53 protein-coding genes and 1 pseudogene (2 of these 54 running past the window's edge) are annotated in these 56,101 nt (G+C 68.5%); 22 read left to right on the top strand and 32 right to left on the bottom strand.

Features of this window, described 5'->3' with window-relative positions; translation table 11 throughout:
• On the bottom strand, positions 1-603 hold the 5' portion of the coding sequence (locus tag ACM6LR_RS21540; RefSeq protein ID WP_414937789.1) for a DUF1015 family protein. 549 nt of this gene lie to the left of the window's left edge; 603 of the gene's 1,152 nt are visible here — the first part of the coding sequence; its start codon is at positions 601-603; its stop codon lies off the left edge, out of view.
• 111 nt (positions 604-714) lie between these two features.
• Here ACM6LR_RS21540 and ACM6LR_RS21535 point away from each other — a divergent pair, with 111 nt between their 5' ends.
• Positions 715-2,235: an MDR family MFS transporter gene (locus ACM6LR_RS21535; RefSeq protein ID WP_414937788.1), complete on the top strand. Its 1,521-nt coding sequence runs from the start codon at positions 715-717 to the stop codon at positions 2,233-2,235.
• Between the two features lie 124 nt (positions 2,236-2,359).
• On the opposite strand, the gene ACM6LR_RS21530 is transcribed toward ACM6LR_RS21535, so the two are convergent.
• Positions 2,360-3,250, bottom strand: coding sequence for a TIGR03854 family LLM class F420-dependent oxidoreductase (locus tag ACM6LR_RS21530; RefSeq protein WP_414937787.1), 891 nt, complete (start codon positions 3,248-3,250; stop codon positions 2,360-2,362).
• Between the two features lie 138 nt (positions 3,251-3,388).
• Here ACM6LR_RS21530 and ACM6LR_RS21525 point away from each other — a divergent pair, with 138 nt between their 5' ends.
• Complete coding sequence (locus tag ACM6LR_RS21525) at positions 3,389-4,135, top strand: thioesterase II family protein (RefSeq protein WP_414937786.1); 747 nt, start codon at positions 3,389-3,391, stop codon at positions 4,133-4,135.
• A gap of 61 nt (positions 4,136-4,196) precedes the next feature.
• On the opposite strand, the gene ACM6LR_RS21520 is transcribed toward ACM6LR_RS21525, so the two are convergent.
• From ACM6LR_RS21520 to ACM6LR_RS21510, 3 genes are all read right to left on the bottom strand, one after another.
• The gene (locus tag ACM6LR_RS21520) at positions 4,197-4,628 is read right to left on the bottom strand and encodes a hypothetical protein (protein WP_414944384.1); all 432 of its coding nucleotides are present in this window, start codon (positions 4,626-4,628) and stop codon (positions 4,197-4,199) included.
• Positions 4,629-4,824: 196 nt separating this feature from the next.
• Positions 4,825-5,256, bottom strand: a complete 432-nt coding sequence (locus ACM6LR_RS21515) for a DUF6292 family protein (RefSeq protein ID WP_414944383.1) — start codon at positions 5,254-5,256, stop codon at positions 4,825-4,827.
• A 100-nt stretch (positions 5,257-5,356) separates the two neighbouring features.
• The gene (locus tag ACM6LR_RS21510) at positions 5,357-5,800 is read right to left on the bottom strand and encodes a MarR family winged helix-turn-helix transcriptional regulator (RefSeq protein ID WP_414937969.1); all 444 of its coding nucleotides are present in this window, start codon (positions 5,798-5,800) and stop codon (positions 5,357-5,359) included.
• 115 nt (positions 5,801-5,915) lie between these two features.
• On the opposite strand from ACM6LR_RS21510, the gene ACM6LR_RS21505 reads away from it, so the two are divergent.
• On the top strand, positions 5,916-6,308 hold the full coding sequence (locus ACM6LR_RS21505; RefSeq protein ID WP_414937783.1) for a DUF5313 domain-containing protein: 393 nt from the start codon (positions 5,916-5,918) through the stop codon (positions 6,306-6,308).
• Between the two features lie 162 nt (positions 6,309-6,470).
• Here ACM6LR_RS21505 and ACM6LR_RS21500 read toward each other — a convergent pair whose 3' ends face one another.
• A complete protein-coding gene (locus ACM6LR_RS21500; protein ID WP_414944382.1) occupies positions 6,471-7,634 on the bottom strand; it encodes a hypothetical protein in 1,164 nt (387 codons plus the stop codon).
• Here ACM6LR_RS21500 and ACM6LR_RS21495 point away from each other — a divergent pair.
• On the top strand, positions 7,624-8,577 hold the full coding sequence (locus tag ACM6LR_RS21495) for a pseudouridine synthase (RefSeq protein WP_414937781.1): 954 nt from the start codon (positions 7,624-7,626) through the stop codon (positions 8,575-8,577). The genes ACM6LR_RS21500 and ACM6LR_RS21495 overlap by 11 nt on opposite strands.
• Positions 8,578-8,981: 404 nt before the next feature.
• Here ACM6LR_RS21495 and ACM6LR_RS21490 read toward each other — a convergent pair whose 3' ends face one another.
• On the bottom strand, positions 8,982-9,587 hold the full coding sequence (locus ACM6LR_RS21490; protein WP_414937780.1) for a hypothetical protein: 606 nt from the start codon (positions 9,585-9,587) through the stop codon (positions 8,982-8,984).
• 133 nt (positions 9,588-9,720) lie between these two features.
• Here ACM6LR_RS21490 and ACM6LR_RS21485 point away from each other — a divergent pair, with 133 nt between their 5' ends.
• Positions 9,721-10,296: a hypothetical protein gene (locus ACM6LR_RS21485; RefSeq protein WP_414937779.1), complete on the top strand. Its 576-nt coding sequence runs from the start codon at positions 9,721-9,723 to the stop codon at positions 10,294-10,296.
• On the opposite strand, the gene ACM6LR_RS21480 is transcribed toward ACM6LR_RS21485, so the two are convergent.
• The gene (locus ACM6LR_RS21480) at positions 10,268-11,047 is read right to left on the bottom strand and encodes an alpha/beta fold hydrolase (protein WP_414937778.1); all 780 of its coding nucleotides are present in this window, start codon (positions 11,045-11,047) and stop codon (positions 10,268-10,270) included. The genes ACM6LR_RS21485 and ACM6LR_RS21480 overlap by 29 nt on opposite strands.
• A gap of 99 nt (positions 11,048-11,146) precedes the next feature.
• On the opposite strand from ACM6LR_RS21480, the gene ACM6LR_RS21475 reads away from it, so the two are divergent.
• Positions 11,147-11,773: an alpha-ketoglutarate-dependent dioxygenase AlkB gene (locus tag ACM6LR_RS21475; protein WP_414937777.1), complete on the top strand. Its 627-nt coding sequence runs from the start codon at positions 11,147-11,149 to the stop codon at positions 11,771-11,773.
• Between the two features lie 179 nt (positions 11,774-11,952).
• Here the strand turns inward: ACM6LR_RS21475 and ACM6LR_RS21470 are convergent, their stop codons facing one another.
• Positions 11,953-13,227, bottom strand: a complete 1,275-nt coding sequence (locus tag ACM6LR_RS21470) for a cytochrome P450 (RefSeq protein WP_414937776.1) — start codon at positions 13,225-13,227, stop codon at positions 11,953-11,955.
• 255 nt (positions 13,228-13,482) lie between these two features.
• On the opposite strand from ACM6LR_RS21470, the gene ACM6LR_RS21465 reads away from it, so the two are divergent.
• Positions 13,483-16,608, top strand: coding sequence for an ATP-binding protein (locus ACM6LR_RS21465; RefSeq protein WP_414937775.1), 3,126 nt, complete (start codon positions 13,483-13,485; stop codon positions 16,606-16,608).
• Between the two features lie 29 nt (positions 16,609-16,637).
• Here ACM6LR_RS21465 and ACM6LR_RS21460 read toward each other — a convergent pair whose 3' ends face one another.
• The 5 genes from ACM6LR_RS21460 to ACM6LR_RS21440 form a co-directional block, all read right to left on the bottom strand.
• Positions 16,638-17,489 carry an ABC transporter permease gene (locus tag ACM6LR_RS21460; RefSeq protein WP_414937774.1) on the bottom strand — a complete coding sequence of 284 codons (852 nt, stop codon included), beginning with the start codon at positions 17,487-17,489 and terminating at the stop codon, positions 16,638-16,640.
• On the bottom strand, positions 17,486-18,466 hold the full coding sequence (locus ACM6LR_RS21455) for an ATP-binding cassette domain-containing protein (RefSeq protein WP_414937773.1): 981 nt from the start codon (positions 18,464-18,466) through the stop codon (positions 17,486-17,488). The genes ACM6LR_RS21460 and ACM6LR_RS21455 overlap by 4 nt, the downstream gene beginning before the upstream one ends.
• A 23-nt stretch (positions 18,467-18,489) precedes the next feature.
• On the bottom strand, positions 18,490-19,047 hold the full coding sequence (locus ACM6LR_RS21450; protein ID WP_414937968.1) for an NADPH-dependent FMN reductase: 558 nt from the start codon (positions 19,045-19,047) through the stop codon (positions 18,490-18,492).
• A gap of 110 nt (positions 19,048-19,157) precedes the next feature.
• The gene (locus ACM6LR_RS21445) at positions 19,158-20,057 is read right to left on the bottom strand and encodes an ROK family protein (RefSeq protein ID WP_414937772.1); all 900 of its coding nucleotides are present in this window, start codon (positions 20,055-20,057) and stop codon (positions 19,158-19,160) included.
• Positions 20,054-21,313, bottom strand: coding sequence for an APC family permease (locus ACM6LR_RS21440; RefSeq protein ID WP_414944381.1), 1,260 nt, complete (start codon positions 21,311-21,313; stop codon positions 20,054-20,056). Before ACM6LR_RS21440 ends, ACM6LR_RS21445 begins: the two co-directional genes overlap by 4 nt.
• A gap of 214 nt (positions 21,314-21,527) precedes the next feature.
• On the opposite strand from ACM6LR_RS21440, the gene ACM6LR_RS21435 reads away from it, so the two are divergent.
• Entirely contained in the window at positions 21,528-22,037 is a 510-nt protein-coding gene (locus ACM6LR_RS21435; RefSeq protein ID WP_414937770.1) for a hypothetical protein, read from the top strand.
• A complete protein-coding gene (locus ACM6LR_RS21430; RefSeq protein ID WP_414937769.1) occupies positions 22,034-22,933 on the top strand; it encodes a hypothetical protein in 900 nt (299 codons plus the stop codon). Before ACM6LR_RS21435 ends, ACM6LR_RS21430 begins: the two co-directional genes overlap by 4 nt.
• Here the strand turns inward: ACM6LR_RS21430 and ACM6LR_RS21425 are convergent.
• Complete coding sequence (locus ACM6LR_RS21425) at positions 22,930-23,763, bottom strand: alpha/beta hydrolase family protein (RefSeq protein WP_414944380.1); 834 nt, start codon at positions 23,761-23,763, stop codon at positions 22,930-22,932. The genes ACM6LR_RS21430 and ACM6LR_RS21425 overlap by 4 nt on opposite strands.
• Positions 23,764-23,947: 184 nt before the next feature.
• On the opposite strand from ACM6LR_RS21425, the gene ACM6LR_RS21420 reads away from it, so the two are divergent.
• Positions 23,948-25,027: a J domain-containing protein gene (locus ACM6LR_RS21420; protein ID WP_414937767.1), complete on the top strand. Its 1,080-nt coding sequence runs from the start codon at positions 23,948-23,950 to the stop codon at positions 25,025-25,027.
• A 106-nt stretch (positions 25,028-25,133) separates the two neighbouring features.
• Here the strand turns inward: ACM6LR_RS21420 and ACM6LR_RS21415 are convergent, their stop codons facing one another.
• Positions 25,134-27,632 (bottom strand): M14 family zinc carboxypeptidase, encoded by a 2,499-nt coding sequence (locus tag ACM6LR_RS21415; RefSeq protein WP_414944379.1) that lies wholly within the window; start codon positions 27,630-27,632, stop codon positions 25,134-25,136.
• Positions 27,633-27,867: 235 nt separating this feature from the next.
• Here ACM6LR_RS21415 and ACM6LR_RS21410 point away from each other — a divergent pair, with 235 nt between their 5' ends.
• Positions 27,868-28,539, top strand: a complete 672-nt coding sequence (locus tag ACM6LR_RS21410; RefSeq protein WP_414937765.1) for a DUF998 domain-containing protein — start codon at positions 27,868-27,870, stop codon at positions 28,537-28,539.
• 340 nt (positions 28,540-28,879) lie between these two features.
• Here the strand turns inward: ACM6LR_RS21410 and rph are convergent, their stop codons facing one another.
• The gene (gene rph / locus ACM6LR_RS21405; RefSeq protein ID WP_414944378.1) at positions 28,880-31,471 is read right to left on the bottom strand and encodes a rifamycin-inactivating phosphotransferase; all 2,592 of its coding nucleotides are present in this window, start codon (positions 31,469-31,471) and stop codon (positions 28,880-28,882) included.
• Between the two features lie 282 nt (positions 31,472-31,753).
• On the opposite strand from rph, the gene fabG reads away from it, so the two are divergent.
• The 7 genes from fabG (at position 31,754) to ACM6LR_RS21370 (ending at position 38,097) form a co-directional block, all read left to right on the top strand.
• The gene (fabG, locus tag ACM6LR_RS21400; protein WP_414937763.1) at positions 31,754-32,515 is read left to right on the top strand and encodes a 3-oxoacyl-ACP reductase FabG; all 762 of its coding nucleotides are present in this window, start codon (positions 31,754-31,756) and stop codon (positions 32,513-32,515) included.
• Between the two features lie 3 nt (positions 32,516-32,518).
• Positions 32,519-32,971 (top strand): MaoC family dehydratase, encoded by a 453-nt coding sequence (locus ACM6LR_RS21395; RefSeq protein ID WP_414944377.1) that lies wholly within the window; start codon positions 32,519-32,521, stop codon positions 32,969-32,971.
• A 91-nt stretch (positions 32,972-33,062) separates the two neighbouring features.
• Positions 33,063-34,088, top strand: coding sequence for a phosphotransferase family protein (locus ACM6LR_RS21390; protein WP_414937761.1), 1,026 nt, complete (start codon positions 33,063-33,065; stop codon positions 34,086-34,088).
• 4 nt (positions 34,089-34,092) lie between these two features.
• Entirely contained in the window at positions 34,093-35,316 is a 1,224-nt protein-coding gene (locus tag ACM6LR_RS21385) for an acyl-CoA dehydrogenase family protein (protein WP_414944376.1), read from the top strand.
• 11 nt (positions 35,317-35,327) lie between these two features.
• The gene (locus ACM6LR_RS21380; RefSeq protein WP_414937967.1) at positions 35,328-36,509 is read left to right on the top strand and encodes an acyl-CoA dehydrogenase family protein; all 1,182 of its coding nucleotides are present in this window, start codon (positions 35,328-35,330) and stop codon (positions 36,507-36,509) included.
• Positions 36,506-37,621, top strand: coding sequence for an acyl-CoA dehydrogenase family protein (locus ACM6LR_RS21375; protein ID WP_414944375.1), 1,116 nt, complete (start codon positions 36,506-36,508; stop codon positions 37,619-37,621). The genes ACM6LR_RS21380 and ACM6LR_RS21375 overlap by 4 nt, the downstream gene beginning before the upstream one ends.
• Before the next feature lie 83 nt (positions 37,622-37,704).
• Positions 37,705-38,097 (top strand): hypothetical protein, encoded by a 393-nt coding sequence (locus ACM6LR_RS21370; RefSeq protein ID WP_414944374.1) that lies wholly within the window; start codon positions 37,705-37,707, stop codon positions 38,095-38,097.
• Positions 38,098-38,100: 3 nt separating this feature from the next.
• On the opposite strand, the gene ACM6LR_RS21365 is transcribed toward ACM6LR_RS21370, so the two are convergent.
• The 4 genes from ACM6LR_RS21365 to ACM6LR_RS21350 form a co-directional block, all read right to left on the bottom strand.
• Entirely contained in the window at positions 38,101-38,727 is a 627-nt protein-coding gene (locus tag ACM6LR_RS21365) for a TetR/AcrR family transcriptional regulator (protein ID WP_414937756.1), read from the bottom strand.
• 263 nt (positions 38,728-38,990) lie between these two features.
• Positions 38,991-39,326 (bottom strand): hypothetical protein, encoded by a 336-nt coding sequence (locus ACM6LR_RS21360; protein ID WP_414937755.1) that lies wholly within the window; start codon positions 39,324-39,326, stop codon positions 38,991-38,993.
• Positions 39,327-39,746: 420 nt separating this feature from the next.
• Positions 39,747-40,532, bottom strand: a complete 786-nt coding sequence (locus tag ACM6LR_RS21355; RefSeq protein WP_414944373.1) for an SDR family oxidoreductase — start codon at positions 40,530-40,532, stop codon at positions 39,747-39,749.
• Positions 40,529-41,281, bottom strand: coding sequence for an SDR family oxidoreductase (locus ACM6LR_RS21350; RefSeq protein ID WP_414937753.1), 753 nt, complete (start codon positions 41,279-41,281; stop codon positions 40,529-40,531). The genes ACM6LR_RS21355 and ACM6LR_RS21350 overlap by 4 nt, the downstream gene beginning before the upstream one ends.
• A gap of 124 nt (positions 41,282-41,405) precedes the next feature.
• On the opposite strand from ACM6LR_RS21350, the gene ACM6LR_RS21345 reads away from it, so the two are divergent.
• Together ACM6LR_RS21345 and ACM6LR_RS21340 are read left to right on the top strand one after the other, a co-directional pair.
• Positions 41,406-42,020, top strand: coding sequence for a TetR/AcrR family transcriptional regulator (locus ACM6LR_RS21345; protein ID WP_414937752.1), 615 nt, complete (start codon positions 41,406-41,408; stop codon positions 42,018-42,020).
• 159 nt (positions 42,021-42,179) lie between these two features.
• Positions 42,180-43,556: an MFS transporter gene (locus tag ACM6LR_RS21340; protein WP_414944372.1), complete on the top strand. Its 1,377-nt coding sequence runs from the start codon at positions 42,180-42,182 to the stop codon at positions 43,554-43,556.
• On the opposite strand, the gene ACM6LR_RS21335 is transcribed toward ACM6LR_RS21340, so the two are convergent.
• Positions 43,515-44,474, bottom strand: a complete 960-nt coding sequence (locus ACM6LR_RS21335) for a helix-turn-helix transcriptional regulator (RefSeq protein WP_414944371.1) — start codon at positions 44,472-44,474, stop codon at positions 43,515-43,517. The genes ACM6LR_RS21340 and ACM6LR_RS21335 overlap by 42 nt on opposite strands.
• Positions 44,475-44,768: 294 nt before the next feature.
• Here ACM6LR_RS21335 and ACM6LR_RS21330 point away from each other — a divergent pair, with 294 nt between their 5' ends.
• The gene (locus tag ACM6LR_RS21330) at positions 44,769-45,233 is read left to right on the top strand and encodes a nucleoside deaminase (protein WP_414937749.1); all 465 of its coding nucleotides are present in this window, start codon (positions 44,769-44,771) and stop codon (positions 45,231-45,233) included.
• Here the strand turns inward: ACM6LR_RS21330 and ACM6LR_RS21325 are convergent.
• Entirely contained in the window at positions 45,230-46,480 is a 1,251-nt protein-coding gene (locus ACM6LR_RS21325; protein WP_414937748.1) for a GGDEF domain-containing protein, read from the bottom strand. The genes ACM6LR_RS21330 and ACM6LR_RS21325 overlap by 4 nt on opposite strands.
• A 246-nt stretch (positions 46,481-46,726) precedes the next feature.
• Here ACM6LR_RS21325 and ACM6LR_RS21320 point away from each other — a divergent pair, with 246 nt between their 5' ends.
• Positions 46,727-47,677 (top strand): chitinase, encoded by a 951-nt coding sequence (locus ACM6LR_RS21320; protein ID WP_414937747.1) that lies wholly within the window; start codon positions 46,727-46,729, stop codon positions 47,675-47,677.
• A 550-nt stretch (positions 47,678-48,227) separates the two neighbouring features.
• On the opposite strand, the gene ACM6LR_RS21315 is transcribed toward ACM6LR_RS21320, so the two are convergent.
• From ACM6LR_RS21315 to ACM6LR_RS21275, 9 genes and pseudogenes are all read right to left on the bottom strand, one after another.
• Positions 48,228-48,755, bottom strand: a complete 528-nt coding sequence (locus ACM6LR_RS21315) for a hypothetical protein (RefSeq protein WP_414944370.1) — start codon at positions 48,753-48,755, stop codon at positions 48,228-48,230.
• A gap of 123 nt (positions 48,756-48,878) precedes the next feature.
• Positions 48,879-49,148, bottom strand: coding sequence for a hypothetical protein (locus ACM6LR_RS21310; RefSeq protein WP_414937745.1), 270 nt, complete (start codon positions 49,146-49,148; stop codon positions 48,879-48,881).
• 86 nt (positions 49,149-49,234) lie between these two features.
• Positions 49,235-49,876: a TetR/AcrR family transcriptional regulator gene (locus ACM6LR_RS21305; protein WP_414937744.1), complete on the bottom strand. Its 642-nt coding sequence runs from the start codon at positions 49,874-49,876 to the stop codon at positions 49,235-49,237.
• Positions 49,873-50,115 (bottom strand): annotated as a pseudogene (locus tag ACM6LR_RS21300) (short chain dehydrogenase); the annotation flags it as partial. The gene ACM6LR_RS21305 and the pseudogene ACM6LR_RS21300, both read right to left, overlap by 4 nt.
• A 62-nt stretch (positions 50,116-50,177) precedes the next feature.
• Entirely contained in the window at positions 50,178-51,347 is a 1,170-nt protein-coding gene (locus ACM6LR_RS21295; RefSeq protein ID WP_414944369.1) for an acyl-CoA dehydrogenase family protein, read from the bottom strand.
• Positions 51,344-53,296 (bottom strand): biotin carboxylase N-terminal domain-containing protein, encoded by a 1,953-nt coding sequence (locus tag ACM6LR_RS21290; RefSeq protein ID WP_414944368.1) that lies wholly within the window; start codon positions 53,294-53,296, stop codon positions 51,344-51,346. The genes ACM6LR_RS21295 and ACM6LR_RS21290 overlap by 4 nt, the downstream gene beginning before the upstream one ends.
• Positions 53,297-53,301: 5 nt before the next feature.
• Positions 53,302-54,900: an acyl-CoA carboxylase subunit beta gene (locus ACM6LR_RS21285; protein ID WP_414944367.1), complete on the bottom strand. Its 1,599-nt coding sequence runs from the start codon at positions 54,898-54,900 to the stop codon at positions 53,302-53,304.
• Complete coding sequence (locus ACM6LR_RS21280) at positions 54,897-56,045, bottom strand: acyl-CoA dehydrogenase family protein (RefSeq protein ID WP_414944366.1); 1,149 nt, start codon at positions 56,043-56,045, stop codon at positions 54,897-54,899. Before ACM6LR_RS21280 ends, ACM6LR_RS21285 begins: the two co-directional genes overlap by 4 nt.
• Positions 56,042-56,101, bottom strand: partial view of an acyclic terpene utilization AtuA family protein gene (locus tag ACM6LR_RS21275; RefSeq protein WP_414944365.1) — the final stretch only. 1,638 nt of this gene lie beyond the right edge of the window; 60 of the gene's 1,698 nt are visible here — the last part of the coding sequence; its start codon lies off the right edge, out of view; the stop codon is at positions 56,042-56,044. Before ACM6LR_RS21275 ends, ACM6LR_RS21280 begins: the two co-directional genes overlap by 4 nt.

The raw sequence follows: 56,101 nt of genomic DNA, 5'->3' as shown, positions 1-56,101 counted from the left end.
TGCGTACCGGCCATCGCCGGGACCGGCGAGCCACAGTTCGTGCTTGCGGCCCACGCCGTCCACTGTGGACAGGATGGGCACCTGCTCCCGGCAGAGCCGTTCGATCGACGCGGTCAGCTCACGGCCGCCGGTCGCGGGGACCAGCATGGCGGCGCTCGTGGCGACACCGAGCCCGGCGAGCATCACGGCCCGCTCCGCGACGACGTCCGGATAGACGTCCTCGGTGTGCCGGACCCGCGTCACCCCGCCCTCCCGCACCGCTGCCGGATCGACCAGGCACAGCACGCCGAGCGCGACGCCGTCCGGCCCGTCGATGCGATAAGGCGCGATGACGTCGGCGACCGGGCGATAGTGCCGTTCCCGGAGACGTTCGAAGGTGGCCCTGGCCTGTGGCAACGCCGCCTCGACCGAGAGGCCGCCCGCCAGTGCGGCCGGAGTCCTCGCCGGATGCTGGACCGCCAGCAGGCTGTCACCGCGCGCCCCGGCAAGCGCGGCGATCACCCGGTCCGGATCGGCGAACTCGTCGACGTCGGGGCCCGGGACGGCGTCGAGGACGACCCAGCCACGGTTGATCGGGCGGATCCAAGTGCTCATCCGACCCATTTTGCGTCAAACCTCACGGAAAAAATCAATCCCATGACCGGGAGTCTCCATGGAATGCTTACCCATGCGAAGCAGTTGACGCCCTTCATGAGCCCGAGGAGATCCCCGCAGATGACGACCCCGGCCCCGGTCACCGCCAAGGAAGGGGTCGGTTTCCGCTCCGAACGCGGCCCCGTCCTGATCGCCGTGATGCTGTGTTCCGGCCTGATCGCGCTCGACTCGACCATCATCGCGACGGCGGTGCCCTCGGTGGTCGCCGATCTGGGCGGCTTCTCCCAGTTCCCGTGGCTGTTCTCGATCTATCTGCTGACCCAGGCGGTCACCGTTCCGCTGTACGGCAAGTTCGCCGACGTGCTCGGCAGGCGGCCGGTGATGTTCTTCGGGATCGCGGCGTTCCTGCTGGGCTCGGTGCTCTGTGGCGCGGCGTGGAGCATGCCGGTGCTGATCGCCGCCCGCGCGGTGCAGGGCATCGGCGCGGGTGCCATCCAGCCGATCGCGCTGACCATGGTCGGCGACATGTACACGGTCGAGGAACGCGCCAGGGTGCAGGGCTATCTCGCCAGCGTGTGGGCCATCTCGTCGGTGGTCGGGCCGACGCTGGGCGGTGTGTTCGCCGAGTACCTCGACTGGCGCTGGATCTTCTTCATCAACTTGCCGCTCGGCGCGCTGGCCGCGTGGATGCTGTTCCGGAACTTCCGTGAGCGCGTCGAACGCCGCTCGCACCGCATCGACTACCTGGGCGCCACGCTGCTCACCCTCGGCTGCTCGCTGCTGATCCTGGGCTTGTTGGAGGGCGGTGTCGCCTGGGGCTGGGCGTCCGCGCCGAGCCTGGCGATCTTCATCGGCGCGGTGGTGCTGCTGGTGTCGTTCGTGTTCGTGGAACGCAAGGCCGAGGAGCCGGTGCTGCCACTGTGGATCTTCACCAAACGGACGCTGATCGGCGGAAACCTGGTCGCCGTCGTCGTCGGCATGCTGCTGATGGGCCTCACCTCGTACCTGCCGACCTTCTCGCAGGGTGTGCTCGGCACCGGCGCGCTCGTCGCCGGCTTCGCGCTGGCGGCGCTGACCGTCGGCTGGCCGATCTCGGCGTCGCTGGCGGGCCGGATCTACATGCGGATCGGATTCCGGGACACCGGGCTGATCGGCAGCGGGATCGTCATCGCGGGCGCGGCCCTTACGGTGTTCCTGGCCGCGGGGTCGTCGATCTGGCTGGCGGCCGCGGCGGCGTTCGTCCTTGGGATCGGGCTGGGCCTGGCGTCGAGCCCGACGCTGATCGCCGTGCAGTCCACCATCGGCTGGGAACGCCGCGGTGTCGTCACCGCGACCAACATGTTCAGCCGCTCGCTGGGCAGCGCGGTCGGCGTGGCGATGTTCGGCGCAATCGCGAACGCCACCCTGGCGAACCGCTTCGCGAACCCGCCCGACGGGGTCGTCGGCCTGCCGTCCGGCGTCGACGCGACCAGCGTCGTCCTGGAGGGCCACGGACCCGCCACGCCGACGACGACGTTCGTGCGTGACGCCCTCGCGGACGCCACGCACCACGTCTTCCTGGCGATGCTGGTGGTCGCCGTGCTCAGCGTCGGCGCCCTGCTGCTGATGCCGCGGCGGACCGAAGAGCTGAAGTTCGACTAGCGCGGGTCTCCCGGATCAGTGCCGGGACTCGCGCCGGCTCTGGGGCTGAAGGGGACTTTCGTCGCATGTCATGCGACGAAAGCGCCCTTCACCGCGTAAGACGCGGGGAAAGTCCCCTTCAGCATTAGTTCTGCAGCGGGACGGCGTACTCGACGAAGTTCTCGACGAACCGCTCGATCGGCTCCGGTCCGGCCGGGTAGAGCACGAACTTGCTCAGCCCGGCGTCGAGGTACTCGGCGACCAGGTCGCGGGCGGCAGACCAGCTGCCCGCGATCAGGCGTGACGGGTCGGCGTCGGACCGCGCGGCGACCGATGCCGCGAGCGCGTCCGGGATGCCGTCCTCGGCGACGATGAGGCTGATCCCGAAGTGGTCGGCCTCGACCTCCCGGTCCGCCTCGGCGGCGGCCTTCTGGATCGCCTCACGGCCGGCGCGGGCCTCCTCCGGCGTGAGGAAGCTGGCCAGCCAGCCGTCCGCGAGCCTGCCGATCCGCCGCAGCGCGCCCGGCGCCTTCCCGCCGAGCCAGAGGTCGAGCCGCTTGAGCGGGCGCATGCCCAGCCCGGCACCCTCGACGCGGAAGAACTCACCCTCGAAGGTCACCTCCTCCTGTTCCAGCAAGGCCTTGATCAGCCGTAAAGACTCGTCGAAGACAGCCGCGCGACGGCCCTGCGGCACCGGGAACAGCGGGAGTTCCGCGTCCCGCGCGGGCTTCAGGCCGAAGACCGGGAGGACTCGTTTCGGCGCGAGCGCGGCGAGTGAGGCGAGCTGTTTGGCGACCAGCACCGGATCACGGCCGGGCAGCACCATCACGCCGGTTCCGACCTTCAGTTCCGAGGTGCGGGCGAGCGCGTGGGTCAGTCCGACGACCGGGTCGATCCTGGGCGAGTACACCGCCTCGGGCAGCCAGAGCGAATCGACACCCGCCCGCTCCAGCAAGTCGACCGCGGCGCCGAACTCCTCGGGCGCCGTCCCGGTCCCCAGTCCCGCACCGAGCCTGATCTTCAGCTCCTCCGCCACACTCGCTCCCTTCCACCAGGCCCCGGATGTGGGCCGATGTCCAGTGTTCAACCCCGCACACCCATGGACTCTTCCCGCGAATCCCCCGTACATTCCAGTGTCGTGCGGGGGATTCCCGCGCGGATTGGGGGATTTTCGATGGCAGGGCAGGATCTCCGCGTCTGGACGCGATGCTTCTACCGGGCACCGGCTGCCGAGACGCGGCTCGTCGCCTTCCCGCATGCCGGTGGATCGGCGAGTGCGTACCGCCCGCTTTCGGGAGCGCTCTCCCCCACCGTCGAGGTGCACACCGTCCAGTACCCGGGACGGCAGGACCGCCTCGGCGAGCCGGTCATCGACGATCTGCACGTCCTTTCCGAGCGGCTGGTGGACATCGTCGCCGAGCTCCCGAAGCCGTTCGCCCTCTTCGGCCACAGCATGGGCGCCATCGTCGCGTTCGAGGTCGCCCGGCGGCTCGAGGCGCGTGGCCTCGTTCCGGCGGCGTTGTTCCTCTCGGCCCGCCGCGGCCCCGACATCCACAAGGAGCAGGCGCACCACCTCGCCGACGACGCCACGTTCCTCGCCGAGGTCAGCAGGCTCGGTGGCACGGACCCGACGATCTTCGACGACCCGGACATCCGCGCTCTCGCGTTGCCCTCGCTGCGCGGCGACTACAAGGCCGTCGAGACCTACCGCTACCGGCCGGGCCCCGACGTGACCTGCCCGATCGTGGCGCTCGCCGGGAACGCGGATCCGGTCCTGGACGTGCCCGACGTCGAAAACTGGGCCGAGCACACGACCGGTTCCTTCGAGAAGGAAATCTTCGAGGGCGGTCACTTCTTCCTCGACGACAATCGGGACGCTGTCGTCGCCCGCATCCTCGGCAAGCTGACCGTCAGTCCCTGAGACCTTCCCTGCCCGCCCACGGGACGACCGGACGTGGCTTCCACCGTGCGCTCGGAAAGCATCAGCTTCGCGGCCCGCGCGAGCGGTCCCGGTAGGAGCAGCCTCGCGCGCGATCCCTTGTGCCCGAACGAATCGCCACGGTCGACCAGGACTTCGGCGGCGAGGCTTCCCGCTTCGGCGAACCGGCCGGCGAGCGCGCGGGCGACCAGCCCGGCGGCACGCCGAGCTGGTCCACTTCGGACAGTCCCGCCTTCGCGCGGGCGTCCAGCGCGGTCGCGAGGACCCGAGCCGCTTCGTCGAAGTGCAGTGCCTGGTCCGCTTCGCCGTCTTGGCCGGCGCTGTCGCCGAACGCAGCCAATGACCGGCGACCGTCCCCGCCGACGCCGGATCGCGCCGGGTGCCCCAATTCCGACCTGCCCGCCGAACGCGCACGGAAATTGCTGCCAGATGAGGATCCCGCGCTGTTCACCGTCCGGAGCGGCGTCACCGCCATCGAACCGGATCGAAGGCAGCCTCGGAGTCGTGTCCCCGCACGCTGACCGCGCAGGGCCGGAAGACAACGGCGACGGCACCTGGCGGGTGCGTGCCAAGGGTGTCTTCGACCGGCGGTCGATCGGTCTCCGCACGCCGCGGTTCCTGATCGGCGGGGAGATCGACGCCGTCCACTCTCCGCTCTCCGCCGGAGTGAATCAGGCCCAGGCGGAGAGTTCCTTGGCCAGCGCGGACGGCCCGCCGGCGGTGCGCAGCGTCGGTGGGCCGGGCCAGCAGTCCTGGTGCTCACCGGTGCGCAGGGTCTCGGCGAACCGGGCCACCAGCCGCGGCGGCGACGCGACCGACCGTCCGCCGAGGTAGGCGACGACGACGTAGTGGTCGTCGCCCGACTGCGTCGCGACCGCGGCCGACCAGCCGTGCTCCTCGTGCCACAGCAGGTCGGCGTCTCGCTCGGGGAAGCCGGGAAAGCGCCAATTCAGCCTCAGGCCGGCGGTGACCGGGCCGGTGAGGTCGGCCGTGCACGAATCCATCCGTATCCCCAATGCCGAAGCCACGGCCTCCAGGTAGGCGTTCAGCCTGGTCAGGAGATCCAGACCTGCTTCCGTGGGGGCGGGGGTCGAGGTGGTCACGGTCCCTCAGCTTCCTGTCATCTCAAGGTGGCGTGACGGAAATTACCCAAGCGGGAGCGGCTACACACCCTAATTTCGTCACACCTCGGTCTCGGTTCGCTCAGGCGGTGGCTTCGATGACGCCAGTGAGGGCCTTGTGCAGCACCTCCAGCTCGGAGACCTCCATTCCGAGCTTCTCGACGACGCGATACGGGATCTTTTCCGCCTCCGCGCGCAACGCGCGACCCGATTCCGTCAGCTCGACCGTCAGCAGCCGCTCGTCCTCGGCACTGCGCCTGCGCGTGACGTAACCGATCGCCTCCAGCCGCTTGAGGAGCGGGGACAGCGTCGCGGGTTCGGCACGCAGAGCGGTGCTCAGGTCCTTCACCGCCTGTGGCCCCCGCTCCCACAGCGCCAGCATGACGAGGTACTGCGGATGGGTGAGCCCGTGCGGCTCCAGCAGCGGGCGGTAGATGGCGATGACGCTGCGCGACGCGATCGACAGCGCGAAACACACCTGACGCTCCAGCGCGAGCGGGTCCTCGCCCAGATCGATCGACTTCATCTCGGGCCCTTCCGAACTCATGTGCCGATCCTAGCCGTGTCCTCGGCAACACTAATAATTAGTGTACTAACCATTAGTGTACTGTGTCGAGTATCGAAGGAGAAGGAGTCGCCTGATGCCTCGCAAGCGCCCGGACGTGTTCCGCTGGCTGTGGTACTCACTCGGCGGCAGGCTGCCCGAGCGCTACCACGACTGGATCCTCCACGACGCGACCACCGGGACCTGGCGCTGGCGGCACGTCGCCCGCAGCACGGTGATGATCGGCCCGCTCTGCGCGGTGTGGCTGCTCCTGCCCGGCCCACTCGGCCTGCGGCTGGCGATCGTGCTGATGGCCGCGCTCGTGGCGTACTTCTACTCGATGGCCTACATGGAGGAGAGCATCGAGCACCGGCTCGCCAAGAACGGCTTCCCGCCGGGCATCGGGCGCCGGACCCGCGACGAGGCCGACGCGCTCGCGGAGGCCGACGCCACCGAGCGGTACCTCGCGCGATATCGCGATCTGCACTGATCGCTCTCGCCTCCGCCGCGCTCGAGTGTCGCGAGTCGGGTGTTGCGAGTCGGGTGTTGCGAGTCGGGTGCCGGGTGTCGCGAAAGCCACTTTCGGGACGTCTGATGTCGCGAAAGTGGCTTTCGCGGCACCTTTCGCGACACCTCGGGCAGGCATCGTTGGTCAGGCGGCCCGACGCAGACGGGCCTCAGCGGCACGATGCGCGGCCACGAGTTCGGCGATCACCCGCTTCGGTTCCGTCCGCAATCGGCTGGGCAAGGTCTGGAGGACCGCGATGCCGGCGGCCGCGCACCTGGCGTTTCTCGCCACTGTCGCCGCATACTGCTGCTTGCCGAAGTGAAAATCGTACGAATCGATCTCCCAGGCCAGCCTCACCGCCACGAAGTGGCCATCGGGAGTCGCGATGTACTCCCCGTTTTCGGCTCGCAGTTCATGATTCCATCCGGGTTCGGGCAATCCGCTCATTCGCCACACCCGCATCGCGTCGACTTCCGCGGCCGACCGGGCTCCATCGGCGATGCGATGCAGCGCATCGCGTGGGATCGCGGTGCCGCGGCTGCTTCCGGCATCGAGTTCTTCGAACAGCTCCGGAAGGCTTGCGCCCCGCTGGACCGCTTCGGAAAGCAGCGCCGAAACCGCCTGGCGTGAGCCGAGCCGACGGCACTCGTCGAGTACCGACCGAACCAAGGGTGCCAGCGGTACCCCATCGAGCACGACCGCCGTCGGCAGCCGGGTCGTGCGTTCGATGATCACGTGCCCGGAACTGATGACCTTGCGTTCGAGGGGAACGAGGAGATGGACGCGGAAGGGATGGTCCGGCAGCGCCCGTAACCCCTGTCGACGACACGCGGTCGCGCCGGTTACCACTGCGTCGGGGCCGGCGTACAACAGAGCGGCATCGACCAGCTGCCGACGCGTCGGTTCGCCGGAGTTCAACAGCAAGACTCCCGGCAGCAGCCGTCGCCACTGCCTTCCCGGACGGCACCGGCGATAGCAAGTCCTCGACGGAACGCCGAGTTCCGTCAACCGGGCGACGGTGATCACGCCGCCGCGACTGTACTGGTAGAGCTCCTCGGGATCACGAGCCCAATCTCCAGGTTTCACTCCATGATCTTCTGCTCCTCGAGTTCTCCCCGCCAGCACCTTCCGCCCGGCCTGTGGACAACTCGCCACATCAGCCCCACTGTGGACAACTCCCGCTGGTGTCGCGAAAGCCACTTTCGGGACGTCTAATGCCTCGAAAGTGGCTTTCGCGACACCGGGGCGCCCGCCCGCGACCAGGCCGGATGAGTCGTCGCGGCTAGAGTGCGCGGTGATGAGACGCAAGCTCCGCCCGCCGCTCCCGCCCCGCCACGGGCTCGACCCCGCGAGGCTCAAGATGCCCACCGAGGGACCGTGGACGACGTTGCGGGAGCACCTCGTCGAGCGGCTCCCCCGGGTCGCGCCCGAGCGGATCGAGGAGATGCTCCGCGAGGAGCGCATCGTAGGACTGGACGGACCACTGGGCGTCGACGCGCCGTTCGTGCCGGACTCGTTCATCTGGTTCCATCGCGATCTTCCCGACGAGGTCGCCGTTCCGTTCGAGATCTCCGTCGTGCACCGCGACGAGCATTTCCTGGTCGCCGACAAACCCCATTTCCTCGCGACGATCCCGCGCGGGCGGCACATTCTGCAGACCGCGCTGGTCCGCCTCCGCCGCGAACTCGACCTCCCGATGCTCAGCCCCGCACACCGGCTCGACCGGGTCACCGCGGGACTAATCCTGTTCGTGATCACCCCCGAAGTCCGCGGAAAGTACCAGACGATGTTTCGGGATCGCCTGGTACACAAGGAATACGAAGCGATCGCGCGCTACGATCCCGACGTCTCGATGCCGCGCGAGATCAGCAGCCGTATCGTCAAGGAACGCGGGGTCATCGCCGCCCAAGAGGTCGACGGGCCGCCCAACGCGGAAACCCGGATCGAACTCCTCGAACACCGCGACGGCCTCGGTCGCTACCGGCTGCTTCCCGCGACCGGCCGTACCCACCAGCTCAGGCTGCACATGAGCGGCCTCGGGTTGCCGATCCTCGGCGACGACTTCTACCCGGAACTGACCGAAACCCCACTCGACGACTTCACCGAACCCTTGCAGCTACTGGCGAAAGTCCTCGAATTCGCCGATCCGGTCACGCGCGAACGCCGCCGGTTCGAAAGCAGGCGGACCCTCGAGGCTTGGACGGACCTCGACGCGTGGCGGCGGGGTTCGTCGCCTTCCGCAGGTCCGTGAAGGACTCCTTGAGGGACCCAGAGTCCCTCAAAGTTCCCCTCACTCTCGTCATTTAGCCTCAGTAGCACCACCAGCCACGACGGCGGGCGCGCGAAGGGCCCTTCGCTCGGCTCAGCTGCAGAAACCCGACCTTCACACCTACCCCAAGTACATGAAAGCTCCTTCCTTGCGCCTAGTGTCGCGTGATTTTGCTTGCTTGACGTTTGGTTTCGTTCCTCGGACGGCGATCTCGCGTGATCAGACGGCAGTTACGCGTGATTGGACGGCGGTTACGCGTGATCAGACGGCGATCTCGCGTGATTGGACGGAGATCGCCGTCTGATCACGGGTAAGACCCGCAGGATCACGCGACACTAGCGCAAGGAAGGGGGCTTTCATGTACTCACCGAGTCGTCGACCCGGACTCACTTCCGCCAGAACTTGATCCCGCTCCAAGTCACCTTGACCGGACCGGCGCCACTGGCCGTCCGATAAGCGCCGAACTTGTCGTAGTAGCTGCCGCTTCCGCTGCTCACGGTCTGCTTCAGCGAACCGTTGATGTACACCTTGTGCGTGCTCCCGACCTGATGCACGGTGTTGACCCGCACCGACGTCCCGACCGTCGCACCGCTGCCAAGGGTCTCCCCGCCGTGGACCGCGTAGAGCCGCCCGCCGCGTTCGACCGCGAGCATGAAGTACGGTCCGGCGCTCGGCGCGTCGCGGAAGGTCTGCTTCAGGCTGATCCGGGTGCCCGCCATGCTGGTGATCCGGAACGAACCCTCGAACTGCCGGGTCCCGCCGGTGTAGGTCACGTAGCGCCGCTCCGCGCGCTGGTCCCCGCTCCCGGTGGAGCAGGTCAGTTCGAAGTTGAGTCCGTCGACGTTGCCGCACCCGCGTTCCTGGACGGTGAACGAGGGGTTCTCCGCCGTCCACGGCCCGGTTCCGACCTGGGCGTTCGCCGGCATCGCCGACGCCACCAGGCCGAGGGCGGCCGCCGCGACCACCCCGGCGGTCCGAAGTCGTCTCCGCATCCTGCCTCCTGCGCATTCAGGGCGGGTGGTCCAGACCAGGACCAGACTGCGACTGTACGAGCACGAACCGTCATCGGACAAGGTGTTGACGCTCCGGCGTCCCGCTGATTGGGTAACGACGGTGATCCTCTCCATGACGGTCCTCGAAGGACTGGCGGCCGGGACGATCGACCTGGCCTTCCGGCGCTGGGCGAAACCCAACGTCCGCCAGGGCGACACGATGCGTACCGGAGCCGGGGTGATCGAGGTCGGCTCGGTCGAGGTCGTCGACCCCGCCGCCATCACCGACGCCGACGCCCGCCGCTCTGGAGCGGCCTCGGCGCACGCGGTCCGCGGGATCCTGCGCGGCCCCGCGGACGCCCCGGTGTACCGCATCCGCCTGCGCTATCTCGGACCAGATCCCCGGCACGCGCTCAGCGCGGATGCCCAACTGTCCGAAAAGGACATCGGCGCCATCCGCGGACGGTTGTCCAAGATGGACAAACGATACTCGTGGACCCACGAGACCTTGCGGCTCATCGCCGAGCGCCCCGGCCGTCGCGCGCAGGAACTGGCCGACCTCCTCGGCCGCGAGAAAGAAACGTTGAAGGTCGACATCCGCAAACTCAAGGATCTCGGGTTGACGCTCAGCCTCGAAACCGGCTACCGGATCTCCCCGCGTGGCGCGGCTTACCTACGCCTCACCGAGGATCCCGGTAGAACGCGCTGAGTTCCGGAACGAGCCGCTCCGGCTGGACACTGTGGAACTCGCCGTCCAGTTCCACCTGCCTCGCCTCTGGGATCGTTTTCGTGGCGGCGAGAGCGGCGGCCTTCAGCCAGTCCGTACTGCCGTTGCTGTTCACCACGAGGACCGGTGCCGTGATCGAAGCCAGACCGTCCGGCACCTTCGAAGCACCCATCACCCTGGCGTCGTAGACCAGCGTTGGCGCGTACGACCGGAGTTCGGCCCACATCGGCGTCGCCTTGGCCTCGGCGACGGCCTCCGCCGGCGAGCCGACCGCCGCCATCATGAACAGTGCTACGGCGTCGTCCCAGCTACCTGCCGCGACCAGGTCGCGCATCTCGTCGGCATACCCCTCGGGGACTTCTTCCGCTTCGCCGCGATACGGCGGCTCGAAGACCGACAACCGCGCCATCGGCACTCCGGCAGCGGCGGCGAGGAGGGCCAGCGCACCACCGGAGGAGATGCCGTGCACGATCACCGGCTCACCGAGCGAGGCGACCACCGCGCCGAGGTCTTCGATCTCGCGCTCGACCGCGTACGGCCCGGTGTCCCCGCTGTCGCCCCGTCCCCGGCGGTCGTAGGTCACCACGGAGAACTCGGCTGTCAGCTCGGCCACCAGCGGTTCGTCGCCGCGCCGGTCGTTGGCCGCACCCGCCACGACGACGACTACCGGACCCGCTCCGCGCCGTTCGAGCACGATCGGCGTTCCGTCCGCGGACTTGACTGTGTCGATCATGTGGCCCATCGTGCCGGGCCGCGCCGGACGACGCAGGTCATTTGTTCCACTCGAACACGCGTTCGACAAACTGCCGGAGCCGGGGTAGGTTCGGTTGCCATGACCCCCGCGCTTCAAGCCTCGCTCTTCTACGAGTGCGCCGCCCTCGGGCTCGGCCCGCTCGGCCCGCTCCGGCGCACCGAGCTGACCCGGGGCGCCTGGATCGACGTACTCCCGGGCTGGCTCACCGGCGCGGGCGAACTGTTCACCCGCCTCGCCGAAAAAGTGCCGTGGCAGGCGGAACGGCGGCAGATGTACGACCGCGTCGTCGCCGTGCCCCGGTTGCTGAGCTACTACCGCGAGGGCATCCCACTCCCCCACCCGATCCTCACCGAAGCGCGGAAGACACTCACCGCGCACTACGCGGACGAACTCGGCGAGCCGTTCGTGACCTCCGGTCTGTGCTTCTACCGGGACGGGCGCGACAGCGTCGCCTGGCACGGCGACGACATCGGCCGCTCCCGCACCGAGGACACCATGGTCGCGATCGTCTCGGTCGGCGCCGCCCGGCAACTGGTGCTGCGCCCGCGTGGCGGAGGCGAGACGGTCCGGCACGCCCTCGGCCATGGCGACCTGATCGTCATGGGCGGCAGCTGCCAGCGAACCTGGGAACACGCCGTCCCCAAGACCGCCAAACCGGTCGGCCCCAGGATCAGCATCCAGTTCCGGCCGAGAGGAGTCGCCTAGGCCGTGTCCCCAAAAGTGGAGTCGGCAGGTTGGGCGAGGACACGCGCGTGCGTTTTTCTCGGCCGGGGGCCTCGGATTTGCGGAGGCGGGCCGCTGCTACGGCTGGGTGAGGGACCAGCTGATGTCGCGGCCCGGCTGCGGAAATCCGAAAGCACGCTCCGAGAGACACAGCCTGAAGCTCAGTCCAGCAACACGGGCAGCGCGTCGACGCCGTAAACGATCGAGACCTTCCGGAAATCCACCGCGTCCGGTTCGATCGCCAGCCGCATCTCCGGGAAGCGGCGCACCAGCGCGGGATACGCGGTGCGCAGTTCCATCCTGGCCAGTTCGGCACCGATGCACCGGTGGATGCCCCAGCCGAAGGCGAGGTGCGAGGTCGGCTCGCGGGTCGCGTCGAACTTCTCCATGTCGTCGCCGAGGACGCCGTCACGGTTCGCGACGCTGAGCGAGACCAGCACGATGTCGCCCTTCGCGATCTGGACGCCCGCGATCTCCATGTCCTCCTTGGCGAAGCGCGGGAAGGCCATCTGCACGACGGTCAGGTACCGCAGCAGTTCCTCGACGAATTTGTGGACGGCCTCGTCGTCACCACGCACGGTCTCGAACAGCGAACGGTCCTTCAGCAACACGAGCGCGCCGAGCGCGAGCATGCTCGCCGTGGTCTCCAGACCGCCGGTGAGCACACCGTCGGCGAGGCCCGCCAGTTCGCGGTCGTCGATCTCGTCGCCGTGCTCCTTGATGAGCATGCCGAGCAGGCCGTCGCCCGGGTTCTCGCGCTGCTTCTTGACGATGTCGTCCAGGTAGGACAGTGACTCGGTCATCGCACCGAGTGACGCGCCCGCGCCACCGAAGAGATCGAACCGCGCGGTGCTCAGCCGCTGGAAGTCGTCGCGGTCCTCGTACGGGACGCCGAGCAGCTCGCAGATCGTCAGCGACGGGATCGGCAGCGCGAAGGCCTCCCACAGGTCGACCGGACCGTCCGCCTTCTCCATCGCGTCGAGCTGGTCGGCCACGATCTCGTCGATCCGCGGTGTCAGCCGCGAAAGCCGCCGCATGGTGAACTCCGGCGTGAGCAGACGCCGCAACCTGGTGTGCACCGGCGGATCGGCGAACCCGAGCCCACCGGGGTTCTGGTCCTCGGTCACGCCCGCGCTCCCGACCAGGTTCGTGAAGTCGCTGCTGAACTCGCTCACCTTGCCGAGTACGGCCTTGGCCTCGTCGTAGCCGGTGACCAGCCAGCCGTTCATCCCGAACGGCAGGTCCAGCTTGCTGATCGGCTCCTCGGCGCGGACCCGGCCCAGCTCGGCGACCGGGTCGAGACCGTCGCGTTTGAGTGGTGTCAGGAGGTTGTCCGGGATGATGGACATCTTGGACAGGTCGAAACCGTTCTTCTGCTGCCGCGCCAAGTAGCGGCGGCCGATCCACGCCAGCACGCGCGAGCGAATGCTCCCCATGTCCTGCACCCTACTCCAGCCACGTAGCACCTGACCTGGCACAACAGGCCGCGTTCGCCCGGCGGAGCACGAATTTCGACGGCGGTTCACTCGCCGTCCCACTCGATTCGTCACGTCCAGGAGGTCGGATTCGGGTCGCGCGGGGTTCCCGGCGGCCGGGAGACGCCGGTCACCGTCGGTCACGACGAACCGGGGTAACGCCTGACATCCGGTGCGCGTCGTGAAATTGTCGGACCGTACTGGGAGGATTCGGACATGTCAGCCTCGCTCATCGGACGCGACCATCCCGCGGGTGTGCTTCGCGCGGAGATCGCCCGTGCCGCCGAAAGCCACGGCGGGCTGGTGCTGGTCACCGGCGAGGCCGGGATCGGCAAGACCACGCTCGTCACCGGCGCCGCCGACGAGGCGAAGCGCCTGGGCGCCCTGGTGCTCAACGGGTCCTGCTGGGATTCCGCCAGCGCGCCCGGCTACTGGCCGTGGACACAGGTGATCCGCGGGCTGCGGCGCACGGTCGAGCCGGGCCGGTGGGCCGCCATGGCGGACAGCGAACTGGACGTCCTGCTCGGCGAGGCGCGCGGCGACGGAGCCGCCGACGGGTTCCGCCTCTACGACGCGGTGACGAGCGCGCTCGTGGCCGCGTCCCAGGAACGGCCGGTCGTGGTGGTGCTCGACGACCTGCACTGGGCCGACGCCGCGTCACTGCGGCTGCTCGAGTTCGCCGCGCAGCACACCTGGTTCGAACGACTACTGCTGATCGGCACGTACCGGGACGTCGAGGTCGAGGCGGCGGGCCACCCGCTCCGCTCGCTGATGCTGCCGCTGCTCGCGAAGGCCACATCGGTCACACTCACCGGTCTCCAACCGGACGAGGTCGGCGCGCTCATGGCCAGGACGGCGGGCGCGGAACCGGGCGGCGCTCTGGTCATCGAAGTCCATCGCCGCACCGGCGGCAACCCGTTCTTCGTCGAGCAGACCGCGCGGCTGTGGCACAGCGGCGGATCCGCCGAGACGATCGCGCCCGGCGTCGCCGACGCCCTGCAGCGACGGCTTTCCCTGCTCCCCCAACCGGTTCTCGATCTTCTGACCACCGCGTCCGTACTCGGCAGGGAATTCCACCGCCGCCTGCTCGCCGGAGTGGTGGCGGCACCCGTGCCGCAAGTGGACAGACTGCTGGACCAGGCCGTCGCGGCGCGACTGGTCGTGGTGCACGGGCAGGGCCGGTTCGCGTTCGCCCACGACCTCGTCCGCGAGACGCTGTACGCGAGCCTGTCCGAAGCGGAGCGGCGGAAACTGCACGCCGCGGTCGTCGCGGCGGTCCGCGAGATGCCGAAGTCACCGGACCGGATCTTCCCCGCGGACCTGGCCCGGCACGCGCTGCTCGCCGGCCGGGAACTCGATCAGGATCAGGCCGTCGAACTGTTGCTGGCCGCGGCGATCGACGCCACCGGCCGGATGGCGGCCGAGGAGGCGGCCACGCACTACCGGCGGGCGATGGAGGTCGCCGAGGATCACCGCCGCCGTGCGGTCATCGCGCTCGAACTGGGCGCGCATCTGACCCGCCACTACGAAACCGACGAGGGAAGACAGGTCCTCGACGAGGTCTCCGCGCTCATCCACGAACTCGACGACGACGATCTCCTCGCCCGGCTGGCGCTGACCCTGATCCGCGCCGACCACAAGGGCCTGCGGGTCGACGAGACCGTCCTGGTGCTCACCGAAGCGCACAGACGGCTCTGTGGCCGAGAGCCCGGTCAGGACCTCACCGTCCAGGAGATGACGCAGGAACTGACCGCGCGCATCATGATGACCGCCCGCGACGATCAGGACGATTCCGCACTGCTGTTCGGTTTGTGGGCCCGGCACGACGCGATCTGGGGGCCGGGCAGCGCAGCCGAACGGGAACGGCTCACCGACGAACTGGTCGTGGTCGGCCGCCGGACGTCGAACCCGGAACTGGAGCACTACGCGGCGTCGTTCAAATGGGTCGCGCTGCTCGAACGTGGCGATCCCCGGTATCTCGAGCAGTACCAGGAGTTCGTCGCCTTGGCGAGCAGCGGCCGGGCACCGAGTTCACAGCTGGCCTCCCTGATCGACCAGAGCATCATCGCCACGCTCCAGGGCCGGTTCGCCGAAGCCGAGGCGTTCATCCAGCAGGTGCTCTCGAGACACGAGGGCGACGAGCACCCCCATTTCAGTGATCTGAACCAGCTACAGCGGTGGACCCGATGGTGTTTGGAGGGCCGGTTCGACGATCTCGCCGGATTGCACCGCGAGATCCACGGCGGCGGGTACGCCTACGGACGGATGTTGGAGGCGGTCACCGCCGCCCAGCGGGAGGACACCGCGGAGGCCGTGCGGCTCACCGATCTCGCCGCCGACGCGAAACCGTACCCCCGCGATCTGGAAGCGCTGTGGTTGCGCTGCCAAGCGCATACGGCGGCGCTCTCGCGCGACCCCGAACGGTGTGAAGCCGCCCGCGCGCTCCTCGCGCCCTACAGTGGGGAATGGCTGGTTTCCCTGTACGGCTGCGAGATCTCCGGCCCGGTCGTCCTCTGGCTCGGCAGACTCGATCTGGCGCAGGAACGCTGGAACGACGCGGTGGTCAGGCTGCGTGACGCCGTACTCTCGGCGGACCGGCTGAGGGCCACGGTCTGGGCGATCGAGGCCAAGTCCTGGCTGGCGATGGCCTTGCTCGGCCGCAATCTCGAAGGGGACGCGGCCACGGCGACCGCCTTGCTGTCCGAAGTGGACAGAGAGGCCACCACGATCGGCATGCCGCAGGTCGTGGCCAGGGTCGCCGAAATGCGGGATCGCACGCGGGCCCCGGTCGCTCCGGCCGCCGAGTTCCACCGCGACGAAGCCGTGTGGACACTGCGTTTCGGTGGCGTCACCACGCATCTCCCGGACTCGAAAGGCTTGCGGGATCTGCATTTCCTGCTCGGCAGGCCGGGTTCGGAGGTGACGGCCGTGCGGCTGCTCGACCCCGAAGGTGGTGAGGTGGTCGTCGCCGCCAAGAGCCTCGGCGGTGACGCCGTCCTTGACGACGAAGCGAAGGCCCGGTACCGCGCTCGGCTGGACGAACTCGACGACCTGATCGACACGGCGACCGAGCTGGCCCAGGACACCCGCGCCGCGACCTTGGACCGTGAGCGGGACGCGCTGCTGGCGGAACTGCGCTCCGCCGCCGGGCTCGGCGGCCGCACCCGGCGGCTCGGCGACGAGGCCGAACGCGCCCGCAAGACGGTGACCGCCCGGATCCGGGACACCCTCCGCAAACTCGACGAGCAGCACCCGGCGCTGGCCGCGCACCTGCGCGCTTCGGTCACCACCGGTTCTTCGTGCCGCTACGCCCCGGACGACAAGGTCCCCTGGCGGCTGTGAGCCGCCAGGGGAACCTTGTCACCCCCAGGTCACTTCCGGTTGTAGAGCCGCATGGTGAGCGTTCCGAACACCGCGAGGATGACCCCGCCGGCGATCAGCACCCAGGTGATCTCGCCGCCGTCCCAGTTGCCGTCCATCATCGAGCGGACCGCCGCGACCACGTGGGTCACCGGGTTGACGTTCACGAAGGCCTGCAGCCAGCCGGGCATCGTCTCCGGGTTGACGTAGATGTTGCTGAGGAAGGTCAGCGGGAACAGCACCATCATGCTGACCCCCATCACCGACTTCTCACTGCGCAGCAGCAGGCCGAACATCGTCCAGATCCACGAGAACGCGAACGAGAACGCCAGCAGCAGGAGGATCGCGGCGGCCACGCCGCCGAACCCGCCGCCGGGACGGAAGCCCATGATCAGTCCGACGCCGAGGATCACCAGCGACGCGATGAGGTAGCGCAGCATGTCGCCGAGCAGGTACCCGACCATCGCCGACGGCCGCCAGATCGGCAGCGTGCGGAACCGGTCGAACACCCCCTTCTCGATGTCGGTGTTCACCGAGACCCCGGTGTACATGGTGATCATCAGGATGCTGCTCGCCATGATGCCCGGCAGCACGAACTGCAGGTACTCCGTCGGCGAACCGGACAGCGCGCCGCCGAAGAGGTACGTGAACATCAGCGTCATCATGATCGGGAACGCCGTGACGTCGAACAGCTGCTCGGGCACGTGCTTGATCTTCAGCATCGCGCGCCACCCGAAGGTGATCGAAGCCGACAGCGCGCTGGGGCGCGGCGGGCGACTCTTCGCGATAAGGACGGCGGCGAGGTCCTCCGCCTTGGGTGCCGCGAGAGCGGGTTCGTTTTCTTTGACTGCCGTGGTGCTCAAGCTGCACTCTCCTCAGGCGTGGCGGTGCGGTCGGTAAGGGCAAGGAAGACCTCGTCGAGGCTCGGCTGGCCGAGGGAGAAGGTGTCGACGACGATGCCCTCGCGGGCGAGTTCGGTCAGTGCGCGCGCGGCGTGCTCGGCCGCGCTCTGCTCGGTGCTGTCACCCGAAAGCCGGGCGGTCAGGGCGAGCGGGTCCGCTTCGAGCTGCACCTGCGCCTGCAAGGTGCGGACGAGCAGTGCTTCCGCTTCGGGCCGCTGATCGGCCTCCCGCAGCCGGACGTGGACCGCACCCGCGCCGACCGACGCCTTCAGCTGCCCCTTGGTGCCTTCGGCGATGACCTTGCCGTGGTCGATGACCGCGATCCGGGACGCCAGCTGGTCGGCTTCGTCGAGGTACTGCGTGGTCAGCAGGACGGTGGTGCCGTGCTGCACGATCGCGCGCACGATGTCCCAGACCTGGTTGCGGCTGCGGGGGTCGAGCCCGGTCGTCGGCTCGTCGAGGAAGAGCACGTCCGGGGTGTTGAGGATGCTCGCGGCGATGTCGATCCGCCGCCGCATCCCGCCGGAGTAGTTCTTCACCTGCCGCCCCGCGGCCTCGGTCAGCCCGAACGCCGCCAGCAGTTCCGCCGCCCGCTCCCGCGCGGCCGGTTTGCGATGCCCGGTCAGCCTGCCGATCAGCACCAGGTTCTCGGTCCCGGTCAGGTCCTCGTCGACCGAGGCGTACTGCCCGGTCAGACTCACCAAGGACCGGACCGCGTCGGCCTCGCGGACGACGTCCTTGCCGAAGACGCGAGCCTCGCCGCCGTCGGGGCGGAGCAGGGTCGCGAGCATCTTCACCGCGGTGGTCTTGCCGGCGCCGTTCGGCCCGAGGACGCCGTACACGGTGCCAGCCGGAACCTTCAGGTCGATCCCGTCGACCGCCCGGTTCTCCCCGAACACCTTGACCAGCCCCGAGGCTTCGATGGCCAGTTCACTCATTTCCTTGTTCCTTTCAGAAACTTTCAGCAGACGTACGGGCGGGTGGAGCGCGCGTCGCGCAGGGCGAGGCCCCACCAGACGAGTTCGTCGAGCAAGGTGGTCACGGCCTGCCCTTGCCCGTCGGCGTCGAAGGGGGTGCCATCGCGGGCGAAGGTGCCGTCGAGAAGGTTGAAGGCGACGGTGTCCCGCATCGTCACGGTGTGCAGCTCGGTGAAGATCGAGCGAAGCTGCTCCACGGCATAGAGGCCTTGCGACCGGTAGCCGTAGGAAACGAAGCCGACCGGCTTCGCACGCCACTCGTCGTAGGCACAGTCGATCGCTTGCTTGAGCGACGCCGGGAAGCTGCGGTTGTACTCGGGGGTGACGACGACGAACGCCTCCGCGTCGTCGATCCGCGCGGCGAGCCGCTTCATGTCCGGGGTCGCCTGCTCCGGCAGCCCGGCGGGCAGGTCGAAGTCGATCAGGTCGAGGACGTCGAGAACGAGGTCGTCCCGGTGTTCCGCGCGGCCGGTGAACCACTTGGCGACGGCGTCCCCCACCCGCCCTTCCCGAGTGCTGCCGATGATCACCGCCACTCGCATCTTGTTCACGACCGACCTCCTCTCGCCTCACCCCCTAGGCGCGAGAAAGCCGCCGGGCTTTCGCTAGATCGGATCTAGCGAAAGCCCGGCGGCTTCGGTCGGTGATCTCGCTACGCGTCCAGCGCGATCGCGATCGCGCCCAGCAGGGACGCGTCCTGGTCGAACTTCGCCGAGACCAGTTCCGGCGGGAACGGCACGGCCTGCGCCAGCCGTTCACGCAGTGCGGGCAGCAGGACGTCGGCCGAGCGGACCAGCCCTCCGCCGACGGCGATGCGCTGTGGGTCGAGCGCGATGGCGAGGTTCGCGACGTGCATCGACAGTTCGTCGAGCGCCGCGCGGACCAGTTCCTTGGCCTGCGCGTTCTCCCTGGCGAGGCCGAACAGCTCGCCCGCCGTTACCGGGCGGCCGAGCGACTCACTCGCCCGGCCGCCCAGCCCACGCCCACCGACGACCTCTTCCAGCGGCGCCGCTCCGCTGGCGAACCCGTCGGTGTCCTGCGGCGAGCGGAGGTTGTACCCGATCTCGCCGGCAGCTCCGTTGGCGCCGGCCAGCAGCCGTCCGCCGACCAGGACCGCCGCGGCGATCCCGGTCCCCAGTGAAAGGAACACCGCCGGATCGGTGTCCGCCAGCGCTCCCCACCGCCATTCCGCGAGCGCCGCCGCCTTGGCGTCGGTGCCCACTTCGATTCCGACGCCGCCGAACTCGTCGGCGACGAGTTCGCGCAGCCGCAGTTCCTCCCAGCCCGGCACGTTGGGGGCCAGCAGGATGCGGTCCTCCAGCACGATGCCGGGGCTGACGACGCCGATCGCCACCAGGTCGTCCGCGGCGCCTTCGTCGGCCAGCAGTTTCCGCGCCGCGGCGAGCGCGCGGCTCACCACCTGCTCGGCACCCGCGTGCGCGTCGGTGTCGAGCCGCCGGGAGACCAGCAGGCTCCCGGTTCTGTCGGCCAGCCCGATCGCGACCTTCGTGCCACCGAAGTCGATCCCCAGGATCAGCTCTTCCCCCGTCACTTCCCGTTCCCCTCTGCCGCCCCCGCGAACGATTCCTGGATTCCCTTTGGCCCGAACGGCCACACGCGCTCCGCCTTCGCGTAGGTGAGGAACGCCGCCACCCCGAGCGCGATCCAACCCACCGAAAGCCCGATCGAGAGCCAAGTGGCCGAGAAGTAGATGTAGACCCAGCCGAGCAACGCGATGATCGTCGGGATCGGATAGAGCCATTGGCGGTACGGCCGGTCCAGTTCCGGACGCCGTCGCCGCAGCACCACGATCGCCGCGACCTGCGCGAGCGACTGAACGAGCACCAGCACCGTCACCGCCGCGTTGATCACCGCGGTCAGGGTGAACAGCGAGCCGATCGCGGCGATCACGATGAACACGGTGATGACCTTGGCCGCGCCCGTCCCCCATGCCTGTTCCAGCACGGTGGAGGCGACCGACGTGGCGCTCTTGAGCTCCTCCAGCGGGATCGAGCCGAGCACGCCGAGCTGCAGCAGGAAGTACAGGCTCGTGATGCCGAGGATCGAGAAAATGATCGACCGCGGCAGCGTCCGACCAGGGTCACGCACCTCGCCGCCGAGGTAGGCGCTGGTGTTGTAGCCGAGGTAGTCGTAGATGGCGATGATCAGGCCGGCGCCGAGCCCGGCCCAGAACGCGCCACCGCCGAACGAGAACGCGCCGGGCGTGAAGGCGAACGCTTGCGCGCCGTCGAAACGCGTGAAGGGCGCGACGATCACCGAAAGCGCGGCGAACAGCATGATCGCGAACAGGACGGTGGTCAGCTTGCCGATCTCGCCGATCCGCCGGAACGCCGCCAGCACGACCAGCACGATGACGCCGAGCCCGATCACCTTGCCGAGACCGGTGGTGCCGCCCTCGTCCGCCACACCCGGGATCAGGTAGCCGAGGTATTGGACGAGCCCGATGATCCCGGTGGACATGATCAGCGGGATGAACAGCACCGCGCTCCAGGCGAACAGGAACGGCATGAGCCTGCCGGTACGGGAGCCGAACGCTTCGCGCAGGTAGACGTAGGTGCCGCCGGCGCCGGGGAGGGCAGCGCCGAGCTCGGCCCAGATCAGGCCGTCGGCCAGCGCGATGATCGCGCCGATGAGCCAGCCGAACACGGCTTGCGGGCCGCCGAGGGTCGCCACCATCGCGGGGATGGTGACGAACGGGCCGATCCCGCACATCTGGGTCATGTTGATGGCGGTCGCCTGCAGCGGCCCGATCTTCCGCTCGAGCCCCGGCTGCGGGGGTGAACTCAAAACGCGCCTCCCTGTTAGTTAGTAAAGTTTCTTAACATAAATCGCGGCGTGTCGGAAGTCCAGGCGGCGAAGTTGTCGCGCTTCGGTCCATCCCGAATTGCCCGAAAGGGCGGAATCAGCGAAATATTCCCGAACGGACCAAGCCGGGACGTATCAGGGAGCCGTCATTCCGCGTCCTTACCCCAAAGGACGTCTTCCAAGGACGGTGAGGTCCATGAAACGGCTGATCAGCGCGATGACGGCGATCGCCGCCCTCGGGTTCACGTCGGGCTGCGGCGGAGCGTCTCCTCCTCGCGACACCGCCCCGGCCGACCTGACGACGGGCAGCGGAGTGACGACGGAGATCGCCCCGACTGCGTCGGCGGGCTCGACGTCGTCCACGTCTTCCGGCGGGGGCGGCGGCCACACCGACGACCCGACGCCGGGAGTGCCCGGCAGCCCGATCATCTACGACCACACCCGCCTCGGTGCCGCGCCGGAGACCGCCAAGTCGGCTATCGAGGGCGACATCAGGAAGGTCTGCGGACCGAGGCTGTGCGGCGTAAGGGTCATCGTCGTCGGCGAGGGCGAATGCACCGCGAGCATCACCCGCTCTCCGGTCAAACCCGGCGGGACGGTGACGATCAAGGCCAAGGCGTGCGCGCCCGAGGTCACCGAGGAGACCACGACCCCGGAGAGTCCGGTGTCTTCCAGCGAACCGGCCACCGAGACCAAGTCGGGATGACCGCGCGGCGCGGCCTACGTCGGCCGGAGCCCAGGACGATCGAGCCGGACCCCGGTCCGCCGCAGGCGCTCAAGCTGGTCGGCGCGGTGCTGGCCAACACGACCCTGCTCACCGCGCTGCTGTACTTCTTCGGGCTCATCGAGACCCAGGTGCTCTTCGCGTACTTCCGCGTGCACTACACCCTTCTCGCCCAGACCCCGGACGAGATCTTCGCGCGCGGTGTCGACGGCCTGTACCTGCCGCTGGCGGGTGCCGCGGGGACTGTGCTCGGTTTCGTGATCGCCGTCCGGATCCTGCGGCTGCGCCTCACCGAGCACTCCTGGGCCCGGCTGCTTCGGATCTGCGCCCCGATCGCGGCCGGACTCGGTGCCCTGCTGATCGTCTCGACCGTGCTCGTCACGCTGGACCCGGAGCCGTTCCGCGACCGCCCCGGCCTGCCGGGACTCGGCTTCGCGCTCGGCGTGCTGATGCTGCTGTTCGCCTGGCGGCACTGGGCTTCGACGCTGCGAACCAGCCTGCTGGAGCTTGTCCTGGGTTACGCGTTGGTCAGCATCGGGCTGCTCTGGGCCGTCAGCGACTATTCGGCCGCCGTCGGCACACGACGCGGTTTCGAGGTCGCGGCGCAGCTTCCCGCGCGGCCCGCCGCGACGCTCTACAGCGCCGAAAGCCTCAACCTCACCGCCGGCGGTGTCCTTCAGGTGAAATGCGCGGCTCCCGACGCCGCCTACAAATACCGGTACACCGGACTGAAGCTGCTGCTCCAGTCCGGTGGCCAGTACGTGTTCCTACCGTCGAACTGGCGGGCGGGCGACGGTGTCGCGTTCGTGATCCCCAAGACCGACAAGCTCCGACTGGAATTCGGTCCCGCCCGGTCGGCGCCGCCAACCGGCTGTTAAGCCAGGTGGCGCACCAGCCACCCGGTGATCTCGTCGTCGACCACCTTCGCGATCGGCAGCTGCGGCGCTGGTTCGATGCCCGGGTCTTCGGCCAGCGGATGCGCGAGAGCGGGCACCCCGGTCAGGTCGACGTCGTCCGGCCGCTTGTACTGCCCACGCAGCGCGGCGACGAGGTCGTCGGCGTCGGTGCGGAGAACCGGGAAGTCGTCCTCGCCGCTGACGAGCAGCACGGGAACTTGTGTTTCCCGCGCCGATATTTCACCCGATCGTGCGACGAAGTCGAGCCGATCCGCTGCCTGGTTCGCCTCGTCGTTCCACGGATAAGGCCGCTCCAGCAGGCCTTCCACCACGCCGACCACCGAACGCGCCCGCACGGCGGGGTTGACCAGTGCCGCGGCGCGGACCGGGATCTCCCGCGTGGCCAGGATCTCCAGCGCCACGGCACCGCCGAGCGAACCGCCGACGACGGCCATCCGGGAAGTGTCGAAGCCGAGGCGTTCGCGCAGTCCGGCCAGTGCGGCGGGAAACTCCAGCGCCGCTTGCCTGACGAACGGGTCGACATAGGCGAGCATCGCGTCACGCATGGCCCGTTCGACGACGGCGTCCATACCGCCGTCGATCATTCTCGCGCCGCACAAGGGCATTCCGAGGTACACCCGCCACGCAGGCACCCCCGCCAGCGGCAACGCGGCCGCGAACGCCGCGTCGGAACGCGGCGCGTCGATCATGTGCCAGGCGACGACCACCGGCGCGGGGCCGCTGACCTCGGTCGATGGCGGCAAGGCGGTGAACGGCACTCCCGCCGCCGTGCCCGTGATCGGTTCTCCCACCGCTGTCCTTCCCGGTGCGCTGTCGATCTTCACGATATCCAGGACGCAGCGGAGGTGGACCTCGTTCCGCCACAGGAGAAACAGTATGACCGCGGGGTCACCCCGACGCGCCGCGGAGGTGGTTGCGGGTGTCCGGCGGCGGCCGAATAGTGTTGCGGCCCGGCCCTTTGGAGGTGGACCGCCCGTGCCCGATGTCGACTACTACGAAGTGCTCGGCGTGGGCAAGGCCGCCTCGGTCAACGAGATCAAGACCGCGTACCGGCGGCTCGCGAAGTCGCATCACCCGGACGCCGGGGGCTCCGCGCTCACGTTCCAGCTGGTCCGCGAGGCCTACGACACCCTCAGCGATCCGATGCTACGCGCGGGCTACGACGCCGGTGGCCGTTCCGTACGCGTGCCGATCCGGTCGCGGCCGAGACGTCGCTTCGGCGAAGAACCGGGCTATGAGCCCGAGCAGGTCGTGATCGATCCGGAAGACCTCGAATGGTGGGAATTCGCCGGGCAGGACGGGCGTGTGCGCCACGGACGGCGGCGCGGCCCCGGGCACACCCCGGTCGTGGCGGCGGTCGGCGGGATGGTGCTGGTCCTGCTGCCGGTGCTGACCGGCGTCGGATTCTCGGCCCCCACCCTGATCGTCTGGCTGATCCTGACCGCCGGAACCGCCCTGTTGGTGCAACGGCTCGCGCGCGGCTATCTCGCCGCTTCCCGCGCCGAGAGCCGGTTCGCCGCCGAATTCGGCGGGAAGCGTGTGTTCGGCACCCCCGGCACCGAAACCCACGAACTCGCCGAGCGGCTCACCGCCGACCTGCTCGAGCGCTACCTGACCCGGCTCCCCGGCGCCCGCATCTTCCATGGCCTCTCCTGGCCGGACTCGGTGTTCGCCGACGTCGACCACGCGGTGTTGTGCGGGAAGCGGCTCGTGCTCATCGAATCGAAGCTGTGGCTGCCCGGACACTACGAAACCGCGGACGACGACCGCCTCCTGCGCAACGGCCGCGCCTTCCGCGGCGGCGGGAGCAGACTGGCCGAAAGCCTCGCCGAGTACCGGCGGATCCTGCCGGGGGTCGCGTTGCGCGGGGCGATGATCGTGTACCCGAGCCGGACCGGTGAGATCACCACGGACCTCGAGGATCCCTCCCCCGCGCCGCCGATGACGCCGGAACAGTTCCTGCACGAGGTCGGCGGCTGGCTGGCGACAGAACCGTCCACGGTGGACTCGGCGACGATGCGGGTGGTGCGGGACCGGGTGGCCGGGACCGGCTGATCTCCGGGCCGCTCCAATGGCGATTCGGGCGTTGTTCCGTGAAGGCCTCCTTGAGGGACTCTGGGTCTCTCAAGGGGGCCTTCACGGACTTCAGCTACTGACCTGGCTACCGGCCCGAGCGCTCCTTCTTGGCGCGCGCGGAACGGGTGCAGACCTCACCGACGTCGACCGTCTGGCCGCGGTCGACGTAGACGTCCGCCAGCCCGACGAGCTTGCCCTTCGGCGACGTGCAGGTCAGCTGGTACGCCTCCTTGGGGCCGTAGGTCGGCGGGATCGGCGACTGGAACGACACGCCGCCGGTCCAATCGTCCACAGTGGACGGATTTGCCTGCGAGTAGTTGACCAGCACGGCCGTGTAGTCCCCGGCGGGCGGGTCGTACAGGATCGCGTGCTCTTCCGTGGTCGAACCGTTCGCCGACGACGAGACCATGTTGCCCGCCGCGTCGAAGACGTACAGGTCCCAGTCGGCGTCCTGGCTGGCCCACTTGATGTCGACGCTGAACTTCCCGTTGTCCACCTTGGGGAGCCCGTCGACGTGGAACTTGAAGCTCTCCGACGTCGGGTCGTTCGGGTAGTTCGTGTTGATCGCCGGGACCCCGGCCGGGTTGGCGACCTGGATCGACGGCTGCGCCGGGCCCTGCGGCTCGCGGCCGTAGCGGCCCGCGACGTAGGGCCGGGTCGACGGGTTGATCGACCAAGCGAACCGGCCGCCGGTCGAAGCCAGCGACGAGTTCAGGTTGTCGGTCACGTAGATCGGCGGCTTCGTCGAGCCGTCCGGCTGCACCACCGGTGAGGTCGGCGTCTGGAAGGTCTTGTGCAGCTTCAGCTGGTAGCCCTTCGGCGCCGTACCGATCAGCGTCGAGTGGGCCGCCGGGTCGGCGGTGTTGGCCAGCATGTCGACGAACGCCGCGCGGTTGCCGCCCTTGCCCGCGCCCGCCGCGGGGGCGACGCCGGTGTATTCGGCGACGACACCGTCGGAGAACGGCGGGTGGAACTCGTTCGGGCCGACCTCGAAGGTGAAGCCCCAGCCACCGGTAGCCCAGTACGACCAGTCCTCGGTCGAACCGGTCGTGTCGTAGAGCGCCCACGACGGCTGGCTGGTGTATCCGTTGCGCGAGGCCATCTTGTCGCCGAGCGCCCGGTACGCCGGCTCGTCGAGCGGCGGGCGGACGGCGGCGACACCCGGGACACGCAGCACCAGGTTCGAGAAGGTGTGCAGCGTGATCAGGTTGGTCACCTGCCGGTTGGACACGATCGAGCGGATGTTCTGCGTCTCGGGCTCGGAGAACGGGCCGGAGCCGCGGAACGTGTCGCTGCGCCACAGGGTCGACGCGCCGGCGCCGCCCCAGAAGCCCGCGTAGTTGCGGTTCGGGTCGGTGCCGCGTTCACGGCCGCCGGGGTTCGCCTTGCAGACGCCGGTCGCGAACTCCTTGGGCGAGTCGTTGACGTTGCAGTTCTTGCGCTTCATCTCGTAGTCGAAGCGCGAGAAGTCGCCCCTGGGCTCGGCCTCACGGGAGATTTCGAAGCCGTCGGGGTTGACGATCGGCACGACGATGTTGCGTGTCCGGCCGACCAGGCCGCGGATTTCGGCATTGTTGCCGGTGTAGCCCTTGACCAGCTCGATCGCCCACTCCATGGCGTGCTCGCCGGCGGGCCACTCCCGGGCGTGGTGCACGCCCATGGTGAAGTTGACCGGTTTGCCGTCCGCGATGTTCTTGACGTCGGCCGCGATCTCGAGACCGATGACGTCACGGCCTTCCCAGGTCGGCTGCGGCAGCGTGAACGCCGTGACGAGCTTGGGGTTCTTGCGGGCCAGTTCCTTGACCTCGAACTGGTAGTCGTAGAGGTGCCGGTAGCTCGTGCGCCCGGACGGCAGGGTGGACCCCGGCGTCTTCGCGGCGTACTCGCGGTCGGTCTTGGCGTTCTGGATCGACTTGGCCGAAAGGTCGGCGTCGATCACCTTGGACTTGAAGCCGTTGTCCGCCAGCGTCTTGCGGTCGGCGTCGTTGGCGACGACGACCTGGACACCGGTGGCGTCGGCCTTCTCGGTGACGTCGAGGCCGAGCCGGAGCAGCTTGTCCTTGTCCTGCTTGGCCGGGGTCTCGACTCGGACCAGTTCGGCGCGCTGCGGCGTGGGCGCGGCGCCGGTGGGCGTGCCCTGCGGCGTGAGCGCGAGGAAGTCGACTCCCAGTACCGCGTCGCGCGTCTGCCCGTCGTACCGGCAGGTCTGCACGACCAGTTTCTGGCCCTTCTTCACGAATCCTTCGGCGAGCTCGTGGCTGCGCAACGCGGCGGACGCGGCGACCACGGCGCCGGTGGCCTTGTCGAAGACCGCGAGGTCCCAGTCGCCCTCGTTGCCGCCGCGCGGCGCGAGGCGGGCCTGCAGCAGACCGTCCACTGTGGACGTGAACTCGCGGCGATCGGTGCCGGACATGCCCGGCTTCTGCAACGCGGCGAAACAGGAACGTGGCACGGCCTGATTGGCTCGCACCACGTTGTCCGCGGCCCCCGCCGTCGTGGCCGACGGAAGTGCCACGAAGGTGCCGGCGAGCACCAGGGTCGCCGCCGTCCATCCCGCTCTTCGCCGGTTTGGTGAATACCCCACAGACTGACCTCCTTGGGCAGTCCGGTGACCGGGTGAGGTCACCGGTAGCGAGACCCTAGACCCGCGACCCCACCTGAGGGACCCGCCACAAGTCGTCTGCACCCCTTTCGGCCCAACGATCTCACCGACCGTGCCGGAACGATCACCACCACGTGCGCCGTAAAATGGGATTTTCCTGTCGTTTCCGACAGGAAAGCCTAAGAAAACCTTCAGGTTGGGTGGTTACCTTTCAACCATGACGACGCCTCAGGTCACCGCCAGGCCCCCGCTGGCCCTGCTGGCCGCCGTGGTCTCGGTCGCCGGCGGAGCGCTGCTGATCCTGCTGTTGCAGGTCCTCCCCGCCACCAGTGGCATCAGCCCGGTCCGCCGCACCATCAGCGAATACGCGCTGAGCGAGCACAAGTGGATCTTCGACGTAGCGGTCCTGCTGGTCGCGTTCGGCTCGGCGATCGGCTTCGGCGCGCTGGTCCGCCGCAAGCACCTTCCCGCCCTGTCCGCGGCCTCGGTCTTCTGCGCGTTCTGGACGTTGAGCCTGGTGGCGATCGTGGCGTTCCCCAAGAACAACTGGGCGATCGGGCCGAGCACCGGCGGGACGGTGCACCGAATCGCGAGCGTCGTGGCCTTCGTCTGCCTGCCGCTCGCCGTGTGGTTCGCCGCGAAGGCCGTCTTCCCCTCCTCCCCCGCGCGCCGCGCCGTGACCCGAATACTCGCGGCGGCGGCATTGGCGTGGTTCGGCGTGATCCTCGGGGCGATCGTGATCTCGATGAACGGCGGCAGGCCGTGGTGGCAGGCGATCCCGCTGGGGCTGGTCGAACGCGCGATGGCGCTGACCGGGCTGATCGCGCTGGCGTCGCTGCTGATCCCGGCCCGGGCGGTCACCACCGAGGCCCTGCAGGTCGCGTCCTGACCGCCGAGGACCTCGCTAGGGGATGAGACGAAGCGGCCGAGGGATACGAGGCCTGCTACGTCCCCCGGTTCGCGCCGGCCCTGGTCATACCGGCCCCTGCCGCCGGGTGGGTCACGCACGCCAGGACAGCTCGTGGCACGGCGGCGAACTGCGGCAGCTGATCACCGACGTCCTGGGCAGGCGCGCCGAACTCGCGTGCTTGACACCGCACTCGCGTGCTCAGACTCCGCACACCCGAGTTCGCTTTCCAAGCACGCGAGTTCGCTCTTCAAGCACGCGAGTTCGTCGATTGAGCACGCGAGTCACGCCCTCGTCCTGACGCGAGTCCGAACTCGCCGGGCTAGAGGATCTCGATGTACCCGTCGGTTCCGTTCACCCGGATCCGTTGCCCGTCCTGGATCGACTTCGTGGCGCGCTCGACCCCGACGACGGCGGGCAGGCCGTACTCGCGGGCGATCACCGCGCCATGGGTCATCAGGCCCCCGACCTCCGTCACCAGTCCCGTGATGGCGACGAACAGGGGCGACCAGCTGGGGTCCGTGTAGGCCGTGACCAGGATGTCGCCCGGTTCGAGGTCGGCGTCGGCCATGTCCAGGATGACCCGGGCCCGCCCCTCGACGGTCCCGGCGGAAACCGGCAGGCCGACCATCGCACCGGCGGGCAGGTCGTCGCGCCGGTACGTTCCGGCGACGGCCTCACCGTCCGAAGTGAACACCCGGGGCGGTGTGAGCGTTTCGTGGGACTTGCACGCTTCCTTGCGCCGTCGGATGAGCTCGTCGTCGACCTGTTTCGTGCGCACGACTTCCTGGAGTTCCTGGAACCTCAGGAAGAAGATGTCCTCCCGCTCCCCCAGCAGGCCGTCCCGCACGAGGCGCTCGGCCTCCTCCAGCAAAGCCTGCTTGTACACGAAGTAGCGGCTGACCATGCCGTACTTCGGATACTCCCGGTACCCGCTGAACGTCCGGACACGCTCGATCATCCGCCGGGTTTCTTCGGCCTTCCCGTTCCCGTCCGGGAGAGCCCGCAAGCGCTCCAGCAGTTCCTGTTCCTTCGTCGACGCCTCCTGCCGCCCTTGCTCGAAGCGACGTCCACCGGCGCCCGGCTCGAAGTTCTTGACGTTGGCGAGAATCAGCGGCAGGAGCGTCGTGGGACGTTCGCTCCACCGCGGCCTCGTGATGTCGATTTCGCCGACGCAGCGCATGCCGTACTTAGCGAGATAGGCCTCGATGGCGTCTCGCGCTTCCGTCCCTCCCGCGATCCCGGCCAGCTCGTCGAGGAAGTCGTCGTTCTCGACGCCGTGCAGAAAGGCGACGACGTCGGGATGCGGGCGGATCGCGTCCGCGACGTCGAGGAGCGCCAGCCCCATCTCCGACGTGACGTTGTGCGGGACGGACTGGGTGAGCGTGTCGGCCGCGTTCTTCTCACCCAGCCATTCCCGCAGATGCTCGTTGAGCCACCACGTCGTCTGCATCCCCGCCGTGATCACCTGATGGCTTCGCGGCTCGAACAGGATCCGCTGTAGCTCCTGGATGTCCGCCAGGATGAAGTCGAGCAGGTCCGAGCCGGACCTCGTCCGGATGTCGCGTTTCACCGCGGCGAGGGAGTTCTCGCTGAGGCCGATCAGCTCGGTGACGACGGCCGGATCGGTCTCGATCGTGGCGGGCTCGACGCCGGAGATCCGCTGGCCAGGACCTTCGTCCGGAACCGACGGGAGGAAACCGTCGCGGTCCAGGACGGTCCGCAGCGCGTCACCCATCAGCGGATCGGACTTCCCGATGACGTCCAGGAAGCCGGCGCGGCTCGTCGGCGCGGCCAGGATCCCGGTGACGTCCACGAACAGGCGCCCGCCCGCCTCGGACATGGGCCGAGGGGTCGTCAGCTGCCAGAAGGAAAGCCCCAGCGGCTTCATGGCGTCGGTCATCATCTGCTGATGGCCGACGGAGATGTAGACGTGGTTTGACTCGTCGCCGACCTCCGGGACGGGGAACAGCGTGGTGATCGGACGGCTCTGGACGATCTGGAACTCGTCATCGGCGAAGCACCATTCGATGTCCTGAGGGCGGCCGAAATGCGCTTCGATCCGACGTCCGAGCCGCTCCAGCCGCACGACCTGCGCGTCCGTCAACGCCGGTTGCTCCTGCCGGTCAGGCTCGATCGGCTGTTCCCGTGTCCCGCCGCCGGGCGAGGCGTGGAGGGCACGCTGCTTCGTCGCGACCGTCTTGGCGACGACCTCACCGTCACGCACCTGGTAGCTGTCCGAGTTCACGAGACCGGAGACCAGGGCTTCACCGAGGCCATAACCCGCCTCCACGGTGGAGACCTTCCGGTTGGACGTGACCGGGTCGGCGGTGAAGAGGACACCCGCCGCCAGCGGGAAGACCATCCGCTGCACGACGACGGCCATGTCGACCTTCCGGTGACCGAAGTCGTTCCGCAGGCGGTAGGTCACGGCCCGCTCGGTGAACAGCGAGGCCCAGCACAGGCTGACGTGCCGGAGGATCGCCGCTGCCCCCACGACGTTCAGGTATGTGTCCTGCTGGCCCGCGAAGGACGCCGTCGGCAGGTCTTCCGCCGTCGCGCTCGACCGGACGGCGTAGGCGGCTTGTTCGCCGAGCCCGGCGAGCGAGCCGGTGATCGCCACCGCCAGATCGTCGGGGATGACGATCTCTTCGAGGGTCCGCCGGATCTCCGCACTGTGCGTGCGGATGGCCTCCCGGTCGTCCGGGTTCAGGCGTGACAGCCGATCCAGCTGATCGCCGATCGACGGCGCGTCCGCCAGGATCCGCCGGAAGGCGTCCGTCGTCACGCAAAAGCCGTCGGGCACCCGGACGCCTTCGATCCGCGAAAGCTCTCCCAGGTGCGCCCCCTTGCCGCCGACGACCGCGACCTGCGTCCGGTCGATCTCCTGGAACCCGAGTACGTAGCTGCCCATTCGTTCACCCTCCGTGTGTTCTGCGTCCGGCGGGCGATTCTGCGGCACCACCCGGGTCTTGCCGCAAGCCCCCCAGTGCGTTATACGTTGAAGGGGGCAGGGAGTGGGGGACGATGACCTCCCCGGGCCTCGCGGTCCGCGTCGAGGCCAGGCCTCCGCTGGACCACACGCCGACCGTCGCCGAGCACCGAATACGGGACGTATCCCCCGGTCTCCTCTGGAAAGCAACCGCTTAGTACGGCAGACTCAGCGGCACTTCCACTCGACGACGAGGAGTCACCCGTGACCGAACACCCCTCCCGCGTAGCGATCATCACCGGCGCAGGCCGCGGCATCGGCGCGGCCGTGGCCAAGCGGCTCGCTTCCGACGGGTTCGCCGTCGGCTTGCTGGACCTCGACGAGGCGGGCGTCGAGCAGGGAGCCGAAGCGATCGTCGCCGAGGGCGGCAAGGCCGTCGGCGTCGCGCTGGACGTCAACGACGCCGCGCAGGTCGAGGCCGCGGTGACGCGGGTGGCCGAGGAACTCGGCGCGCCGACCGTGCTGATCAACAACGCCGGCATCACCCGCGACAACCTGCTGTTCAAGATGACCGAACAGGATTGGGACTCGGTGCTGGGCGTGCACCTGAAGGGCTCGTTCCTGATGACCCGCGAGGTGCAGAAGTACCAGACGCAGGAGAAGTGGGGCCGCATCGTCAACCTGTCCAGCACCTCGGCGCTGGGCAACCGCGGGCAGGTCAACTATTCGGCGGCCAAGGCGGGCATGCAGGGCTTCACCAAGACCCTCGCGATCGAACTGGGCAAGTTCAACATCACCGCGAACGCCATCGCCCCCGGTTTCATCGCCACCGACATGACCGCGGCGACCGCCGAGCGGGTCGGCATGTCGTTCGAGGACTTCAAGGCGGCGGCCGCGTCGCAGATCCCGGTGCAGCGCGTCGGCACGCCCGACGACATCGCCAACCTCGCGTCGTTCCTGGTGAGCGACGGCGCCGGATTCATCTCCGGCCAGGTCATCTACGTCGCCGGCGGACCGAAGGACTGAGCCATGCGCGAATTCGCCTCCCTGCAGGAGTTCGAGAACGCCGTCGGCGAGCACTTCGGTTACAGCGAATGGCTGACGCTCACCCAGGACCGGGTGAACCTGTTCGCCGACGCCACCGACGACCACCAGTGGATCCACGTCGACGTGGAAAAAGCGGCCGAAGGCCCGTTCGGGGCGCCGATCGCCCACGGCTTCCTGACACTGTCGCTCATTTCGGGCTTCGTCGGGAAGCTCTACCGGGTCCACGGGCTCAGGATGGGGATCAACTACGGCCTCAACAAGGTCCGCTTCCCCCAGCCGGTCGAGGTGGGCGCGAACATCCGGGCGGGTGCCGAACTGGTCGAGGTCACCGACGTCACCGGCGGCAAGCAGGCCGTCGTCCGGTGGACGATCGAGATCGACGGCGAACCCAAACCGGCGTGCGTCGCGGAGATGGTCGTCCGGCTCATCGCCTGAGGAAGTGACCTCCGGCACCTCGCCGGATCACCACTGTTCACCATACCGACTGGTCGGTACTGTACTCGGAAAGCAAGCCGCTGGAGGCACGATGAACCAGTCCGACCTGCCGGGCCTCGACTTGGCCAAGCTCAGGGCCCACCTGGACGAGCACCGGCCAGGTCTCGTACAGGGCGACCTGAGCGGCCAGGTCGTGGAAGGGGGCCGATCCAACCTCACCTACGTCGTGGGCGACGGCCGGTCCCGCTGGGTGGTCCGCCGCCCGCCGCTGGGCCACGTCCTGCCGACGGCGCACGACATGGGCCGTGAGTTCCGGGTGATCTCCGGTCTGCACGGCACGGCCGTCCCGGTGCCGGAAACCGTGCTGCTGTGCGAGGACACCGACGTCATCGGCTCGCGGTTCTACGTGATGGAATTCGTGGAGGGCACCCCGTTCCGCTCGGACACCGAACTGGCCACGCTGGGCCCCGCCAGGACGAGGGCGATCGCGGACGAACTGGTCGACACCCTGGTCGAACTGCACGCCGTCGATCCGGAGTCGGTGGGGCTGGGCGATTTCGGCCGCCCGGAGGGCTTCCTCGAACGCCAGTTGCGGCGCTGGAAGAAGCAACTGGACGGCAACCGCAGCCGTGACCTGCCCGGCGCCGACGAACTGCACGACCGCCTGGCGGGTTCGGTGCCGGTTTCGGGCAGGCCGTCGATCGTCCACGGGGACTACCGGCTCGACAACGTGCTGGTGAACGCCGACGACCGGATCACCGCGGTGCTGGACTGGGAGATGTCCACCCTCGGCGACCCGCTGACCGACCTCGCGCTACTGGTGGCCTACGCCGAACGCGACAAGGTGTCGCTGCAGTTCGTGTCCAACGCCAGTTCCGCGCCGGGTTATCCGCGCAACGACGAGGTGATCGCGCGGTACGCCGAGCGTTCGGGCCGTGACGTTTCCCGGCTCAACTGGTACGTGGGTTTCGCCTTCTTCAAGCTCGCGGTGATCTTGGAGGGCATCCACCTCCGCTACAGCAAGGGGCAGACCGTCGGCAGCGGGTTCGACAACATCGGCTCCGGTGTCGTCCCCTTGATCGCGCACGGCAACGAGACTCTCAAGGAAGAGGGATAGCAAGATGGACTTCGCCTTCGACGCGAAAACCGAGGAACTACGGGGAAGACTCCTCGAGTTCATGGATTCGCACATCTACCCGGCCGAGGCCGTCTTCGAACAGCAACTGGCCGAGCGCGACAGCGAATGGTCGCAGCCGCCGATCGTCGAAGAACTCAAAGCCGAGGCCCGCGAACGCGGACTGTGGAACTTCTTCCTCCCCGGTGACCACGGCGCCGGACTGACGAACCTGCAGTACGCGCCGCTGGCCGAAATCACCGGTCGCAGCCTCCGGCTCGCACCGACCGCGCTGAACTGCGCGGCACCGGATACCGGGAACATGGAAGTCCTCACCATGTTCGGCACCGAACAGCAGCGGAAACACTGGCTGCGGCCGTTGCTGGAGGGCGAGATCCGGTCCGCGTTCGCGATGACCGAGCCCGACGTCGCCTCCTCTGACGCCCGCAACATCGCCACGAGCATCCGGCGCGACGGCGACGAGTACGTCGTCAACGGCCGCAAGTGGTACATCTCCGGCGCGATGAACCCGAACTGCAAGATCTTCATCGTGATGGGCAAAACCGATCCGGACGCGCCCGCGCACAAGCAGCAGAGCATGATCCTGATCCCCCGCGACACTCCCGGTATGACCGTGAAACGCGGCATGCACGTGTTCGGCTACACCGACGGCGACCACGGCGGCCACGCCGAGGTGATCTTCGAGGACGTCCGTGTGCCGGCGGAGAACCTGATCGCGGGCGAGGGCGACGGGTTCGCCATCGCCCAGGCCCGCCTCGGCCCCGGCCGGATCCACCACTGCATGCGCGCCATCGGCATGGCCGAACGCGCACTGGAACTCATGTGCCGCCGGGCGCTGTCGCGCGAGACCTTCGGCAAGCCGATCGCCGAACAAGGCGTCGTGCAGGACTGGATCGCCGAGGCGCGGGTCAAGATCGAGCAGCAGCGGCTGCTGGTGCTCAAAACCGCGTGGCTCATGGACACCGTCGGCAACCAGGGCGCGCACACCGAAATCCAGTCGATCAAGATCTCGACGCCGATCACCGTCGAGTGGATCCTGGACAAGGCCGTCCAGGTCCACGGCGCGGGTGGCGTCAGCCAGGACTTCCCCGTCGCCGAGATGTGGGCGCAGGTGCGGACGCTGCGGCTGGCCGACGGCCCGGACGAGGTACACAAGCGCTCGCTGGCGCACCGTGAACTGAAGAAGTACCGCACGGAGGCCAAGAAGTGACTCTCAAAGATGTGACGACACCACAGGATCTCAAGCAACGCGTGGCCGACCTGCTGGCCGCGCACCCACCGGAAAGCACGTCACGCCAAGACTTCCTCGACGCGCGCTTCGACGCCGGTCTGGCGTGGATCCACTTCCCCGAAGGCCTCGGCGGGATCGGCGCGCCGCGCTCGCTTCAGTCCGTTGTGGACAACGAGCTCGCGGCGGCGGGCGCACCGGACAACGACAAACGGCGGATCGGGATCGGCCTCGGCATGGCCGCGCCGACCATTCTCGCCTTCGGCACCCCGGAGCAGCACCGGCGCTTCCTTCGTCCACTGTGGACCGAACGGGAGGTGTGGTGCCAGCTGTTCAGCGAGCCCGGTGCCGGATCCGACCTCGCCGCGCTGGGCACCCGCGCGGTGCGCGACGGCGACGACTGGGTGGTCACCGGGCAGAAGGTGTGGACGTCGGGCGCGCACAAGTCGCAGTGGGCCATCCTGGTCACCCGCACCGATCCCGACGTGCCGAAACACCGCGGCATGACGTACTTCGTCTGCGACATGACCGCGCCGGGTGTGGAGGTCCGGCCGCTGCGCCAGATCACCGGCGAGGCCGAGTTCAACGAGGTCTTCCTCAGCGAGGTCAGGATCCCCGACGCGCACCGCCTCGGCGCGGTCGGCGAGGGCTGGAAGGTCGCGCAGACCACACTGATGAACGAGCGCGTCGCCATCGGCGGGGCCGAATTCCCGCGTGACGGCGGCATGGTCGGCGCCGTCACGAACACCTGGCGCGAGCGCCCGGAGCTGCGGACCTCGGAACTGCACGACAGGCTGCTGAAACTGTGGGTGGAGGGGGAAAGCCTGCGCCTGGTGAGTTCGCGGCTGCGGCAGCAACTCGCCGCCGGAGCGCCCGGACCGGAGGGTTCGGCGATCAAGGTCGCGTTCTCCGAGCTGAACCAGGCCGCGTCCGGGCTGGAGATCGAACTGCTCGGCGAGGACGGCCTGCGCTACGACGACTGGACGATGCGGCGCCCCGACGGCGTGAACTTCCTCGGCCGCGAAGCCGGCTACCGCTACCTGCGCGCCAAGGGGAACTCGATCGAGGGCGGCACCTCGGAGGTCCTGCGCAACATCATCGCCGAGCGCGTGCTGGGACTGCCGTCCGAGCCGCGGATCGACAAGGACGTCGCCTGGAAGGACCTGCCCCGATGAGCGACCTGCTGTACTCCGAGGTCGAAGAGGACCTTCGCGCCAGCGTCCGCGACCTGCTCAAGGACCGCGCGGAACCGGCCGCGCTGGTCGCCAGGACCGAGACGGCCGAACCGTACGACCTGAAGTTGTGGCGCACGCTCGCCGCCGACCTCGGCGCGGCGGGCCTCGCGGTACCGGAGGCGTTGGGCGGGCACGGCGCTTCGGCGCGTGAAGTCGCCGTCGTGATGGAGGAACTCGGGCGCAGTGTCGCCCCCGTCCCCTATCTCGGCAGCGCCGTCCTGGCGACGTCCGCTTTGCTGGCGACCGACACGTCGCAGGCGGAAGTGGCCGAACGGCTCGGGAAACTGGCCGTGGGCACGCTCATCGGCGCGCTGGCCGTCCCGCTGTCGACCGTTCCCGGCGCCGAGTTCCCCGCCACGGTCAGCGCGGCCGCGGACGGCACACTCACCGGCCAGGTCCGCAGCGTCGTCGACGCTTCGGTGGCGGAACTGCTCGTCGTACCGGCGGTGGGGCCCGACGGCCCCGGCCTCTACACCGTCGACACGGCTTCGCCGGGAGTGACGGTCACCGAGGTGATTTCGCTGGACCTGACCCGGCGCATCGCCGACGTCACTTTGAAGAACGTGGCCGCGAAGCGCGTCGCGGACTCCTCGGTGGCGGCCTCCGCACTGGACACGGCGATAGCGACCGCGGCGGGGCTGCTCGCTTCGGAACAACTCGGGATCGCCGAATGGGCGCTGACCGAAACGGTGCGCTATCTCAAGGAGCGCTACCAGTTCGGCCGTCAGGTCGGATCGTTCCAGTCGCTGAAGCACCGGCTGGCGAACCTGTACACGGATCTGGTCAACGCCAGGGCGACCGCGCGCTACGCCGCCCACTGCCTTGCTTCCGGTGACGACATCGCGATCGCCGTCGCGGTGGCACAGGCCCGCAACTCCCCCATCGCCGTCCACGCCGCCGAAGAGGCGATCCAGCTGCACGGCGGGATCGGCATGACCTGGGAGCACCCCGCGCACCTGTACCTGAAGCGTGCGAAGAGCGACGAGATCGCCTTTGGCACTCCTGGGCAGCATCGCGCGGCCCTCGCGCCACTGATCGACCTGCCCGCCTGATTCTTCCGGCGGGGTCCGCCCCGGAAAGTGTCGGACCCCGCCGGTAAAACCTGTTCGAACATCAGAGCGAACAGGGAGTCACCATGAAACTGCTCGTGGCCACCTCGAAGACCCAGGGTGCGCGGGAGAACGACTTCAACGACTGCGTCGAAGGCGAACTGATCTGGATCGCCCCGAGCTGCTCCGACGGCGAGGCGTCCCCCGATTCCGAATGCGGTTGCGGCCGGTCCTTCGGCGGGTTGAACTCGCACGGCGGGACGACGACGGCGCTCGTCGCGGATTTGCCCGGCTTCTCATATTCCGACTACGCCGCAGCTTTGCGGTCGAGCCTGGCCGCCCAGGGCTGGCCTCCCGAAGGCGCCTACGAAGTGGCGACGGGCCTGCTCGCCTTCACCTCCGGATGGGAGGTGGGAGCGGTGCTCGAACGCCGCCGCAACTGGTTCGCCGAGCGTCTCGTGCCCGCGCCGCCAGGGTGAAGGCTATTCGGGTCGCAGCGCGGCCAGCAGGAGATCGGCGAAGTGGTCGCCGATCTGGCGAGCCGAGAGCGCGCCGCCACGCCGGTACCAGGAACCGAGGTGGTGCACCGAGCCGAAGAAGAAGTCGACGATCACGTCGGCCGGTTTGTCCGCGCGGAACTCGCCGGACTCCTGGCCTTCTTCGATCAGCGTGCGGAACCGCTCGTGGTACTTGCGGCGCTCCGCGCGGACGGCTTTCTGCTTCTCCACGCTGAGCTGGTGCATGGACTGCATGAAGATCGTGTTGTCGTCGAGGTTGTCGATCGTGCTGACGACGACGTCGGAGCCGGCGGAGCGCAGCCTCTCCCGGAGTGGCGCCTCGCTCGAGGCCACTTTTTCCAGTTGCTCGGTCTGCGCGCGCAACACCCGGGCGTAGATCTCGTAAAGGAGGTCGTCTTTGGAGCCGAAGTAGTGGTACATCGCGCCCTTGGTGACCCCGGCCGCCTCGACGATCTCCTGCACGGAGGTGCGATCGAACCCTTTCTTGGCGAAGAGCTTCGTGGCGTGCGACAGCAGACGGCGCGGCACGGCGGCCTGGTCGTCGCCGTTCGCCTCGGCCGTCCCCGCCTTGCGGGTGGTCGCTCGTGTCATGCCGGCTCCTTCTCGTGCGGACGCTCAGCATACCGGCCGGTTTGTCGACGCACTGGGAGCCGCCGGTATCGGAGCGAATCACCGGCCACTGGGCAGCCACGCTCGACGCGACACCGCGGCGCGAGTGACCGATGATCGCTACGCGAGGTCTCCGTCCTTCGATCGACCGAATCCCGATCCACCGACCAAGACAATCACTGTGGTTGGAGAAAAGGAGACAGGGCCGCCCCGGGCGTTTCGCACCCAGGGCGACCCCGCACAGGTCAGACGGTTTCGCGCGTGGTCACCGCGTCCTTCTCGGCGGCCAGCGCGGTGCAGGTGCGCACCCACAGCTCCCAACCGCGCAGCGCCTGGTTGCAGTTCCAGCCGGTCCAGCGCATCGCCTGCGCGCCCTCGTTGCCGGCGCGGTTACAAGCGGTCTTGCTGCTCCAGCCCTCGCTCTGCTTGCGATACGGCGTGCACGAAGCCGCCGCGACGTCACCTGACGCCCCGGCAGCACACGGTTCCGCGGTGCTCGCCATCGCCGATCCCGCGGTGAGTACCGAACCCGCGAGGGTCACGGCGAGAACGGCGCCACGAACCACGAAGCGTTTGCTCATTGAGTTTTCCTTACCGCGAGCAAGACCCCACACCTACAGTGGCCGATCCCCCGGCGAAGATCAACCACATTGCGTGGAGCGAGTCGCCTCGACCGAGCGGGGCCGGGGTTTCCTGCGGCGGAAACTCGTGCGTTGAAGCCGATCCCGGCTTTCATCGTGGTGCGAACACTCCAGAACACCAGAACCGCGAGTCTGAGGGCCCGCCGGGTCGCAGCATGGAAGATTCAAGACCTGACGTCAGGCTCGGGACGCTAGGCGCCAGGATGGAGCCTTCCTCTACTGGGGAAGAAGTCTTCATACGCCGGTGGCCGAACCCATCACTCGCGCGCGCCCGTTCGAAACCCCGGGCCTACCGACTTGGCTCACCACCTGATCAGCCCATTCCGGCTCCCAGCTCCTGGGCACGGGTGGCTCCGAAAATCACTCGCCGACGACCTGCTCCACCTTGCGCTGCAGTTTGTTCATCCCGCCGAGCCAGCGGTCGGTCTGGGTGGCCCGCGCGGCGTAGTAGTCCGCGACCTCGGGGTGCGGCAGCACCAGGAAACGTTCGGCCGCGATGGCCTCGAACAGCGCGTCCGCGACCTGCTCCGGCTCGATCGCCGACGCGCCCATGAGCAGTTCGCCCGCGGGGCCGGTGTTCTCCAGCATCGCCGTCCGCACCCCTTGCGGGCAGATAGCCTGCACCGTGAGCCCGCGATGCCGGTAGGTCGCCGACAGCCATTCGGCGAACGCGAGCGCACCGTGTTTGGTCACCGAGTACGACGCCGAGCCGAGGGTGGTCAGCAATCCCGCCGCCGACACCGTCGAAATGAAGTGCCCGCGACCGCGGTCGAGCCACACCGGCAGCAACAGCCGCGCCGCCCGTACGTGCGCCATCACGTTGACGTCCCAGATCCGTGCCCAGTCCTCCTCGGGCGCGTCGACGCCGCCCATCGGCGCGATCCCGGCGTTGGCACAGAAAACGTCGACCTCACCGAGGGTTTCGCGAGCGGTCTCGATCAGCGACGCGACGCCCGCCTCACTGGCGGCGTCGCCGACGACGGCGGTTCCACCGATCTCCTTCGCGACCTCGGCGGCGGCGTCCCCGTTCAGGTCGCCGACGACGACCCTCGCCCCTTCGGTGGCGAACCGGCGGGCGAGGGCGGCACCGATGCCGCCGCCTCCGCCGGTGATGACGACGCCGGATCCGGTGAACAACACGGTCACAGCCCACCCGCCAGCGTCACGCCGCCGTCGAGGACGATCGTCTGCCCGGTGATCCAGCCCGCCTCTTCCGAGAGAAGGAACGACACGGCGCTCGCGATGTCGGCCGGCACTCCGAGGCGCTTCATCGGATAGGACGCCGAGACCTCTTCCTCGCGGCCTTCGTACAGCGCGGTCGCGAACTTGGTCTTGACCACGGCGGGCGCGACGGCGTTCACGCGGATCTTCGGGCCCAGCTCGAAGCCGAGTTCCTTGGTGAGCCGGATCAGCGCGGCCTTGCTGACCCCGTACATGCCGATCCCGGGTGACGCGCCGAGCCCGGCGACGGACGCGACGTTCACCACCGCGCCGCCGTGCTCCCCCATCCACGCGTCCCGCGCCCGGCGGGTCCACGAAAGCGGCGCGAGCACGTTGACGGCTAAGATCTTCGCCGCTGCCTCGGGCTCGATGTCCAGCGTCGGCCCGTACACCGGGTTGATACCGGTGTTGTTGACCAGCATGTCCAGCCGGCCGAAGGTCTCGATGGTCTTGGCGACGGCCTCGTCCTGGTGCGCGGCGTCGTCGGCCTTGCCGGGGACGGCGATCGCGACCGCCTCGCCACCCAGTTCGGCGACGGCCTCGGCCAGCGGCTCCGGCTTGCGCGCGGTGATGCACACCTTCGCGCCGCGCTCGACCAGGTCCTTGGCGATCCCGAAGCCGATACCCCGGCTCGCGCCGGTGACGATCGCGACGCGATCTTTCAACGAGTTCACTCTGTCGATCTCCTCTGTGTTCACTAGACGACCAGTTCACTAAGCGAGCGCTCACTTACAATGGAAAGGTCCGCAGTCGGTGTCAAGCCCACCATCCGGTACGAGCGTCTGGGAGGATCTGCGGATGACCATGTCGCTGTCGGCCGAACTGTGGCCCGACGTCCAGCCGGAGACGGCGCGGCGGCTGATGCTGGCCGGGGTCGAATCCTTCGCGAGGCGCGGCTACCACGCGACCACCACCCGGGACATCGCCTCGGCGGCGGGGATGAGCCCCGCAGCGCTGTACGTGCACTTCCCGTCCAAGGCGGCGCTGCTTTTCGCGATCTCCAAGTACGGCCACGAGCAGACCCTCTCACTCGTCGAGAGCGTCGTCGCCCGTGAGACCGACCCGGTCGAGCGAATCCGGCTACTGGTCGAGGACTTCGTGGCTTGGCACGCCCGGCGGCACACCGTGGCACGCGTCGTGCAGTACGAACTGCACGCGCTCCCTGACGAAGAGTTCGAGATCGTCGCGAAGCTGCGCCGCCGCATCGAGCAGATCGTGCGCGAAGTCATCACCGAAGGCTCGGAGGCCGGGGTGTTCACCGTCGGCGACCCGCACACCGCCGCGCGCGCCGTGCTTTCGCTCGGCGTCGACGTCTCCCGCTGGTACAGCGACCGTGCCCGCCAGACGCCGAAGAAGCTGGGCCAGGAGTACAGCGAGCTGGTGCTCCGCATGCTCGGCACGAAACTCTCCTGACCGGTACTGAGTCGACCTCCGTCGGCGATATCGGCACCAGCGTGACATACCAACCGGTCGGTATCGAGAAATATCCGATGAGACGTTGACCACATACTAAGCGGTTGTTAACTTGCCCGGACTGCATCGCCGCAGCAGCGCCGAGCGAAGGGCACCCAGATGGCCGACAGTGCACCGAACGCCCCTGAAACCGCCGCGGAACCGACGATCACCGTGTCCCAGCGCAGGCGGGCCGCGAGCGCCGCGGCGCTCGCGTCCTCTGTCGAGTGGTACGACTATTTCGTCTTCGGAATCGCCGCCGCCCTGGTGTTCGGGAAGACCTTCTTCCCCACCACCAACGCGGCGGCCGGTGTCCTGGCCTCGTTCGCGACCTTCGCGGTCGGCTTCCTCGCCCGGCCGCTCGGCGGGATCATCGCGGGCAGCCTCGGCGACAAACGCGGCCGGAAACCCGTGCTGGTGCTGGCGATCGCGCTGATGGGTGCGGCGACGACGCTGATCGGCCTGCTCCCGACCTACGACACGATCGGCATCGCCGCGCCGATCCTCCTGGTGCTGCTGCGGCTCGTACAGGGTGTGGCGGTCGGCGCGCAGTGGGGTGGCGCGATGCTGCTCGCCACCGAATACGCGCCGCCCGGCAAACGCGGCCTCTACGGCAGCCTGGTCCAGCTGGGTGTCCCGATCGGCGTGGTGCTGGCGAACACGGTGTTCCTGATCGCCGCGCAGGTCGCCCCGCCGTCCGACTTCCTCACCTGGGCGTGGCGCATTCCGTTCCTCGTCGGCATTCTCGTGCTCGGACTGGCCTGGTACATGCACGTCAAGATCGACGAAACCCCGGAATACCGCCGCGCCGAAGCGAAACTCACCGCCGAGGAACGCGGCCGCGCCAAGTCGCCGCTGCGCGACGTCCTGCGCGACCACAAGGGCACCGTGCTGCTGGCGGGCGGTTCGTTCATGGTCAACACCGCCACCTTCTACATCCTGCTCAACGGCGTCCTCGACTACGCGACCCGTCATCTGGGGATGTCGCGCACCACCGTGCTCGTCGCCACCCTGCTGATCAGCACGGTGCAGCTGGCGATCATCCCGCTGTCGGCGAAACTGTCCGACCGCATCGGCAGGCTCAAGATCTACACCTTCGGCGCGGTGGGTGTCGCGCTCTGGGCGATCCCGATGTTCCTGCTGATCGACACGGCTTCGCTACCGCTGTTCGTGGTCGCCTCGTTCGTCGGATCGCTGTTCCTTGGCATCATGTACGGCCCGCAGGCGGCACTGTTCGCCGAACTGTTCACCGCCGAGATGCGCTACACCGGCGCCTCACTCGGTTACCAGATCAGCGCGGTCGTCGGCGGCGGGCTCGCGCCGTTCATCATGGTGCTGCTGCTGGAATCCACCGGGACCTCGATGTCGGTGTCGCTCTACATCATCGTGCTGGCACTGATCTCGCTCGGCTCGATCGGTCTGCTGGCCAAGCGAGCCGCGAAGTCCACTTCGGACTCAAACGACCGCGCGCGCGAAACGGTCGGCGACCAGCCGTAGCCGCTCCTTGACCTCGTCCGGTGCCTCCTCCACGACGAAGTCGACGTCCCAATGGGCGAGGTAGTAAGGCATCACGGACAGGTCGTTGGATCCGACCCTGACCCGGCAGGTGTGCTCGTCGATGGCCTCGATCGTCCCGGCGGTCGGTGACACGTATTCGGCGAGCGCGTCCGCCGAGGCGTTCACCCGCAGGACCATTTGGTACGGATACGCCGACGACGTGATCCCGCGGGAGACGTAGGCCGCGAGGTCCTCGGCCGGCGGTTCCCTCGGTGTGAAGCGGAAACTGGTGTCCGGGACGCCGTCGATGCGGTCGACGCGGAAGGTCCGCCAGTCGTCGCGGTCGAGGTCGAACGCGATCAGGTACCACCGGCGCCCGGTGTGCACCATCCTCAGCGGCTCGATGTACCGCTCGGTGACGTCGCCCTTGTGACCGCAATAGCCGAACCGGAGCCGCTGATGGTCACGGCACGCGGACGCGATGACGGTCAGCGCGTCCGCGTCGACGACCGGGACGACGCCGCCGAGCGGGATCATCGCGGTGTTGAGCGCGGCCACCCGGTGCCGAAGCCGGGCGGGCAGCACCTGCTCCAGTTTCGCGAGGGCGCGCACCGAGGTCTCCTCGATCCCCGACACCGTCCCGTTCGCGGCCGTACGGAGCCCGACGGCGACCGCGACGGCCTCGTCGTCGTCCAGCAGCAGCGGCGGCAGCGCGGCCCCCGCGCCGAGCCGGTAGCCGCCCGCGACCCCCGGTGTGGCGTGCACCGGGTAACCCAGCTCCCGCAACCGCTCGACGTCGCGCCGGACCGTGCGGACGTCCACCCGCAGCCGGTCGGCCAGGTCGGCGCCCGGCCAGTCGCGCCGCGCCTGCAGCAGCGACAGCAGTCTCAGCAGCCGTGCCGACGTGCCCGTGGTCATCGGTTCGCTCGCTTCATGAGAAGGAGTGTTGCAGAAATCGAGGACAGTTCCGGTCCGCATCGGACTCGTGAGTGGCCAGGGCGGAGGGTGTCTCAGGTACCTCTGCGGTGCGCCGGTGGTGGTTTCGCGTGACTAGCGGGACGACACGCGTGTCCAGAGGGACGACTCGCCACGTAGCCCGGCCGCAAGCGTGTCGTCCATCCCGTCACGCGTGTCGTCCGTCTGGTCATACGTGCCGTCCAACCAGTCACGCGAAACGGCCAGCCCGCCATAAGGGCATCGTGAACCCGTAAGGTGGCCTGGGTGATCGATCCCGCGCAGCTGCTGTCCGTCGCCCGCGAAGAGGCCGAACTCGGCAAGGCCGAAGGCGGGGTTCCGATCGGCGCCGCGTTGTTCGACACCGCCGGTGCCCTGCTCGGCCGCGGGCACAACCGCCGGGTCCAGGACGGCGACCCGTCGATGCACGCCGAGACCTCCGCGTTCCGAGACGCGGGCAGGCGACCGCACTACCGGGACACGATCATGGTCACCACCCTCTCCCCCTGCTGGTATTGCAGCGGGCTGGTGCGCCAGTTCGGCATCGGCCGGGTGATCATCGGCGAGGCCGCCACGTTCGAGGGCGGGCACGGCTGGCTCGAGGAGAACGGCGTCGAGATCACCCTGCTCGACGACTCGGCGTGCACCGCGCTGATGACCGAGTTCATCCAGGACCATCCGGAACTGTGGTTCGAGGACATCGGCGTGCCCACCGGGAACTAGTCGAGCGATTCTTCGGTTTCGAAGACGACGGTCCGGTTGCGCCCGGCCCCCTTGGCCGCACGCAACGCCTGATCCGCCGCGCCGACGAGCCTGTCGAGCGTCTCGCCGCCGACGGGATGCGACGAGACCCCGATCGAAACGGTCGCCCCGGCGAACGTCCCACCCAGTGAGACGAACGTCGACGAGATCCGCAGCCGGATGCGTTCGGCGATCGCGTGCGCGTCGAACCGGCTCGTACCGGGCAGCAGGACAATGAACTCCTCGCCGCCGAACCGGCCGACCAGGTCCGCCGCGCGGACCTCCGCGCGCAAAGTGTCCGCGACCGCGCGAAGCACGTCGTCTCCGACCTGCCTGCCGTGCCGGTCGTTGAGCCTGGCGAAATGGTCGAGATCGAGCATCAGCAGCGAAAGATCGGCGCCACGGCCGCGAAGCAGGTCGAATTGGGTGCGGGCACCGTCCAACCAGGACGAAGCGGTCAGCAGTCCGGTGCCGGAGTCCGTACCCGCGTGGCCGCGCAGCGCGCGCATCGCCCCCGCCCGGTGCAGTACCACGAGCGCGCCGGCGAGTACCACGGTGACGAACGGCCAGTCCACCGCCGACCACGCGAGCAGCAGGCCGAAAGCGACCATCGCCGTGTCGAAGGCGAATCCCGACGGCTCCGCCCCGAATTCGGCCGCGGGGGCGGCCAAGGCGGCGTCGACGGACAGGAACACCAGACCGGTCGCGAAAACCAGGGCGAAACTTTCGAAATCCCTTGTCGCGTCGGCGAACGGCGGTGCGTGCAGCAGCAGTGGGACGAGCGAGGCACCGAGAGCCGCCAGCATGGTGGCGGAGGCCGCGAACACCTGGCGATGCGGGATCCCGCGCCGGATCCGGCACCAGCGGTATCCCGCCGACGCGACGACGAGCACGGCGGCCAGCGCGGGTGGCAGCAGCAGCGCGCCCGCGAAGATCCAGGCCGCGTCCAGGCCGGCGCCGAGCCGGGTGTCGGCGCGGGACCGCTCAACGGGCCGCGAAAGCTCCGAACTGAGGATCATTCCCGCCAGCAGCGCGGAAAACGGGAGCAGTGACGACGACGCGGGCGGCCGCAGCACGAAGAGGTAGGTGATGGCGGCCAAGGCGGCCGCGTCGACGAGGAGCAGGTACCCGATCAGGCCCCGCCTGGGTAGTTCCCACAGGCTCCAGGTCCCCAGAATCCGCCGCGGCGCGGCGAGCCGGTCGCTTCGGCCGCGGCTTCCGGTAGCCATCAGGGAGTCCCCCACCATTTCGGCAAACTAGCCGGTAATCGCGGAACTGTCGATCCGCTTTCCGGGTATCGCCCCCCTACTAAGGTCGGTCGTTCCGCCCGGTAAATCCGGTGAATTCTTGACAGTCCTCAATGGTCTAGTCCACTGTGAGTGAGCAAACAGTGACCTCCTGGTTGATACGCCGCGTCAAGACGGAGGTGCTCCACACCTGCGCGCCTCGATGCGCGCGTACCAGTTGGAGGACCTATGAAATCCTTGAGCCGCTGGGCGACACTGGCCACTGCCGTCGGTGCCGCTCTCGCCACGGCTGTCGGCGTCGCCCCCGTCGCCTCGGCGGCCCCGGACGCGGTACTCGCCTCGCCCTATCTGTACCAGTGGTCGGGACAGACGGACCCGATCGCCGCGATGAACGCCACCGGGGTCAAGGCCTTCACCCTCGCGTTCATCCTCTCCGACGGCGGTTGCAACCCGAAATGGGACGGCAGCCGTTCACTCACCGGTTCCGACGCCACGATGATCAACAACATCCGGGCCAAGGGCGGTGACGTCATCCCGTCGTTCGGCGGCTGGTCCGGCACGAAGCTCGGCCCGAAGTGTGGCACACCCGCGGCACTCGCCGGCGCGTACCAGAAGGTCATCGACGCCTACAAACTCAAGGCGATCGACCTCGACATCGAGAACACCGACGAATTCGAGAACTACACCGTCCAGGACCGGATCCTGAACGCCGTCAAACTCACGAAACAGAAGAACCCCGGCCTGCGCGTGGTCATCACCATCCCGACCGACGTCGGCGGCCCCAACTCGCACGGGAAGCGGCTGATCTCCCAGTCGAAGATCCTCGGCTCGGGGGTCGACGCGTGGTCGGTCATGCCGTTCAACTTCTCCAACGGCGGTGACATGGCGGGCAAGACCCGCAGTGCCGTGGAGGGGCTCAAGAACGTCGTGAAGTCCACCTTCGGCCTGAGCGACGACGCGGCCTACCGGCGCAGCGGGCTCTCTTCGATGAACGGGAAGACCGATGTGGCGGGCGAGACGGTCAGCGTCGCCGACTTCCGCGCGATCCGCGACTACGCGGCGAGCAAACATCTCGCCCGGTTGTCGTTCTGGGCGGTGAACCGCGATTGCAACAACTGCGCGGGAATCGCACAGGGCAAGTACGACTACACGAAGATCGTGGCGGGTTACACCGGCTGACCTCCGTTCCAGTCCGTGAAGGCCTCTTTCCCCGCTCGCAAAGTCAAGGTCTCGGCAAAGTCGCGAAGCTGCTGGTCAGCGCTGCTGATGGCAGTTCGGACTTGACATTGCCAGTGCCTGCCAGGCCCGAGGTGGGCATGTCCCTGAACCTCTATGGCTCAAGCTCCGCAACCGGTGTGACCCCCGCGACGATGTGGGAATGGGGACACTCGACGCCCCCATTCCCACATCGTCAGCCTCACGCAGCGACGAATAGCCGCCTGACCTGCAAGACCTCGACTTTGCCGGGACCCTGATCCTCGAAGTAAGGAAGGGCCTTCACCACCACGCCGGAGAGGGTCGCGGGTGTCGACCGGGGTCTCGGCCTTCAGCGGCCGCAGTCCGGCGAGGTTGCAATCGATGCTGCGCAACACGTTCGCCACCGAAACCGGATCCCCTCGACACGTTCTGCGTCGCCGCCTCGACCGCCGCGGCGACGGCGTCGTGTTCGGTCGGAAAACGATGGATACCGGTGAATTCGGCGGCGATACCGCCGATCGCCCGAACGGCGCTATCCGCCCCAGTACGGCCGTCGGCCGCCGCCTTGATAACCGCCGTAGTAGCGGTCGTAAAACCACTCGTTGTCGTGGTGACCGGCACGCGGATCCTGCCGTTCGGGCGTGGTGACCGGCGTCGGGGTGGGAGACGGCGTCTCCGAGCCGTTCATCGACGCGGTCAGTGGCGGCGGGGGCGCGACGCTGCCGCCCGGCGGGCCCGACGGGACGGGTGTAGGCACCGCGTCGTCCGGGACCTCGGCAGCCTGCGGCGCGATGGTCAGTGACGGCGGCGGGAGAGGCGTTCCCGGGCTTACATCGGCCGAGTCGGCCGGGGTGAGCAGCACGGCCAGCAGACCGCCGACGACGAGACCGCCCGCCGAAAGCACGGAAATCCGCCAGAGCTTCCCGTTGCCGGGAGCGGCGGCGCTCGGAGCCCGGTGCCTCGGCCCGCGCGGTCCCCGGCGGCGGGGTGCCGCGCCGGCCGCCCGCATCAGTTCGCTCAGGGCGTCCCCACCGCTGTGGCGGCGAGCCGTGCGTGCCATCGGCACCTCCCAACCCCGGTCCGTCGCGAAGCGCGACGGCCTCATCCCGGGGTGGATCCTAGGAACGCGGGAGCCTGTTGTAAACGGATCTCGTCCACATCGGACAGACGGTGCGGTGAAGGGTCAGGCAGCCGCGGTGACCGCGATCGCGGCCACGCCCGCTTCGGTCAGCTCGGCGGGAACGCGACCGGTGACGGCGGAGAGGCCGGTGGACTCGGCGGGGCGGATGTAACCACTGTGGGCGAGGGCGTGCGCGGTCATCTGGTCACAGCAGGCGAACCCGTCGATGAAGAGGTCCGGCTCGCAGCTGCACGACATCTGGGCGCGGCGGGCCGCGACCGCTCGCAGCATCGCCATGGCTCGATGGGACAACTCGACCTCTGAACCGGACACCGGACTAACCTCTCTCGATCAGCTACCTGAATCAGCAGCACTCACACCGTGTTATCGGTTGCTGCTCCATCAGTGTTAACAAGATCTCAGACGTTCCCGGGAATTTCTTCGTTCCGTTCGATCCACGTGTTCTTCGCCGATGCCAGGGTGGGCTCCAGGACCCTGGCCCACTGCGCGACGATCTGCTTGCGGCGCTTCGTGTCATCGGTCAGCAGATTCGCCAGCCCCAGGCCGCGGGCGAGATCGAGAGTGGCCTGGACCAGCTCACGAGCGCCCTGGTGGGACTCGTCGACGCCGAGAAGTTCGACGGTCACCCGGTGTGCTTCCCTGCCGACCCGTGCCTCCAGCGGCACCAGGGTCGCGCGCAGTCCGTCGTCGGTCGAAGCCGCGACCCACAGGTGGAGCGCGGCTCGGAACATCGGCCCGCTGTAGAGGTTCAGCACCATGTCGACGGCCCGCTCGATCCGCGACCGTCCCGACGGCAGTTCCGCCGCGCGGGAGCGTAGTTCCACGATCTGGATCGCACCGACGTGTTCGACCGCGGCCGCGACCAGGTCTTCCCTGGCCGGGAAGTGGTGCTGCGCGGCACCGCGCGAGACTCCGGCGCGTTCGGCGATGACGGCGACCGTGGTCCCGTTCCAGCCCAGCTCCCCGATCGTCTCGACGGCGGCCTCGACCAGCCGCCGCCGAGTCGTCCGGCTGCGCTCCTGCTGCGGTTCGCGGATCATCGTCGTTCGTCGACCCAGAAATCGAGCTGCAGGTCTTCCTCGCGCTCACCGATGCGGTATCTCGAGAAGTCGATGACGCCTTCGGCGGCCAGCGCCTCGTCGTCGAGGTAGAAATTCCTCGACGCCTCGCGGCTCGGTTTGGTGAGGATCGCGTGCGCGGCGTCGGCCATGATGTCCGGCGTCCGCGATTTCGCCGCCAGTTCCGCGCCGACGACGTTGCGGATCGCCGCGGTGCAGATTCCGCGGCTGCCGCCGGAGACGATGATCGTCTTGCCGTGGAGCGTGCTCATGGGGAGGCCTCTCAGTAGGACCTGGGAAGACCCAGGCTGTGCTGGCCGACGAAGTTGAGCACCATCTCGCGGCTCACCGGTGCGATGCGGCCCAGCCGGACGGCCGTGACCAGCGTGCCCAGCCCGTATTCGCTGGCGAGACCGTTGCCGCCGTGGGTCTGCACGGCCTGGTCGACCGCGCGGATGGCGACCTCGGCCGCGGCGTACTTCGCCATGTTCGCCGACTCGCCCGCGCCGAAGTCGTCACCGGAGTCGTAGAGCGAGGCTGCCTTCTGCGTCATCAGCTTGGCCAGTTCCAGCTCGATTTTGATCTCGGCCAGCGGATGCGCGAGCCCCTGGTGACCGCCGATCGGTACGCCGCCCCACACCTTGCGCTCGTTGGCGTAGGCGACGGCCTTGGACAGCGCGTACCGCGCGATGCCGAGCGAGAACGACGCGCCCATGATCCGTTCGGGGTTGAGCCCGGCGAACAGTTGCGCGATCGCCGCGTCCTCCTCGCCGACCAGCGCGTCGGCTGGCAGGTGGACGTCGTCGAGGAACAGGCCGAACTGCTTCTCCGGCGAGATCAGGTCCATCTCGATCTGCTTGTACTCGAAGCCGGGCGCGTCGGTCGGGACGATGAACAGCGCGGGCTTGAGCTTGCCGGTCTTCGAGTCCTCGGTGCGGCCCACGACCAGGACGGCGTCCGCCTCGTCGACACCGGAGATGTAGACCTTCCGTCCACTGAGGACCCAATCACCACTGTCGCGTTTGGCGGTGGTGGTGATCTTGTGCGAGTTCGACCCGGCGTCGGGCTCGGTGATCGCGAAGACCATCCGCCTGCTGCCGTCGGCGATGCCGGGCAGCCAGCGCTTCTTCTGCTCGTCGGTGCCGAAGCGTGAGATGACCGTGCCGCAGATCGCCGGCGAGACGACCATGAGCAGCAGCGGGCTTCCCGCGGCTGCGAGTTCTTCGAGCACCGCGGCGAGATCGGCGATGCCCGCTCCCCCGCCGCCGTACTCCTCGGGCAGGTTCACGCCGAGGTAGCCGAGCCGTCCTGCCTCGGCCCACAGTTCCTCGGTTTTGAACCCGGCGCGGGCCTGCTTGGCGTAGTACTCGTACCCGTACTTCTTGCCGAGTTCGGCGACCGCCGCCCGCAGCGCGACCCGCTCCTCGGGTTCGGTGAAGTTCATCGCGTTCATTCGTTCTCTCCTACCACCGCGAGGATCGTGCCCACCTCGACCTGTTGTCCGACGACCACCGGGAGTTCGGTCACGACGCCGTCGGCCGGCGCCGCGATCCGGTGTTCCATCTTCATCGCTTCCAGCCACAGCAACGGATCGCCGGTCTTGACGGTGTCACCGGCCTCGACCGCGAGCCGGACGACCGTGCCCGGCATCGGCGCCACGAGCGAACCGGCGGCGAGCGCCGCGTCCGGATCCGGGTACCTCGGCACCACGCTCAGTTCGACGGTGCCTTCGGGCGAATCGACGTACACCGCGGCGCCGTACCGGGCGACGGCGAACGTCCGTCGCACCCCGGCGACCTCGAGAACGACGTGATCGCCTGTGGCCGAAACCAGTTCCACACCGTCGAATCCGTCGGCGCGCAGGCCGTCACGGGTGAGTGTGTAGACGACCTCGATCTCGTCGTCTCCCTGAAGAAAGCGTTTGCGCTGCCCCTGGGAGTGGACGTTGCGCCACCCGCTCGGCAGCCGTCCCTGCACCTGAGCGCCCGCCCGGTTCCCGGCCGCGCCAGCCAAAGCCGCGGCGAGCGCGGAAATCCGTACGGTGTCCACAGTGGCCAGTGGACGTGCCAAGGTATCGAGTCCGTGCCGGTCGAAGAACGCCGTGTCGGTCTCTCCGGCGAGGAAGGCTTCGTGCCTGAGCACGTTCACGAGCAGGTCGCGGTTGGTCACCACGCCATGGATCTCCGCGCCCGCCAGCGCTCCGGCCAGCGCCCGTGCCGCGCTCCGGCGGTCCGGGGCGTAGGCGATCACCTTGGCGAGCATCGGGTCGTAGTGCACGCCGACGGTCTGGCCGCTGACGAAGCCGGAGTCGAGCCGGACGCCCGGGCCCACCTCGAACTCCCGCTGCGCGGCGGGAAGTTCGAAGCGGTGCAGGGTGCCGCTCTGCGGCTGCCAGCCCGTGGCCGGGTCCTCGGCGTAGAGCCGGACCTCGATCGCGTGACCCCGTGTCTCCGGCTCGTCGATCGGGAGGTGCTCGCCCTCCGCGATCCGCAGTTGCCAGGAAACCAGATCGAGTCCGGTCGTGGCCTCGGTGACCGGATGCTCGACCTGGAGCCGGGTGTTCATCTCCAGGAAGTAGAACCGCCCGTCCGGACCGGCGAGGAACTCGACCGTCCCGGCGCCGACGTAGTCGATCGCCTGCGCGGTTTTGCGCGCGGCGTCGAACAGCGCTTCCCGCATAGCGTCGTCGACGAGCGGCGACGGTGCCTCTTCGACGACCTTCTGGTGACGGCGCTGGATCGAGCATTCCCGCTCCCCCACCGCCCAGACGGTGCCGTGGGTGTCGGCGAGCACCTGGACCTCGATGTGGCGCCCGGTCTCCAGATACCGCTCGCAGAACACGGTCGCGTCACCGAAGGCCGAGGCGGCCTCCGCACTCGCCCCTTCGACGGCCTCGGCGAGTTCGCCGAGTGAACGCACCACGCGCATACCGCGCCCGCCGCCACCGGCGGATGCCTTGACCAGCAAGGGAAGTTCGTTGTCGGTGACCTCGGCCGGGTCCAGTTCGGATAGGATCGGGACACCGGCGTCGGCCATCATCCGCTTGGACTCGACTTTCGAGCCCATGCTCTCGATGGCCTCTGGCGGCGGGCCGACCCAGATGAGCCCGGCGTCGATCACCGCACGGGCGAACGCGGCGTTCTCGGAAAGGAAGCCGTAGCCGGGGTGGATCGCGTCGGCGCCGGTCTCGACGGCCGCCTTGATCAGCAGTTCGGCGCGCAGATAGGTGTCGGACGGCGCGTTGCCCGGCAGCCGGACGGCGACGTCCGCCTCGGCCGTGTGCGGCGCGTCGGCGTCCGCGTCGGAGAACACCGCGACCGTGCCGATCCCGGCGTCACGGCAGGTGCGGAACACGCGGCGGGCGATCTCCCCGCGGTTGGCGACCAGAAGCTTCTCGATCATGCCGCTCACATCCTGAAGACGCCGAAGCCTTCGGCGCCCTTCACTGGTCCATTGTGGATCACGGACAGGCTGAGCCCGAGCACCGTGCGGGTGTCGCGGGGATCGATGATCCCGTCGTCGTAGAGCATCCCGGAGAGGAACATCGGCATCGACTCCGCCTCGATCTGTCCCTCCACCATGGCGCGCATGGCGGCGTCGTGCTCCTCGTTGTAGTCCTGCCCCCGCGAGACCGCGGCGGCACGGGCCACGATGGACAGCACACCGGCCAGCTGCTGCGGCCCCATAACCGCGGATTTCGCGCTGGGCCAGGCGAAGAGGAACCGGGGATCGTACGCACGGCCGCACATACCGTAATGCCCGGCACCGTACGAGGCGCCCATGAGCACCGACAGATGCGGCACCTTCGAGTTCGACACGGCGTTGATCATCATCGCGCCGTGTTTGATGATGCCGCTCTGCTCGTACTCCTTGCCGACCATGTAACCGGTGGTGTTGTGCAGGAAGACCAGCGGCGTGTCGATCTGGTTGGCCAGCTGGATGAACTGCGCCGCCTTCTGCGATTCCTCGCCGAACAGCACGCCCTGCGCGTTGGCGAGGACACCGACCGGGTAGCCGTGGATATTCGCCCATCCGGTGGCGAGACTGCTGCCGTACAAGGGTTTGAACTCGTCGAAGTCCGAACCGTCGGCGACCCTGGCGATCACCTCGCGCGGGTCGAACGGCACCTTGAGATCGGCGGGCACGATGCCGAGCAGGTCTTCGGCCGGGTACAGCGGTTCGGCGTAGTCCGGTTTCGGCGTCGGGCCCTGTTTGGTCCAGTTGAGCCGTTTGACGATGCTGCGGCCGAGCCGGATCGCGTCCTCTTCGTCGGCCGCGAGGTAGTCGGCGAGACCCGACGTGCGGGCGTGCATCTCGGCGCCGCCGAGCGATTCGTCGTCGGACTCCTCACCGGTGGCCATCTTGACCAGCGGCGGCCCGCCGAGGAACACTTTCGCGCGTTCCTTGACCATCACGACGTAGTCCGACATGCCGGGCAGGTACGCGCCGCCCGCGGTGGAGTTGCCGAACACCAGCGCGATCGTCGGGATCTTCGCCGCCGAAGACCGCGTGATGTCGCGGAAGATCCGGCCGCCGGGGATGAAGATCTCCTTCTGCGTCGGCAGATCCGCGCCGCCGGACTCGACGAGGTTGATCACCGGCAGTCGGTTCTGCGCGGCGATGTCCGCGGCGCGGTAGCTCTTCTTGGCCGTCCACGGGTTGCTCGCCCCGCCTTTGACCGTGGGATCGCTCGCCGAAATCATGCACTCGACACCCTCGACCACGCCGATACCGGTGATCACGCTGGCGCCGACCTGGTAGTCCGAACCCCAGGCCGCGAGCGGCGACAGTTCCAGGAACGGCGAGTCCTCGTCGAGGAGGAGTTCTATCCGTTCGCGGGCGAGCAGCTTGCCGCGTTTGCGGTGCCGGGTGACGTACTTCTCGCCGCCGCCCGCGATCGCCTTGGCGTGCTCGCCGTCGATCTCGGTGAGTTTGCCGAGCATGGACTCGCGATTGGCGGCGAATTCCTCGCTCCGCGGGTCCACAGAGGACCTGATCGTGCTCATGCGGTGTATCCCAATCGCTTCGCGGCCAAGCCGGTGAGGATCTCGTTGGTACCGCCGCCGATACCGAGGATGCGGACGTCACGGTAGTGACGCTCCACTTCGGCCTCCCGCATGTAGCCGAGCCCGCCGTGCAGCTGGACAGCCTCGTTGACCACCCATTCGGCGGTCTCGACGGCGGTGTTTTTCGCGAAACAGGCCTCGGCGATGACCTCTTCGCCCGCGACGTGCCGCAGCGCGACCTGCCGGGTATAGGACCGCGCGACGTCGATCTTCCGGGCCATCTCGGTGAGCTTGTGCTGCACCAGCTGACGGGAGATCAGCGGACGGCCGAAGGTCTCGCGCAGGCGGCACCAGTCCAGCGTCAGGTCGAGTGCTCGCTGCGCGTGCGCGTAACCCTGCACCGCCAGCGAAACCCGCTCGGTGACGAACTGGGTGGCGACCTGCGCGAAACCGCTGTTCTCGGCGCCGATCAGGTTTTCCGCTGGCACCCGGACGTCCACATAGGACAGCTCGGCGGTGTCCGAGCAGAGCCAGCCCATCTTCTCCAGTTTGCGAGAGACGGTGAAGCCTGGTGTGCCGCGTTCGACCACGATGAGCGAGATGCCGTGGGCGCCGGATTCGCCGGTGCGGACCACGGTGGTCACGAAGTCGGCGCGGCAACCCGAGGTGATGAAGGTCTTGGCACCGTTGATGACGTACTCGTCGCCCTCGCGCGCCGCGGTGGTACGGATACCGGCGACATCGGAACCGCCGTCGGGTTCGGTGACCGCGAGCGAGCCGATCTTGGCCCCCTCCAGCGTCGGCCGGACCCAGCGTTCGATCTGCACCGGATCCCCGGCAGCCGCGATATGCGGGACGGCGATGCCACAGGTGAAAAGCGAGGCGAAGAGGCCGCCGGAACCGCCCGCGTAGTGCAGTTCCTCGGCGATGACCACGGCGTCGAGATAGTCGCCGCCACCACCGCCGACCTCCTCGGGGAAGCCGACGCCGAGCAGCCCGAGTTCCCCGGCCTTGCGATGCAGGTCGCGGGGCAGTTCGCCCTCGCGTTCCCAGTCGTCGAGATGCGGCAGGATCTCGGTTTCGGCGAACCGCCGGACGGTCTTGCGCAGCTCGACGCGTTCCTGCGTGGTGAAGAGGTCGGTCACAGGAGAGCCTCCGGGATGTCGATCTCGCGGGAGCGCAGCCATTCCCCGAGTGCCTT

The sequence above is a fragment of the Amycolatopsis sp. cmx-11-32 genome, assembly GCF_047608695.1.
Classification (GTDB): domain Bacteria; phylum Actinomycetota; class Actinomycetes; order Mycobacteriales; family Pseudonocardiaceae; genus Amycolatopsis.
This window is presented reverse-complemented; position numbering and strand designations above follow the sequence as displayed.

Bases quoted from the DNA above. Each gene is read 5' to 3' on its own strand.
- ACM6LR_RS21395 (WP_414944377.1), top strand. From the start codon at position 32,519: ATGCGCGAATTCGCCTCCCTGCAGGAGTTCGAGAACGCCGTCGGCGAG.
- ACM6LR_RS21495 (WP_414937781.1), top strand. From the start codon at position 7,624: ATGAGACGCAAGCTCCGCCCGCCGCTCCCGCCCCGCCACGGGCTCGAC.
- ACM6LR_RS21450 (WP_414937968.1), bottom strand. From the start codon at position 19,047: ATGCGAGTGGCGGTGATCATCGGCAGCACTCGGGAAGGGCGGGTGGGG.
- rph (WP_414944378.1), bottom strand. From the start codon at position 31,471: ATGGGCAGCTACGTACTCGGGTTCCAGGAGATCGACCGGACGCAGGTC.
- ACM6LR_RS21360 (WP_414937755.1), bottom strand. From the start codon at position 39,326: ATGAGCAAACGCTTCGTGGTTCGTGGCGCCGTTCTCGCCGTGACCCTC.
- ACM6LR_RS21315 (WP_414944370.1), bottom strand. From the start codon at position 48,755: ATGGCACGCACGGCTCGCCGCCACAGCGGTGGGGACGCCCTGAGCGAA.
- ACM6LR_RS21480 (WP_414937778.1), bottom strand. From the start codon at position 11,047: ATGATCGACACAGTCAAGTCCGCGGACGGAACGCCGATCGTGCTCGAA.
- ACM6LR_RS21475 (WP_414937777.1), top strand. From the start codon at position 11,147: ATGACCCCCGCGCTTCAAGCCTCGCTCTTCTACGAGTGCGCCGCCCTC.
- ACM6LR_RS21470 (WP_414937776.1), bottom strand. From the start codon at position 13,227: ATGGGGAGCATTCGCTCGCGCGTGCTGGCGTGGATCGGCCGCCGCTAC.
- ACM6LR_RS21465 (WP_414937775.1), top strand. From the start codon at position 13,483: ATGTCAGCCTCGCTCATCGGACGCGACCATCCCGCGGGTGTGCTTCGC.
- ACM6LR_RS21505 (WP_414937783.1), top strand. From the start codon at position 5,916: ATGCCTCGCAAGCGCCCGGACGTGTTCCGCTGGCTGTGGTACTCACTC.
- ACM6LR_RS21510 (WP_414937969.1), bottom strand. From the start codon at position 5,800: ATGAAGTCGATCGATCTGGGCGAGGACCCGCTCGCGCTGGAGCGTCAG.
- ACM6LR_RS21325 (WP_414937748.1), bottom strand. From the start codon at position 46,480: ATGGCTACCGGAAGCCGCGGCCGAAGCGACCGGCTCGCCGCGCCGCGG.
- ACM6LR_RS21455 (WP_414937773.1), bottom strand. From the start codon at position 18,466: ATGAGTGAACTGGCCATCGAAGCCTCGGGGCTGGTCAAGGTGTTCGGG.
- ACM6LR_RS21490 (WP_414937780.1), bottom strand. From the start codon at position 9,587: ATGCGGAGACGACTTCGGACCGCCGGGGTGGTCGCGGCGGCCGCCCTC.
- ACM6LR_RS21485 (WP_414937779.1), top strand. From the start codon at position 9,721: ATGACGGTCCTCGAAGGACTGGCGGCCGGGACGATCGACCTGGCCTTC.
- ACM6LR_RS21305 (WP_414937744.1), bottom strand. From the start codon at position 49,876: ATGATCCGCGAACCGCAGCAGGAGCGCAGCCGGACGACTCGGCGGCGG.
- ACM6LR_RS21375 (WP_414944375.1), top strand. From the start codon at position 36,506: ATGAGCGACCTGCTGTACTCCGAGGTCGAAGAGGACCTTCGCGCCAGC.
- ACM6LR_RS21295 (WP_414944369.1), bottom strand. From the start codon at position 51,347: ATGAACGCGATGAACTTCACCGAACCCGAGGAGCGGGTCGCGCTGCGG.
- ACM6LR_RS21410 (WP_414937765.1), top strand. From the start codon at position 27,868: ATGACGACGCCTCAGGTCACCGCCAGGCCCCCGCTGGCCCTGCTGGCC.
- ACM6LR_RS21345 (WP_414937752.1), top strand. From the start codon at position 41,406: ATGACCATGTCGCTGTCGGCCGAACTGTGGCCCGACGTCCAGCCGGAG.
- ACM6LR_RS21385 (WP_414944376.1), top strand. From the start codon at position 34,093: ATGGACTTCGCCTTCGACGCGAAAACCGAGGAACTACGGGGAAGACTC.
- ACM6LR_RS21365 (WP_414937756.1), bottom strand. From the start codon at position 38,727: ATGACACGAGCGACCACCCGCAAGGCGGGGACGGCCGAGGCGAACGGC.
- ACM6LR_RS21320 (WP_414937747.1), top strand. From the start codon at position 46,727: ATGAAATCCTTGAGCCGCTGGGCGACACTGGCCACTGCCGTCGGTGCC.
- ACM6LR_RS21290 (WP_414944368.1), bottom strand. From the start codon at position 53,296: ATGATCGAGAAGCTTCTGGTCGCCAACCGCGGGGAGATCGCCCGCCGC.
- ACM6LR_RS21525 (WP_414937786.1), top strand. From the start codon at position 3,389: ATGGCAGGGCAGGATCTCCGCGTCTGGACGCGATGCTTCTACCGGGCA.
- ACM6LR_RS21340 (WP_414944372.1), top strand. From the start codon at position 42,180: ATGGCCGACAGTGCACCGAACGCCCCTGAAACCGCCGCGGAACCGACG.
- ACM6LR_RS21370 (WP_414944374.1), top strand. From the start codon at position 37,705: ATGAAACTGCTCGTGGCCACCTCGAAGACCCAGGGTGCGCGGGAGAAC.
- ACM6LR_RS21335 (WP_414944371.1), bottom strand. From the start codon at position 44,474: ATGACCACGGGCACGTCGGCACGGCTGCTGAGACTGCTGTCGCTGCTG.
- ACM6LR_RS21430 (WP_414937769.1), top strand. From the start codon at position 22,034: ATGACCGCGCGGCGCGGCCTACGTCGGCCGGAGCCCAGGACGATCGAG.
- ACM6LR_RS21390 (WP_414937761.1), top strand. From the start codon at position 33,063: ATGAACCAGTCCGACCTGCCGGGCCTCGACTTGGCCAAGCTCAGGGCC.
- ACM6LR_RS21285 (WP_414944367.1), bottom strand. From the start codon at position 54,900: ATGAGCACGATCAGGTCCTCTGTGGACCCGCGGAGCGAGGAATTCGCC.
- ACM6LR_RS21535 (WP_414937788.1), top strand. From the start codon at position 715: ATGACGACCCCGGCCCCGGTCACCGCCAAGGAAGGGGTCGGTTTCCGC.
- ACM6LR_RS21520 (WP_414944384.1), bottom strand. From the start codon at position 4,628: ATGGCGGTGACGCCGCTCCGGACGGTGAACAGCGCGGGATCCTCATCT.
- ACM6LR_RS21435 (WP_414937770.1), top strand. From the start codon at position 21,528: ATGAAACGGCTGATCAGCGCGATGACGGCGATCGCCGCCCTCGGGTTC.